This is a genomic window from Luteibacter rhizovicinus DSM 16549 (assembly GCF_001887595.1).
GTDB lineage: Bacteria > Pseudomonadota > Gammaproteobacteria > Xanthomonadales > Rhodanobacteraceae > Luteibacter > Luteibacter rhizovicinus.
This window is the reverse complement of the sequence record NZ_CP017480.1, coordinates 57,672-114,432: the sequence shown is the minus strand read 5'-3', so window position 1 is coordinate 114,432 and position 56,761 is coordinate 57,672. Positions and strand designations below refer to the sequence as shown.

Here is a 56,761-nt window from a genome sequence, read left to right as displayed (position 1 = left end):
GCAGCACGGCGGTCGCCGCGGCGAACAATTCGGTGCTGCCTGCGACGCTGTCGCCGGTCAGGAATTCCTCGAGGTGGCGGTCGAGATAGCCCGTGTCGATACGCCCTTCGACCACGACAGGATGGCGGGCCAGCCGTTCGAGGAAACCGACGTTGGACTTGGGCCCGACGATGTCGATCACCGACAGCGCTTCGCGCAGTCGCTCCAGCGCCTGCTCGCGATTGCGATCGTGGACGATGAGCTTGGCAATCATCGGGTCGTAGAAGATCGTCACCGTGTCGCCACCGATCACGCCGCCGTCGAGGCGGACGTGGCGCGACGGCGTGGGGAGGTTCAGTGCCAGGAGGCGACCGGAGCCGGGGAGGAAGTTCGCTTCCGGGTCTTCGGCATACAGGCGCACCTCGATCGCGTGCCCCTGGGCGTGGACGTCCTGCTGGGCGAGCGGCAGCGGTTCGCCAGCGGCCACGCGCAGTTGCCAATCCACCAGGTCGAGGCCGAGGGTTTCCTCAGTGACCGGATGCTCGACCTGCAGGCGCGTATTCATCTCCATGAAGAAGAATTCGCCATCCTGGGCCACGATGAACTCGACCGTCCCGGCACCGACGTAGTCGACAGCGCGGGCGGCGGCCACGGCGGCGGCTCCCATGCGTTCGCGGCGTGCGGCGTCAAGGAAGGGCGAAGGCGTTTCCTCGAGCACCTTCTGGTAACGCCGCTGTGCCGAACACTCGCGTTCGTTGAGATGGATGAGATTGCCATGCGTGTCGCCGAACACCTGGAACTCGATGTGTCGCGGATGCTCCACATAGCGTTCGAGGATGACGCGGGTGTCGCCAAAGGCATTGGCTGCCTCGCGCTGGGCCGAGGCCAGGGCATCGCTGAAGCCGGCCGCATCGTGGCAGATGCGCATGCCCTTGCCACCGCCGCCCGAGGCGGCCTTGATCATCAGCGGGAAGCCGGTGTTGGCCGCCTCGATGGCCAGTCGCGCCGGATCCTGATCGTCGCCGTGATAGCCGGGTACCAAGGGTACCGCGTGGGTCGACATCAGGGCCTTGGCGGCAGCCTTGGAGCCCATGGCGTCGATGCTTTCCGGGCGCGGTCCGATGAAGGCGATGCCGGCCGCGGCGCAGGCGCGCGCGAAATCGGTGTTCTCCGACAGGAAGCCGTATCCGGGATGGATCGCCTGGGCGCCGGTTTTCAGGGCGACCTCGATGATCGCGTCGCCGCGCAGGTAGGACTCGGCCGGGCGCGGGCCGCCGATGGGCCAGGCCTCGTCGGCGAGCCGCACGTGCTGGGCGTCCGCGTCGGCCGTGGAGTACACGGCGACGGTGCGGATGCCCAGGCGGCGGCAGGTCCGGATCACGCGGCAGGCGATCTCACCACGGTTGGCGATCAGAATGCAGTCGAACATGCGGCTCCCGGTGGGGCGTCGTAGGGGAAGGGAAGGGCGGGAAAACTAGCAGATTACGCGCTTGCGGCGGGTTGCGCCGCAGCATCGCGAGGCCTCCGGGATTTGCAGTCAGGCGGCGGGTCGCCTAGCCTTGAGGGCCCCCAAGGTCGCTCACACGTCCTTTTACTACTCTTCATAGCGAGAATTTTCATGCAGATCGCCAACCGCCATGCCGTTTCCTTCCATTACACGCTGACCGACGACCAGGGCAACGTCATCGACAGCTCGGACGGTCGCGAGCCGCTCGCTTATATCCACGGCGAAGGCCATATCGTGCCGGGCCTGGAAAAGGCGCTGGAAGGCCGGTCGGTCGGCGACCAGTTCAAGGTCGACGTCTCGCCCGAGGAAGGCTATGGCGTGCGCCACGACGAGCTGGTCCAGACGGTTCCGCGGGCGGCTTTCCAGGGCGTGGAAGATCTCCAGCCGGGCATGCAGTTCCAGGGTCGCAACGACCAGGGCAGCATCAACGTCACCGTGTCCAAGATCGAAGGCGACAACGTCACCGTCGACGGCAACCACCCGCTGGCCGGCCAGACGCTGCACTTCGCCGTCGAAATCACCGGTGTGCGCGATGCGAGCGAAGAAGAGCTCGCCCACGGCCACATCCACGGTGAAGGTGGTCACCACCACTAAGCCGGAACGGCTCCTGCTGTTGGTAGGAGCCGATTCATCGGCGAAAGGGTGCTAGCCGCACCCTTGCCGTTCATGTGGGAGCCGATTTATCGGCGATTGGGCCTCGGGGCTAAACCGCTCCGTTGGCTTTTCGCCGATGAATCGGCTCCTACATGTACCTATTAGTACCAGTCCAGCAGTGAAACGCCGACGCCCAGGTACGTTGCGCGATGGTTGTAGTCGATCAGGCTCTCGCCGTAACCGTTGAACACCTCGAGATAGCCGCGCAGGTTGTGTACGACCGGGAAGCTCCAGGTGCCGCGCAGCGAGCCATGTGAGCGATCGCCGGTGCGGAACGAATGCCGGGCGGTCAACGCGAACTCGTTGGCGCCCATCTCATGAACGACCTGGACTTCGCCGCGACCCATGTAGTCCTGGATGTTGGGGTTGTCATCTTCCTTGCCGCCCTCCGGGATGCGCCACCACGGCCGCAGGTTCACGACCCAGTTCTCCCTCTCGAAACCGAAATCGGCAACCACGCGGTTCCAGCTGCGTGAGAGGGGATCGGCGCGTCCGTTGGACTGATGATTCACGCCGATGTCGGCGAGACGACCGTTCCAGCCGAAGATGTTGTAGTTGGTGTTGAACACCAGCAGGGCTTCCGGCTCGTAGTTGGTCTCGCGGAACGGGCGCGAATTTTCCTTGTTGTAGACCTGCCAGCGCGACGACTGGGTATAGCCCACCCACAGGTCGCCGTTGTCGCCGAAGACATTTTCCCAGACCTTGGTTTTCAGGCTGATCTGGAACTTCGCTTCGACGTTCTGCAGTGCTTGCGGCTCCGTGACCGTGTGGTCCGGCGCGGGGCTGGACGGGGTCTTGTTTTGCTTGGTCGTACCGAAGAATGGCAGCGCATAGGTCGGCTTGTAGCCACGCAGGTTGAACGTGCCCAGCTTGCTCTCGGGTGAGAGTTCCCAGCGACTGTCGAGCAAGGACACGGGGCGGGCCACATCGTCGGAATTGCGCGTGGCGAGGTCGACGCTCACCGACTCGCCTTTCTCGTCCTTCTTTTTCGCCGCCTGCGGAAGCCTGTCGCGCCCGGTCGCCTTGTCGTAGCACAGCAGCCGCTGGGCATCGGTCTCGATGGCCGAGCAGGCGCGGATGTCGATGGGGCTCGGGTTCTGCGCGAGCGCGAGCCCCGCGTGGAGGCACGCATAGGCGCCAAGGGCGCCTGCGGCATGGAATCGCTTCATGTGGTGTCACTCCCTGCATGCCCAATACGGCACGGCGAGCCGGGAGTGTAGCCGCCACGAATGTGTGAATAACGTGCATTGTTGCCGTTAATCGCAATAAACGACGCAGGGCCACGGCTGGGCCCTGCGTCGCTACGCCTTACCCGATCATTGGCCGCTGGCGCCGGAGTGCTGGACCCAGCGCTGGTATTCGGCCTTGCTGATCTTCCCGTCGCGGTTGGCGTCCGCGTACTGGAAGTCGTTCGCCAGCAGCGGGAACGCCGATGCCTGGGTGGCCGTGATGAACCCCTTGCCGCCCGAGAGCGTCGCGAAGTCGGGCGCCGGACCGGATGGCTTGGCCGGGGCCGGAGCGCTGTTGACGGTGACCGGGCCCTGCGCCGTTGGCATCGTCGTGCCGGTGGACCCTGCGTCGGGATTCGGCGGCGGGGGTGCCGGCGGCAGCGGTGGCGGAGGCGGAGGTGGCGCGTCCGAGGCCGGCGGCGGCATGCTGCTGGGCGGCATGTCGGCCGGCGGTGGCGGTGGCGTGGCCTCACCCGGTGGCGGCGGCGGGACCCTCGCAGGCGGCGGAACGTCCTGGGCAAACGCCACGCCTGCCAGCAGCAGCGATGCGCCGAGTGCAACGGCGCGAACTTGCTTATTCATCGAAAGCCTCCTTTCGTCAGCGGTGTTGGGACGACATCGTTGCCGACGCTAGCAAGGGACGATTTAATGGCGGCCCAACTGCGAACAGGCCTATACCGTGCCATCACGCGTATCCGACGGCTCCTCCACGCACGACGTGCTCCGTCTATCGCGACGATCGGCGCAGCTGCTTCACCTCGCCGCCCAGGGACTCCTGCGTCGGCGACCACGAAAAGCCAGGCCGGCCGACATCGCCTCGACCGTCGCAGCGATGGGCATACTCCAGATCGATACGATCAACGTTGTCGCGCGAAGTCCCTATTTGGTGCTGTTTTCACGCCTTGGCGCGTATCGCATCGAATGGCTGGACGAATCGCTGGCCAAGGGTGAGATTGCCGAGTGCTGGGCGCACGAAGCGTCCTTCGTGCCATCGTCCGAATACCGGTTTCACCGTGACTACCGTTCGGGCCGCGGCGGCCACTGGGCACAGAAGATGGCCGAGCGGACACGGGCCGACGCCGGCGCCGATATGGATCTCCTGCTCGAACGGATCCGTCGCGAGGGCCCCTTGCGCGCGGCGGACTTCGAGCGCGACGCTCCCGCGGTCAAGGGGTGGTGGGGCTGGAAGCCGGAGAAACGCTGGCTGGAAGCCTGGTTCGCCCTCGGTGCCCTGATGGTGGCGCGCCGCGAGCGATTCCAGCGGGTCTACGACCTCACCGAGCGGGTAACGGCACGCTGGGTCGAGCCGCCTGCACCGGGAACCATGGAGGAGGCGGACGTGCGTCGCCACTTCATCCTGCAGAGCGTTCATGCCCTGGGCATTGCGCGGGCACGCTGGATCGCCGACTACTTCCGGCTACGCCCGCGGGTAACCGACGCGGAACTGGCACCGCTGCTCGCTGAGGGCCTGCTGCTCGAGGTCAGGGTCGACGGCTGGGATGACACGGCCTATGTGCATCGCGACAACGCATCGCTGCTGGACGAGGCAGCAGGCCATCGGTTGCGCGCGACGCGCACGACCCTGCTGTCGCCGTTCGATCCGGTGGTATGGGACCGTGCGCGGGCGATGGATCTTTTCGACTTCGAATACACGCTGGAGTGCTACACGCCGGCCGCGAAGCGCACTTACGGGTATTACGTGCTACCCATCCTGCATCGCGGGCGACTGGTCGGCCGCCTGGACGCGAAGGCGCATCGGCAGGAGGGCCTGTTCGAGGTGATCGGTGTCTGGCTGGAGGCCGGGGTATCCACCTCGCCCGGCCTGGTCGCCGGGATCGCCTCGGCTATCGGCGAATGCGCGGCCTGGCATGGCACGCCGCGCATCTCGGTCGGGCTCAGCCAGCCGCAAGGGCTGGCAAAGCTCGTTCGTGCCGCGTTGGCGGGGTGATCAGCGGGTAGACGCGGGCGCCGGGGTATCGGCGCAGGACTTGCCGTGCAGGGCGTCCTTCAGCTGCGAGGCGAGCGACACGCAGCGGTTCTGCAGCTGGTCGCGCATGTCCGGATCCTGGGACTGGCGGAGCAGGCTGGTACGCATCATCTCGTAGCGCGGCTCGATCTGGTCGCGGGCGAACACGCCGGCAGCCAGGTGGCAACTCTTGTAGCTGGCCAGGTACTCGTCACAGGCGGCAATGCCCGTGCTGGTCGGCAGCGGACCGGTAGCCGCCGCTGGCGTCGTGCCGGACTTGGTGGTCTTGCCTGCCGGAACGTTGGTAACCGTGGTCGTCGCCGAGCGCGACTTGGTCGTGGTCGTGGTGGTGGGCGTCGCCGTGACCGTCTGGGTGGTCGTGGGCTTCGGCTTGTGGTCGGAACACGCGGCCAGGGCGAGGGCGCAGAGTGCCAACGGCAGGAAGCGGGTGAGATGTTGGGTCATGGTCGGTCCCCCTAGGGCGTGGCGTGGAAGGATGGTAGGTGAAAAGTCGCAATGCGGGTGCGACGGGGCGCAAGCATGGTCCGCCAGGGGGTGAACGTGGCGTCAGGGCGCCTCCGGCGCGGCCTGGCGGGGTGCCGTCGCTATTTATCGAAGGGACGAGTATAGTTCGCCGACTGTGTTTGCCGGGGTCATAGAGTTACGTTGACCCGATGCAGCTGATCACGTATCCGCAACATCGCTTCGCTCCTCGCGTTTCCTTGCACACCAGTTCCAGCGACGATCAACCGATCGTCGGTTTTATTCGCTACACAATGTATTGGAGTGTTTCTATGTCGGATCGTGAAATCGGCACCGTCAAGTGGTTCAACGACGCCAAGGGCTTCGGCTTTATCTCCCGTGAGAACGGCCCGGACGTGTTCGTTCACTTCCGCGCTATCCAGGGCAACGGCTTCAAGTCCCTCGCCGAAGGCGAGAAGGTCTCCTTCAAGGTCGTCAACGGCCAGAAGGGTCTGCAGGCTGAGGAAGTCAACAAGGCGTAAGCCTGCTGACGCACTCGCTGCATGAAAAGCCGGGCGGAGACGCCCGGCTTTTTTCATGCCTGAGATTTATCGCAAGGCGGGTACCTCGGGCCGGGTAAACCCCGATTTATTCCTAAGAATTTCGCGGTTTTCACAAAAAAAGTCGTGATAGACGTCAATAAATCGTCCTATGTAGGCATTCCCCTACATAACTCGCGCCAAATGTGGTTATCATCCACCTTACTGTGTCTGCGCGGTCACGCGAGTGGCCCGATGTAAGCGCGAAGTTTACGCTCCATCGCCTCACCCGGTCCTGCATTCCCAGTAAGTCGCCGGCTCGCGAGCCGGGTTTTCGAGTGTTGGATAGAGGTGTGTGTGATGGCAACTGGTACTGTTAAGTGGTTCAACGATGCGAAGGGCTTTGGCTTCATCACTCAGGATGAAGGCGGTCCGGACGTGTTCGTCCATTTCCGTTCGATCCAGGGCAACGGCTTCAAGTCGCTGCAGGAAGGTCAGAAGGTTGAGTACACCGTGACCCAGGGCCAGAAGGGCCCGCAGGCGGACAACGTCAATCCGAAGTAACTCTGTTCGGGTTGGCTAGCGCCTCCCGTTCTTGCAAGACTTCTGCTCCCTCGGCGCAGCCGCGCCGAGGGAGCGTTTGGCTGCATGACCGATCGCCCTGAACCCACGATTTTCCCGGAATCCGCCCCACGCGAGGCGATTTCGCTGCATATGGCCGACGGCGCCTCCGCCGATCTGGTCCTCTACCGTCCCGATGGGGACGAGGTCGCCGCCTTGCTCTGGGTCCCTGCACTCGGCGTGGCTGCCCGTCATTACGAACCCCTTGCTCTCGCGCTCGCCGCGGGTGGCGTTGCCGTGGCCGTGCATGAATGGCGGGGTATCGGGTCCAGCGATCGCCGGGCCGGCCGCCATGCCAACTGGGGCTACCGCGAGCTCCTCACCGACGACCTGCCGACCAGCCTCGGCGCCCTGCGCGATGCCGTCCCGTCGGTACCACTCTATGTGGGCGGACACAGTCTGGGCGGCCAGCTGGCCAGCCTGCTTGCCGCGACCAGTTCAGTGCCGCTGGCTGGCCTGGCGCTCGTCGGGAGTGGCTCACCGTACTGGCGGTGTTTCAAGCCGTGGGTAGGTCTGGCCCTCGTCGCTGCGCCCGTGCTCGCCAACCTCGTGGGATGGCTGCCCGGGCGCCGCGTGGGTTTCGGTGGCAACGAGGCTCGGGGTGTGATTGGTGACTGGTCACGCACGGGGCGCACCGGGCGGTACGCCGGGCGGGGCATCGACGCCGATCTCGAAGCAGCGCTGCGCGGGCAGCGCGCGCCGGTCTTCGCCCAGCGCCTGCGGGACGACTGGTTCGGTCCCGAGGCATCGCTGGCCTTCCTTCTCGGCAAGATGCCCGAGGCTTCGCAACGCACCGACGTCATCGGTCCCGACGATCTCGCGGGCGTACCGGCCGACCACTTCGCGTGGATGAAGGTGCCGCAGGAGATCGCACGTCGCCTTGTCGAGTGGATGCAGGTCGTCTAGGACACGCATCGGCTACGCTTGAACCCAACGACACGCGGAGAAGTAGCCCATGACCACGGTCCCCATCGACGGCAAGCAGCGCGATCTCGGCGGCGGCTTCGTCGTGCGGCGCATGTTGCCGCACGTGAAGGCCCGGCACGTCGGGCCCTTCGTCTTCTTCGACCAGATGGGGCCGGCCACCTTTGGCGAAGACACCGGCATGGATGTGCGTCCGCATCCGCATATCGGGCTGGCGACGGTCACCTGGCTGTTCGCCGGCGCGATCCGGCACCGCGACAGCCTCGGTAGTGCGGTCGACATCCATCCCGGCGACGTGAACTGGATGACGGCGGGGAAGGGCATCGTGCATTCCGAACGCACGCCGCCGGACGAGCGCCATCATGGGCAGAACCTGCATGGCATCCAGGTCTGGGTGGCCTTGCCCAGGACGCACGAGGACATCGACCCCGAATTCCATCACCACGGTGCCGCCACCCTGCCCAAGGTGAATCGCGATGGCGCCAGCCTCGTCGTCATTGCCGGCGACGCCTTCGGTGTCACCTCGCCAGTGCACGTCTATGCGCCCATGTTCTTCGTGGAAGCGCGCCTGGAGGCCGGGGCGACGCTGACCATGCCGGAGCAGCATGCGGAGTGGGGCGCGTACGTGGTCGATGGCGCCGCGCACTTTGGCGACCTCGAACTGGGCGCGCTCGACATGGGCGTGGCCTACGGCGGCGAGCCTCCCGTGCTCACGGCTCGCAAGCCGTCACTGATCATGCTGTTCGGTGGCGCGCCACTCGATGGCGAGCGCCATCTGTGGTGGAATTTCGTCGCGAGTTCGCAGGAGCGGATCGATGCGGCCAAGGTGGCATGGTCGGAAGGTCGATTTCCGATCGTTCCCGGCGATGCGTACGAGCGGATTCCCCTGCCCACCTATTGAATGGAGCCCGTGATGGCACGCTTTGCCAGCTTTCGCGACTTCTATCCCTATTACCTGGGCGAGCACGCCGACGTGCGCTGCCGGCGCCTGCATTTCGCGGGTAGCTGGGTGGTGCTCGCGGCGCTGGCGATGCTCGTCGCCACCGGCCAGCTACGCTGGTTGTGGCTGGCGCTGGTCGGCGGCTACGGCTTCGCATGGGTCGGGCACTTCGTCTTCGAGAAGAATCGCCCGGCCACCTTCAAGCATCCGCTTTACAGCCTGATGGGTGACTGGGCGATGTTCTGGGACATCCTGCGTGGACGCGTTTCCTTGCGCTGACGGCGCGCGGACGCGTCCACGCCCGGACTCAGGCCACTTCCGCCGACGGCGATCGGGCAGCCTCCCGCGTGGACCGGCGCGTCGCACTCCACGACGGTAGATCCATGGCGTCACGTGCCACGCGGCACACCTCGATCAAGCGCTCCACGTCGTCGTCGCTCATGCCTGCATTGAGGGTCAGGCGCAGCAGCGAACGGTTGACCGTCGTCGCGGGCGCGCTGAATACCGAGCCGAACACGCCATGACGTTCCATGACATCGCGCACACGACCGGTCAGGATCTCCACGCCGGCTTCGAAGGCCACGATCTGCTCCGTGCCATCGGCGATGGGGTAGCCCAGCTCGGTCAACTCGCTGCGCACGCGGCGCGTGACCTGGCGTAGTCGCTGGCGTCGCCAGCCTTCGGACTGGATGACCCGATGCGAGGCCGACAGGCCGGCCAGCTCGTGCGGAAGCAGCGACGAGCTGAAGATCGCCGGGAGTGCCTCGCAGCCGAAATAGTCCTTGAATGCCGTGGTGCAGGCGATAAAGCCTGCGCGCGAGCAATAGGCCTTGGCCAGGCTTGCGGTGATGAAGTGGACGCGGTGATTGAGTCCGAGGCTGGCCACCAGGCCTTCGCCTCGAACACCGTGTGTACCCAGCGAATGCGACTCGTCGACGACCAGGACGCAACCGTGGTCATGGGCAACCTGTGCGATCTCGACCAGGGGGGCTACGCTGCCGTTGGTGCTGTACACGGCATCGACGACGATGACACCGGGGCCGTTCCGCATCACCTGGCGTTCGAGGTGAGTCATGTCGTTATGCAGGACGGATACGGCTCGCGCGCCCGCGCTGCGGATGCCTTCCCACAACGAGGCGTGGGCGAGCATGTCGACGTAGACGGGCACGCGCTCGCCCGCGATCGACTGGATCAGTCCCACGTTGGCGGCAAATCCCGACTGCGCGAGGATGCCGTCCTCGCTGCCGACAGCGCGTGCGAGTTCCGCTTCGACGCGATGCAGCGGATCGTCGGCATGTTGCTGGAACAGCGCGGACATCATCATGCCCAGGCCGCCGCTGGCCAGCGCTTCGCGTTGTGCTTCCACGATGGCCGGATGCCCGGCAATGGCCAGATAGTCGTTGCTCTGCAGCATCAGGTCGGCATCCGTCGGCTGCCGGCCGCGCAAAATGTGACGGCCGCCCCAGTCAATGGCAACCCGTTCGTTGTGAAATTTGTCGACCCTGCGTTGAACGAATGCCGGAAGCGTCGGGGCCGGGGCGATGCGGTGCAGGACGGAAACGTTTTCCATGACGATCTCTCTCTCTGGCAAAGGGGGATGGGCGATATCCACGACGCCGTCGACAAAAAACGGCGCACGCACGTCCACCTCGCCCAGGCAGACGCATGAAGATGAGAGAGGCGTCCTACGGGGTCCGCGAACGGACTCCGGCCTCGTGCCATTACCAAGAGAGACGTCGTGACATCCGCGCGTCGGAACGACCGCGCGACCACGCACGACAAAAGACGCCCGACGCACCGGATGATCCGGCACGAAAGCGTCCTTTTATTGAGAAATGAGCCCGATTAGATGAAGCGCGGCCTGCTGTCGGCCGAGAGGCTGAGGTCCTGCTCGCGCAGCCAGCTCCGGTACGACTTGATGTGTTGCAGCCGGAAGCGCTCCACGTCGTCGATAAGCGCGTAGTAGTACCACTGTTCGCCGGACACCGCGGTGGCGGGATACATGTGGGCTTCCGGATTCTCCACGCCCTTGTGGTAGAAGCCGTCGCGGGAGCGGAACCAGGGCAGGGCCTCGCCGCCGCGGAGGGCGTCGAGCACGGTCTGGGGGGCCCCGAGATCTGCCGCAATTTCATAGTGGGTACGCAGGTCCTCATCCGTCTGGACGAGGAGGAAACGGCCGATACCCCAGGCGTCGATCAGCAGAAGCCCCGTGGGATTGCAGTGCACGTAGCACTCCACCGGCTGGAACGTGGCCGTGACGCTCTGCAGGACTTCGCGAAACGCCGGGTCGCGCAGGAAGCGGAAATTGCCCAATGCCAGGGTTTCGGCGACGAAGGCGCTGGCCCGCTCGAAGTAACGACGCTGCAGCTCGGTGATGGCCGTCTGCAGCTTTTCGATGGCCAGCGGGTCGTTCTTGCGGATGAAGCGGTCGATGACGCCCGAGTTGAAGGCATCGATGGCCGTGGCGTCGTCCGCGCGGCCCGTCAGCAGGATCTTGCCTATATGCGGATTCGGCAAGCGCTTGCAAAAGGTGATGCCGTCCATCTCGGGCATGGCCTGGTCGACCACCACCACGGAAATCTCGGCGAAGCGCTCCGGGTCGTAGACCACCCGATGGATCGAGTCGATATCGAGCGCCACGAGTTCCTGCGTTTCGGAGGGGCGGTCCTTCCAGCGGTACAGCCAGCCGCCGCCAGGGACCGGGCGACTGCCGTTATTCCCCAGGGTGGCCAACGCGCTACGCGGCGAACTGAAGGTACGCACGCGGACCATCGGGTCGAGCAGGAGCGGCACGACGTCGAGATACTCCTCGTGGTCGTCCACGAGGAACGTCGTCGTTGGAAAGTGGAAGGGCTGGATATCGCCCTGCGAGTTCAACGTCATCACTGCCGGTCCCCGGTCTCCGCATGCGGAAAGGTTAGGGTGAATTCAGTAAATTCACCCAGATTCGTTCGGCAGACGATGCCACCTCCCATATGCTCCATCGCCGCGCGGCAAAAAGCGAGACCTATTCCTAGCCCGGTGATCGATCCGGTGCCCGGGCTGTCGCTGGAATAGGAGTAGAAGCGGTTGAAAATGCGGGGAACGACGTCCGGCGGGATGCCTGGACCGGTGTCGTAGACACGGATGCGGCTGGCCCGATCCCCCGGCTCGATGAATACACCGATATCGCCCTTGCCGGCCCGATCGGTATGAAAAAGTGCATTGCGCAGCAAATTGAACAGAACGTGCACGACCAGGCTCTCCTCGCCGAGGAGGCGGAAATCGCCGGTCGGCGACAGGGTGATCCGTTCGCGCTCGGCGCGGGATCCGTACGGAAAGCGCCGCAGCGCCTGTTCCACGCACTCGCGGGCGGTGAGGGGGATCAGCGGTACCTCACCGATCGGCCGGGCCGAGAGGAGCAGCATGTCGATGATGGTGTTGGCGTAGGTGACCTCGCGTTCCATGACGCCGATGCTGCGCTCCAGCGCGTGCAGGTTCTGCGCGCGTAGTTCCGGCACGGGCAGTCCTCCACCTTCGGCAAGGCGATGGCTGCGGATCAGATCGGGCATGAAACGGGCGACGGCACGGGCCGCGATGCGTAGCGACCCGAGCGGCGTGCGCAATTCGTGGGCGATATTGTTCGAGGCGGCGGTCAGCGCTTCGATGCGCGATTGCTCGGCCATCGTCGATGACACCGTGCACGTGGCACCGCCGACCATGCCGAACAGCAGCAGGGGCAGGTACTCGAGCATCGTCTGTGTATGCAGGTGCGCCTCGGGCGAGAGCACGAAAACCATGCCGGCCAGCAGGCTGCCGATGCTGAAAACCAGGAGAAAGCTGACGATGTCGAAGAGCATCATCAGCAGCATCACGCAGGCCAGGTGGGTCATCAGCCAGGCCGGCGTGGCGTTGCGCAGGGTCATGTAACCGACGAAGAAGGGCATCGCCACCGTCATGGCGAAGTACCAGTACGTTGGCAGGTGCGTGCGCAAACGGCGCGGCCACCAGGGCAGGAGGGCCAGCGGGATGAAGGTCGCGCTGCAGACCAGCCGCATCGGCAGGTTTTCGTAGGGCTGCGGAAACAGGTAGGCCCACACCGGATAATAGACGGCGAGGCAGAAGCTGCCGACCACGCCGATCGCGACCATCTTCGGCTGCGAGTAACGGGTGCGCAGGAACATCGTGGTTTCGAAGCGCGCCATGGCCCGCGCAAGCAGCCACCACTGCATGCGCAGGAAGCCGGTCGGTCTTTCGGGTGCGGATCCGGTCATCTCAGCGGAATCGCTGGTGACAGGACTGGCAGGCATCGCCAACCGGTTTCAAGGCGACGGCGAGTGCCTCGCAGGTGCCCGGCGTGGCGGCGACGGCCCGGTCGAGCGCCTTCAGCAGCCCGTCGTCGGCCTGGGCGAACGCCGGCTCCATGTCCGGGAAGGCCTCGCGAATGTCGCCAGCGGTCTCGCGCAGGCGGGCCAGATGGCTGGCGCTGCCCTTGGCATCGCACTGCTTCGCCCGCACGTTGGCCTGCAGTACGCCCATGTGGTGTTGCATCACGGCCATGACGCCATCATGGAACGGCGTGCCCTGGCGAAGTGCCGACAGAGCGGACGTGGCGCCCATGGCGCCTACGGCCAGCCCCAGGATGACGAGAAGCAACGCGCGCATCGGTGATCCATGGCTTTCCGGACTGTCAGCATAGCGGACGGTCCCATTCTTTCAATATGAGACAATGAGCGTCATACCCCACACCGAGATCCCCGTGAGTACGGCCCAGGCCGAACGTTTCGCCGGCATCGAGCGGCTCTATGGCCGCGGCACCCTGGATCGCCTCGCTCACGCGCACGTGTGCGTCATCGGCGTGGGTGGCGTTGGCTCGTGGGCCGCCGAAGCGCTGGCGCGCAGCGGCATCGGCAGGCTCACCCTGATCGATGGCGACGATGTCTGCCTGTCCAATACCAACCGGCAGATGCATGCCCTGGATGGCCAGTACGGCAAGCCCAAGGTCGGTGTCGTTGCCGAGCGGGCACATGCGATCAGCCCGACCCTGCGGCTCGAGGCGATGGAGCGTTTCCTGACACCGTCCTCCCTGGACGAGCTGCTCGACCGCAACTACGACGTGGTGATCGACGCCTGCGATGCGCTCAAGGTCAAGCTGGAAACCGTGGTCTGGTGTCGTCGCCGCAAGGTGCCCCTGGTCACCGTGGGCGCCGCGGGTGGTCGCACCGATCCGACCTTGATCCGCGTCCGCGATCTGTCGCGTACCGAACACGACGCCATGCTCAGCATGATCCGGAAGAAGCTTCGTCAGGAGCATGGCTTCCCGCGTAACCCCGATCGTTTCTTCGGCGTCTCGGCGGTGTATTCGATGCAGAACGTGCAGTACCCGCAGGCCGACGGGAGTGTGTGCGGCGTACGGCCACCGGGCAGCGATGCCTTGAAGCTCGACTGCGGTGGCGGCCTCGGCGCAGCCACGCATGTCACGGGTGCGTTCGCTTTCGCTGCGGTCGGTAAGGCCCTCGAAAAGCTGACGGCCACGAAGGCCTAGTCTCAGCGAACCTCGGCGACGATACGCAAGGCGGTTTCCAGTCGGTCGAGGTCTTCTTCCGCACCGAGGCATAGCCGCAGGCCTTCGGCGTGCTCGCCATCGGCCGCGAGTGGTGTCGATGGCGTGAGGCGCACCCCGCGTGCCATGGCTCTGGCCTCCAGACCTTCCGCGCCGTCGCCCGGCAGCCAGACATGCAGGCCGTTCGCGGTCACCAGATCGCCGCCGAGGAGGTGACGGGCGAGATGGTTGCGTTCGACCATGCGCTCGGCGAGATTTGCCAGCAACGCGTCCGCGAGGCCATCGGCCATCCATCCGGCCACGATGGCGGGGAACAGGGCGGGCAAGCCGTCGCTGGTGAGTCGTATCGTCGAGGCCGCGCGCTGCCGGCTCGCGTCGTCGGGAAGGAGCAACCAGCCCACGCGCAGTCCTGGCCCCAGCACCTTGCCGATGCCGCCCGCGTGCAGGCAGCGGTCCGGGGCGAGTTCGGCGAGCGGGGGAAGCGCATCGCCGTGCTGCCATGCCAGCGGTGAGTAGACATCGCCTTCGATGATGGTCAGGTCGCGCGCCGTCGCCACCGCCGCGATCTGCCGACGACGAGCCAACGACATCGTCGACGTGGTCGGGTTCTGCAGCGTCGGCTGCACATACACACAACGGGCGCCGGTCGTCGCGGCCATGCGCTCCAGTTCGCCAGGCAACATGCCCTCGCCATCCATGCGCACGCCGGCGACGCGGATGCCGCGCGCTTCTGCGCTGGTACGAAAACCGTGGTAAGTCGACGATGCCACGAGAAGCGTGTCGCCGGGCGCGCAGGCCTCGTCCAGCGCCAGCGACAGCGCATGTCGTGCGCCGAGGGTCACGACCAGGCGGCGGGGGTCGACAACGACATGGCCACAGCGTCGCCGCATCCAGCCGGCGATCGCTTCGCGCGTGCCCAGGTTGCCTTCCATCGCCGGGTAGGCCAGCAGTTCGGGACCGACCGGGAAGGCGGCCAGGGCTTCGGCCAGCCGCGCCGCCACCGCCGCGCGCAGGGGGAGATTGACGGCCAGGTCGTAGTGGGCGTTCATCCCGCCATTGTAGGGTGCCAGCGGGTACGCTTACGTCATGTGGTGCGTCTATCTCATCGAATGCCGCAACGGCGCCTGGTACGCGGGGATCACCAACGATCTGCCCGCGCGCTATGCCGCTCACGTCGCCGGGAAAGGGGCGCGTTACACGCGAGCCAATCCACCCGTGCGCCTGCTCGGCTCGCGCGCCTTCGCCGACCGCTCGGCGGCATCGAAGGCCGAGTGGGCGGTCAAGCGTCTGCCAAAGCAGAGAAAGCTCGCCTGGCTCCAGGAGGCGGCAGACACGTCGGCCGCCGACACCGCGGGCGCCGATCGCGGCACAATGTAAGCGACCGCTCCGCAACGATGCAGGAAAACCCTTTGCAAACGCGCTTCCACACCAAGGTCACCCAGGATTGGCAGGACTGGATCCGCGAGGCCCTGGCTGCCGGCAACGCGCCCGCCGACCTGCTGCTGACCATGAAAGAGCACCAGTTCGATGACGGCGTGGCCCGCGAGGCGATCTCCACGGCCTTGTTCGGTACCGCGACCGCCCCGGCCGCGGCGCATGCCTCGGCGCTGACGCCGTTCCATGGACGCCTGGACGAGGGCCACGTGCTACACACGCCCGATCGGGATGTGCGCGTCCTGCTGCGTATCGCACGGCCGACGATCGCCGTGCTCGACGGCGTGCTCAGTGACGAGGAATGCGATGCGCTCAAGCACATGGCCCTCCCGCGGCTCGAGCGCTCGGCCGTCGTCGGTGTCGCGGACGGGGTGAATACCGTCATGGACATCCGTACCAGCGACGGCGCCTATTTCCAGCGCGCCGAAAGCGACTTGATCCGGCGTATCGATGCGCGCACCGCGGCGATCATGCGCTTGCCCGAAGACCATGGCGAAGGGCTGCAGGTGATGCGCTACGGTCAGGGCGGTGAATACCTGCCGCATTTTGACTATTTCCAGCCCGACGAAAAAGGCAGCCAGCCGCACCTGGCCACCGGCGGCCAGCGGATATCCACCCTGATCATGTACCTGCACGATGTCGATGCCGGTGGTGAGACGATCTTCCCCCGTATCGACTTCAGTTACGTGCCGCGCAAGGGGCAGGCGTTGTACTTCGAATACACCGCGGCCGACGGCTCGCTCGATCCCCTGTCCCTGCACGGCGGTGCACCGGTGATGCGAGGCGAGAAATGGATCGTGACCAAGTGGATGCGCGAGCGCGCTTTCGCAGGCTGATTTTTCTTCCCCGACCGTGACCTCTGGCCTATATCGGGCCAGGGTCGTACCCCGCAATCTCGCGGGATAACAGGGGAGAGGTGCCAATGCGCAATTGTGGGTGTGGGAGCCGCTTCAGCGGCGAAAAGCCAAGGCCCCAGCCATGTGGGAGCCGCTTCAGCGGCGAAAAGCCTACGGAGCAGAGACGCCGTCGCATGCCCACCGAAGCATTTCGCCTCGCCATCGCCGCGGTCCTCCTATGCACTACCGCCGCCGCCTCAGCCCAAGACCGCGCACCACCGTCGGCGTCTACATCGGCCGTTGCACCCGTGACGCCCGTTGCCCCGGCACCCGCGGCAACAGCCGCCGCCGTCCCGACCGAGATTCCCTTCGCCTCGCCGCATGCCGCCTTCGTCCGCACGCCCAGTGCGCCGACCGCGTGGGGTGGGCCTCGCACCGGGCATGAAGCGACACTGTCCGACCGTGTGGTGTCCTACCGCATCCAGGCGCGTCTGGACCCGGAGAAGCATACGGTCGATGGCCAGCAGCAACTGACCTGGCGCAACCGCAGCGACCGGCCGGTGAGCGCGGTCTTCCTCCATCTCTATCTCAACGCCTTCGAAGGCCAGGGCAGCACGTTCTTCACCGAGCGCAGCGTGCTCGCGGCACACGGTGACTCACGCGGCGTCGCCGAAGTGAAGAAGGGCGAGTGGGGTCACATCGACCTGGGCAGCGTCGATCAGGACGGTGCACCGCTGAAGTGGCGCTACGTGCATCCGGACGGCGGCCCCGCGACCGATCACACGGTCGTTCGCATCGATCTCGCGCAGACGGTGCCTGCGGGTGGCAGCGTCACGCTGGACATGAACTTCCACAGCCAGCTGCCGCGGGTGATCGAGCGCACGGGTTATGTCGGCACGTTTCATCTGGTCGGCCAGTGGTTCCCGAAGATCGGCGTACTCGAGCTGCCGGGCGAGCGTGGGGCGACCGAGCCACGCTGGAACGTGCACGAGTTCCACTTCAACAGCGAGTTCTACGCCGACTTCGGCGAGTACGACGTGCGTATGACGGTGCCCAAGGATTACGTCGTTGGCGCGGTGGGCGAGCAGCAGGGCGATCCCACGCCCGAGGGCAATGACCTGACCTGGCACTTCATCCAGGCCGACGTGCACGACTTCGCCTGGATGGCCGCTCCGGGCTACAAGACGCTCGATGGCGAGTACACCGGCCCCGGTAGCCCGCGGGTCAAGGTGCGCGTCATCTACCCGGCGGAGTACGCGGTGGATGCCAAACCCGTGCTCAAGGCTTCGATCGATTCGATCGCCTATTTCTCGCAGACGCTCGGCCCCTATCCGTACAAGACGCTCACCGCGGTCGTGCCGCCTTTCAATGCGAGTGAAGCCGGAGGCATGGAGTACCCGACGTTCTTCACCGCCGATAACTACAACCCGGTGGCGCCGAAAACCTTGAACGAGTACCTGCTGGACTTCGTGACCATCCACGAGTTCGGGCACGGCTATTTCTACGGGCTTCTCGCCTCGAACGAGTTCGAGGAGCCGATGCTCGACGAGGGGCTGAACGAGTACTGGGACGATCGGATGCTGCGCGAGCGCAATCAGATGGTGTACCTGACGCAGCCGGTGTGGAAGTTCTTCGGCGTCGAGGCACCGCTCGGACCGTTCATGCTCGAACGGATGGTCTCGATGCTCGCTCACCCGGCCGATCCGCTCGGTCAGAATGCCTGGGACCGCCTGTCGAGTTCGACGTATGGGACGGTGTATTCGCGTACCGCCACGGCCATGCACGATCTCGAGGAGCGCCTCGGCAAGCCGGTGATGGAGAAGGCCTTCCGCGACTACTACACCACCTGGCATTTCCGTCATCCGTCGATTGCCGACCTGCAGGCGAGCCTCGCCGAATCGTCGGGCAAGCCCGCCGTCGTTGCCCAGGTCTTCGAGCAATACGTCTATGGCACCGACACTGTCGACGATCGCATCAGCGAGATCGTCAGCGACGAAGTGCTGCCCCTCGCCGGCACGTCGATCAAGGACGGCAAGCGTGTCGAGCTGAGTAACGACGACAACGACGAGGCCGTCGAGAAGCAGCGTGACACCTGGGAAAAGGCGCACCCGGATGCGAAGCCGGGCACCGGCCCGTTCCCGTGGAAAACGACCGTCACGGTGCGTCGGGACGGTGCCCAGGTGGCGCAGACGCTGAAGGTGACCTTCGCCGACGACTCGGTGGAAACCGTACGTTGGGACGACGACCGGCGCTGGGCGCGGTTCGTCTTTACCAAGCCGGTGAAGGCCACCTCGGCCGAGCTCGATCCGGAGCATAAGGTTTATCTCGACGCGAACAAGCTCAACGACTCGCGCACCGTCAAGGCCAATCACGCCGCCTCGAACCGCTGGGGCTCGGATTTCGCTGCCTTGCTGCAGGGTATCTACACCGTGCTGGGGACCCTATGAACAGCCATTCCAAACGTTCGGCGCTTGCCGCTATCGGCAACGGCGCCCTTGCTGGCCTGCAGTGGCGCCTGCTGTTGTTGTGGGTACTGATCTCGCTGCTGCCGACGCTGGTCGTCGCGCTGCCGCTGTGGAGCACACTCGATGCCTTGCTGGGTCACTCCGTGCACGCCGAGGCCTGGGCGCAGCACTTCGACGGCTTGATGTTCGGTGACGTCTTCGTCGCTCTCGGACGTGACAACCCCTGGATGGGCATGGCCTTCGTCGCGGGCCTGATCCTGACCCTGGCGATATCGCCTTTTCTCACCGGCATGGCGGTGGCGGGCGGCCGCGCCGGACGTGCGCTGAGCTTCGGCGGCCTGTTGCAGGGTGGGGCGACCGAATACGGACGGATGCTGCGGGTGCTGTTGCTGGCGTTGATTCCCTATGCGCTGTTCGCCCTGGTGGCGAAAGCGGCATCGTCCTTTGCGGATGGCAAGACGGACGCGGCGCTGCTACCCGCCACGGCCGACATGTATGCCTATGGTGCGCTCGCCGTCGCCCTGCTGGTTTTCGCGATTGCGCAGGCGGTCGTTGAATCCGCACGCGCCCAGTTCGTCGCCGACATCGGGCTGCGCTCGGCGTTCCGTGCACTGGGGCGTGGCTTCATGCAGTTCGTGCGCCGTCCGTTCGCCAGCTTGCTGGTGTACCTGGTAATTACCCTCGTCGGCACGGTGCTGGCGGTCTTGATCGCCGCGTGGCGGGGTCACACGGTGGCGGCAGGAAGTGGTCTGTTCGTCGCCTTCCTGATCGTGCAGTTGGGCGTGATCGCGATCGCGTGGATGCGCACCGCACGCCTGTTGGCCATGGCGGGCATCGCCGCGGTCAGTCCGGCGCATCGTCGCCGTCGTACGGATTTCGCGCCGGCGCTTTGATGCCCGGCGTCTGCGCCGTGCGAGCGATCAGCTCGCGCGGCGGACTTCGCGGTGCGGCGGGTAGTAGGCGAACAGATGCGTCGCACCGCCGAGGAAATCGATGTTGTCGATGTGCTCGCCACCCAGGCGTTCGGCGACGTGGTCGGAAGCTTCGTTGCCGATGCGCACGAGGCTGATGACGCGTTGCGCGTGCATCTCGTTCCAGGCGAAAGCGAGGATGGCCTCTCCCGCTTCCGTGGCATAACCGTGATGGCGGTGCTCCGGCTTCAGCATCCAGCCGAGCTCGAGGTCGGGCCAGCCTTCCGGTTTCATCAGGCCGGCACGGCCGATGAACTCACCGGTCTGTTTCAGTTCGATCGCCCACATGCCACAGCCACGGAGGGCCCAGTGGCCGAGCAACATGGCCATCGAGCGCCAGGCGTTCATGCGGTCAAGAGGCTGGCCGTCACCGATCCAGCGCGTGCTTTCGGCGTCCGCGAGCATTTTCGCGTAGTCGTCGAAGTGGCGTTCGGTGAGGGCGGTCAGCCGCAGGCGCGGCGTTTCCAGAACAGGGATATCGGACATTGCCATCGAAGTGACCAAGGAATCAGCCGAGCAGGGCGGCGAGGGCGCGTGTACTTAGCGCGAGGCTGTCCTGCCAGGACAAGCCGGTTATTTTCTCACCAGTTGCCGCGTCGTTAAAGCTCTCGTTCTCATTTGGCGGAAGGAGATGGCGATAATCGACCGTAATTTCAGTGCCTTGCGGAAGGTTCTTCGAGGCAAAAATAAATCCCAGATGCCAGATTCCGGTCGGCTCGAAGCTGTGATTGACGTAGCACTCGTCCGGCCAGTCGGGTGAAACGGTGTAGCGGTCCTCGAACCAGCGGGCCGCGGCGAACTGATTGGCGGCCAGGGCGGGCGTGGCGAGGATCTCGGCCCAGGTATGCGTACGGTCGATGGCATCGGGCGCGGTCACGATGCGTCCGGCGTCGACGGCTTCGTCGACGAACAAGCCCTTGCCGGCGCCGGGAATCCCGGAAGCGGCGATGCGGTAACGCGGCAGGATCATCGGATCATCAGGCCCCTGTTCCCGCCGGCAGGGCGAAAAAAGCGCCGCCGGCACGGGGCGCGAGTGTAGCGCGTTCGGCCGGCGACGGAAGGGGGTGGAGGCTCAGTCGTCGGCGTTTGCGTTCGCGGCCTTGGCCGGGCGAGCGGGCCGGCTCTTTTTCGCCGGCTTGGCGCCGTCGACGAGGATGGATTCGCGATTCCGGTCGACCAGCGACTGGCCGATGCCCTTGACCGAGGTGAGCTGGTCGGCGCTGTCGAAGTCGCCGTTGGCCTCGCGCCAGGCAATGATGGCCTGGGCCTTGGCGAGGCCGACGCCATCGAGGGACTGGGCGAGGGCGTTGGCATCGGCCGTGTTGATGTTGACGGGCGTGCCGGCCATGGCTGGCAGGGCGACGAGCAGGGCGGTGAGGGCGAGAATGAGACGTTTCATGAAGGCTCCAGGTGGGGTGCGCCGGATCGCGCCGAAGCACTCTGACTGGCCTTCCGGCGCGGGCGAACCGGTGATACGCCGCAGTCGATGTCCGCCCCGGGCGCGGCGCTGGCCCCCCGGGGGCCCACCCGGTGTCAGCGAAGCACGCTCATGAGCCGCTGTTACAATCGCTCTTTGACCCCACGAGTCCTCCCCGCCATGGATACCTCACGCATTTCTTCCTTCGTCAGCGGCCTCTGGGACGCGGAAATCGTCCCGCAGCTGGTCGAGTACATCCGCATCCCCAACAAGTCGCCGATGTTCGACACGAAATGGCGCGAGCACGGCTACATGGATCAGGCCGTCGCCCTCATGGAGAACTGGGCACGCTCCAAGCTGCCTTCCCTCGAAGGTGCTTCGCTCGAGGTGGTGCGCCTGGAAGGCCGCACGCCACTGATCTACATCGACGTGCCGGCGCAGGGCGCACAGGGCGCGGGCACGGATGAAACCGTCGTGCTCTACGGCCATCTGGACAAGCAGCCGGAGATGACGGGCTGGGCGGAGGACCTCGGTCCGTGGACGCCGGTGATCAAGGGCGACAAGCTTTACGGTCGCGGCGGCGCGGACGACGGCTATGCCATCTTCGGCTCACTTGCGGCCTTGCTGGCGCTCCGTGACCAGGGCGTGCCGCATGCGCGTTGCGTGATCATGATCGAGGCCTGCGAAGAATCGGGCAGCTACGACCTGCCGTATTACGTCGATCACCTCGCCGAGCGCATCGGCAACCCGGCCCTGGTGGTCTGTCTGGACTCCGGCTGCGGCAACTACGACCAGCTGTGGCTGACCACCTCCCTGCGTGGCATGACCGGCGGCAACCTGACTGTCCAGGTGCTCGAAGAGGGCGTGCATTCGGGTGACGCGTCCGGTGTGGTGCCATCCAGCTTCCGCATCCTGCGCGACCTGCTGAGCCGCCTGGAGAACCCGCAGACGGGTGCCATCGTGCCGCCTGAGTTGTACGTCGACATCCCGGCGCAGCGCGTCGATCAGGCGCGCCGTTCCGCCGAAGTGCTGGGTAACGACATTTACGACAAGTTCCCGTTTGTCGACGGCATGAAGCCGGTGACCGACGATCTTGCGGAGCTCGTGCTCAACCGCACCTGGCGTCCGCAGCTGGCCGTGACCGGCGTGGGCGGCATGCCTGCGCTGGACAGCGCGGGCAACGTGCTGCGCCCGAAGACCGCGGTGAAGCTCAGCCTGCGCGTACCGCCGACGCTGTCCGGCGCCGACGCCGGCAAATTTCTCAAGCAGTTGCTCGAGAAGGATCCGCCGTATGGCGCCAAGGTCACCTTCGATCTCGAGAAGGACGGCAGCGGCTGGAATGCACCGGCGCTTTCGCCTTGGCTCGAGGAAGCGGTGGCGAAAGCTTCAGAGCATTACTTCGGCGCACCTGCCGCGTACATGGGCGAGGGCGGCAGCATCCCCTTCATGGGCATGCTCGGCGAGAAATTCCCCCAGGCGCAGTTCCTCATCACCGGTGTCCTTGGTCCGCACTCCAACGCCCATGGTCCTAACGAGTTCCTGCATATCCCCACGGGCAAGCGCGTAAGCATGGTGGTCGCCGACGTGGTCGCCCGCCACTTCCAGGCAGCCGTGAAGGCATGACCATCGATCCCGGCACGCTTGGCGGTCGTCTGGCGGCCGTCCGCGCGGCGATCGGGGGTGCCTGCGTGCTGGCGGGACGCGATCCGGCGGAGGTCACCCTGCTGCCGGTGAGCAAGACGTTCGATGCCCAGGTGGTCCGCGAGGCGGTCGGCCTGGGTCTGCGCCGCTTCGGCGAGAACAAGGTGCAGGAGATCCAGGCCAAGTCCGCCGCCCTGGCCGACGAGGCGCTCGCGTGGGTGGTCATCGGTCACCTGCAGACGAACAAGGCCAAGGCGGTGGCGGCTATCGCGAGCGAGGTCCAGTCCCTCGATCGGCTCGACCTTGCCGTCGCCCTGGATAAAGCCCTGCAGACCCAGGGCAGGGGCATCGACGTGCTGATCCAGCTGAAGACGTCGCGCGAAGAGACCAAGTTTGGCCTCGACCCCGACGCCTTGCCGGCTTTCCTCGGGCAGATGAGCGCCTTTTCATCGCTGCGGGTGCGCGGGCTCATGACCCTGGCCGAGGCTTCCGACGACGAGGCAGTCGTGCGGGGCTGTTTTCGGACCCTGTATCAGTGGCGTAACAGGTGCCGGGAGGCCGGATTTCCGCTCGAACGATTGTCGATGGGCATGAGTGGCGATTTCGCCCTGGCGATTAGTGAGGGCAGTACCGAAGTGCGAATCGGCAGTGCCATCTTCGGGACAAGGACCTACAAGCCTTAGCGGTGTCCACCAAGGGCTATGACGGGTTCGGCTGTCGTGACGACTCCCGAGCCTGGTCACAAATGTGAAAGCAACTCCTTATATCCATTCAGAATTCCGTCTCGCAGCCCGCAGTTTCCTGCGACTTCTCTGAATATTTCCTAGGAATGGCATTTTTTAACTTTATGCCAACAACTATCAGGATGGGGTTTGCTAACTTCACTGCTCGTTCACGGTCGTCCCACACGTTGGCGGCTTAACTTTCCGATGAAAAGGCCTTCTCGCTCATGCTTTTAAAGCGACTGACCGCTCTCGCGTTAGCCAGTATCGCTGCCGTAACACCTGCCTTTGCCGATTCCGTCACGCCTTCGCAAGGTCTCGACCAGTCCGCTTCGCTGTTGTTGACTGACCTGCCGGTGTTCGCCCCGGCCGCGGCGCTCGCCCAGTCCACGGTTCCCGACTTTGCCTCCCTGACCGCGCCCAAGGCGCCGGCTCCGGCGGCTGCCCAGATCGCTTCCGCCGCCGGCGACGCCGACACCGATAACCAGGCCGACGACGATGACGACAGCCTCGTCGCCGCCGCCACCGCCAAGCTCGCCGGTCACGTCGACGGTCATGCCCGCGAGTCGCTCCTGGCCTTCGCCATGAAGCTCCGCGATATCCGTTACCACCGTGGTGGCCGTGCACCGTCCACCGGCTTCGATTGCAGCGGCTTTGTCCGCTACGTGTTCATGCACAGCATCGGCCTCGACCTCCCGACCAACTCCGCCAGCCAGTTCCTTGCCGGCCTGAAGGTCAAGCGCAACGAGATGAAGACGGGTGACCTGGTGTTCTTCCGCACTCGCGGCAGGGCCATCTCGCACGTCGGCATCTATATCGACAACGGTCAATTCATCCACTCCCCGTCGGCAGGCAAGACGGTGCGCGTGGATAGCCTCAACGAGGCCTACTGGGCCCAGCACTTCGTCGGCGCCAAGCGTCCCGAAGGCATCGCAAAGATCTGACGGAAGCCCTTCAACGACTATTTCCGAAACGGCGTGCTCCGGCATGCCGTTTTTTTTGTGTGCGATATCCTATGCCGATGTCTCGCCAGCCTCCCCGCGCGTCCGGTCCCCGGCTACGCCGTCCCTCGACACCCGTCTTCGGTCTCGCCCGCGTGCTTTCCAAGCGCGGCATCTGCTCGCGTAGCCAGGGTGAAAAGCTGGCCCGCGAGGGCAGGGTCCGTGTGGATGGCAAGATCGTTCGCGACCCGGAGTTCCCGATCGCCGGACATGAGCGCATCGAACTCGACGGTGCCGGCACGACGTCGGCAGCACCCGTCTATATCGCCATGAACAAGCCGCGTGGCGTGGTCGTCACGGCATCGGACGAGCAGGGGCGCGATACGGTTTACTCGTTGCTCGAGGGCGCGGCACTACCCTGGCTGGGGCCGGTTGGCCGGCTCGACAAAGCGAGCGAAGGCCTGCTGTTGCTGAGCAACGACACGGTATGGGCCGCGGGCATTACCGAGCCTGCCACGCACGTGGCCAAGACCTATCATGTGCAGGTCGACGGCCGACCCGATGAGGGAACGGTTGCCGCCATGCTCGAGGGCGTTGTCGATGAGGGAGAGGCCTTGCGCGCGACGGCGGTCTCGCTGCTACGTCAGGGTGAGCGCAACGCCTGGCTGGAGGTGACGCTCGACGAAGGACGCAACCGGCATATCCGCCGTCTGCTGGCCGCGCTCGGCTTCGAGGTTCGACGTCTGCTTCGTACGGCGATCGGCGATCTGGTGCTGGGCGAGCTGGCGAAGGGGCAGTGGCGGCACCTGACGGAAGCCGAGGTCGCGTCGCTACGGCGGCGGTAAGGTTTGCACCCCATCGCCGCCGACGCGGCTCCACCGCTTATGCCTTCAACACGCCCAACGCCTTGCCCACCTTGGTAAACGCGGCAATCGCCTTGTCGATATGCTCGCGCGTGTGTGCGGCGCTCATCTGCGTGCGGATGCGGGCCTTGCCCTGCGGCACGACCGGGAAGAAGAAGCCGGTCACATAGATGCCTTCCTCGAGCAGGGCGGTGGCCATGGCCTGGGCCTGCTTGGCGTCGTAGATCATCACCGGGACGATGGGATGCTGGCCCGGGCGGATGTCGAAGCCGGCCTCGGTCATCTTCTCGCGGAAGTAGCGGGTGTTCTCTTTCACCTTGTCACGCAGGTCGCCGGCGGCATCCAGCATGTCGAACACTTTGCTGCCAGCCGCGACGACGTGCGGCGGAAGCGAGTTCGAGAAAAGGTAAGGGCGCGAGCGCTGGCGCAGCAGCTCGATCACTTCGCGACGGCCGGTGGTGAAGCCGCCGAGGGCGCCGCCAAGGGCCTTGCCGAGGGTGCCGGTGATGATGTCGATCTTGTCGAGCACGCCGTGGACTTCGGCGGAGCCGCGGCCGGTATCGCCGAGGAAGCCGGTGCAATGGCATTCGTCGATGTGGACGAGCGCGTTGTACTTCTTCGCCAGGGCCGTGATCTCGGCAAGCGGCGCGACGAAGCCATCCATCGAGAAGGCGCCATCGGTGGTGATCAGCTTGGTGCGCGCGCCGGCGGCATCGGCCGCCTGTAGCTGGGCTTCCAGATCGGCCATGTCGCAGTTGGCGTAACGGAAGCGCTTGGCCTTGCACAGGCGGATGCCGTCGATGATCGAGGCGTGGTTGAGCGCATCGGAAATGACCGCGTCCTCTTCGCCGAGCAAGGGCTCGAACAGCCCGCCGTTCGCATCGAAGCAGGCGGCATAGAGAATGGTGTCTTCCTTGCCGAAGAAGCTGGCGATCTTCGCTTCCAGTTCCTTGTGCAGATCCTGCGTGCCGCAGATGAAGCGCACGCTGGCCATGCCGAAGCCGTGGGTGTCCAGGGCGTCCTTGGCCGCCTGGATTACCTCGGGATGATCCGCCAGGCCCAGGTAGTTGTTCGCGCAGAAGTTGAGCACCTTGCGGCCGCCTTCGAGCTGGATCTCGGCGGACTGCGGCGAAACGATGATGCGCTCGTTCTTGAACAGACCCTGTTCGCGGATGGAGTCGAGTTCGTTGGCGAAGCGCGTCTGGCCCGGATAGGTCATGGTGGAAAGTCCGGTGGGAGGAATTCTCAATTGTGAGGCCTCCCGCCCCTTGAGAAAACCCGCCATTCCAGCGGCTGTGTCAGTGAAGGCCGAAATCCACGCGGGTGGTCTTTCCGGCGTCGTCGATCCCTTTCGGGTCGAGCTTCGGCGCCTGAACGAACAGTCGTTTGTCGTCGACCTTCCCCTGCAGCCATTGGCGGACCGCGTTGGCGCGCCGTTCGGCCAGGTGCCGCAAGGCATCCGCGTCGACGGGCATGTTCGTCTCCATCAACGTGCGCATTTCTTCCGGCGGCTGCGATTTGGTCAGGCCGATCACATTCTTCGGCTTGGGGAAGTCGGCGTGACGATAAGCGCGCTCGAGGTACTTGTCCTGCTCGTCGGCGGTCGGCGCCGTCGCGTCGTCGCCCTTGGCGCTCACCTGCTCTTTGTGAATGAGATCTTCGACCATTACCTTGCGCAGGCCCGACTCATCCTTGGCCGGATCGATGCGCCCGATAATGTCGAGACTGACCGACGGCTTGTCACCGAGTACCTTGACGATCTGGCCGAGCTTGTCCTGGGCTGCCGCGTCGAGCACGTCCGAGCCGGGGGCGAACTCGACGTAACCGAGGTCCTCGCGGCCACCTCCGATGGAGGCCAGAAGACGGAACGGCGAGGTCACCGCCTTGACGATGAGGTTGCCGATGGCGCGCCATACCAGTCCGCCGACGCTGAAGTGCGGGTCGTCGAGCGAGCCGGATACGGGCACATGGACGTCGATCCGTCCCTGGCTGTCCCTGAGTAGTGCCACGGCCAGCTTGACCGGGAGGTGACTGATGCCGGGGCCCTCGATGCGGTCGCCGAAAGTCAGCTGGTCGATGAAGATGTGGTTGTCCGCGCTCAACTTGCGCTGGTCGAGCGTGTAATGCACATCGACGTTGAGCCGCCCGCTGCTGATCGGGTAGCCGGCGTATTTGCCGGAATAAGGCGAGAGGTTGGTGAGCTGGATGCCCTCGGCCTTGGCCGTGATGTCGAGGAAGGCGACCGGTGCGAGTGGGTTGATCGTGCCCTCGATGTCCACTGGCGCGTTGCTGTCCAACTGGCCCTGCAGGGTCAGCTCGGCGGGCGGTGCATTTCCTGCCGTTCCGAACGCGCCGATCTTGCCGGTGAGTTGGGTGACGTCGGCGGTGTAGTTCGGCTTGATGAAGTTGTCCGTGTAATTCAGCTGGCCACGGCTCAGGGTGATCTGTCCGATGCGTATGTCGGCGTCGGGCCCACTGGCGGCGGGCACGGCGGCCGGTGCGACGGCCGGTGCCGGATTGGCCTGGGCCTGGGTGACGGACACGGCGCCCGGCGCTTCCGGGCTGGCGATCACATCCTGCAGGTTGAGACGTCCCGTCGCATTGATGATGACGCGGGCGTAGAAATCGTCGAGCGCCAGGCCGCCGATCGCCACGCGTGGTACACCCTGGCCGAGGTCGACCACCATGTTGCTGGCGCTGAGTGAGGTCCAGCGAAGGAAGTCGTCGTTGGTCACCTTATCCAGCACGCGGACACGACCCAGCGTCGCGCGTCCGCGATAGCCGATGCGCGCCGTGTCCTTCTGCGCGGCGTAGCGCACCTGGCCGTCGAGACTGAGCAGGCCGCTGCCCACGCGTACGTTGAGGGGCACGGTCACCAGGTTCTGCAGCGGGGCCACATCGATGCGAGTGGTCTGGATCGTCAGGTCCGCATCGAGCGGATCGGGACGGACCGTGCCGGTGACGGCGAAGGCTCCGTCGCCGAGCGAACCCTTGAGGTCGAGTTTTAGCGGCTGGTGCAGGTTGTCGGATAGACCGTCGATGCCGAACGCGGTCGCGTTCATCGTCACGGTGTTGCGCTTGCCCGGCGCTTTCGCGTCGCGCAAGGTGAGCTTGCCATCGTTGAGTCCGAGGTGGGCGACGCTCCAGTGCCAGTCCGAGCCGGCGGGGTGCGCGGCCGATGCCGAGGGCGGCATCACGCTCGCCAGGTCGACATTGCCGTTTGCCAGTCGCTGCAAGTCGAGGCCAAGGCCGCCCAGGAGCACCTCGTCCACGCGGGCTTCGCGGCTGGCGAGATCGATCAGGGCAATTCCCGCCGACAGCGATGTCCAGGTGACTGGCGATGCGCGGCCACCACGCGGCACCAGCGTGAAGCCATCGAGGCGTGCCTTGGTGTTCGTGAGGCGAAGCGTTGTGCTCTCGCTCCAGCCGAGTGCCAGCGTACCTTCCGCGTCGATCTTGCCGCCGGTGATGTCGGCATTGAGAAGAGGCGGCACCAACGGCATCAAGGCCGGCAGGGAAACCTCCTTGAGGGCGAGCTTGCCGGTGTAGTGGCCGGCGGGGAGATCGACGCTGCCCTGGGTGGACACCGAGCCACCCGCCATCCGTGCCGATACGTCCAGCGTGGCCGCTCGTGCCTTCACCGTGCTAAGTCCACGCAGGGTGCCCTGCAGGTGCTCGAGATCGAGATGCGCCGGCGACGACGCGGCGAGGTCGGCATACGCGATATGCGAATCCTTCAACGTGAGGCTGTCGATGCGCACGTCCAACGGCGCGGCCTTCGCATCGGCAGGAGGCGCGTTCGCCGTTGGTCCCGTTGCCGTCAATGCATCGAAATTGCTCTTTCCACCCGGGAGAACGGCATAGCGAACGGACGCGCGTTCGAGCGTCACCGCGCCAAGGCGATACCGGGAGGTGAGTGGCTCGAGCACGGTCAGCTCGGCATCGCCATGGCCCAGGTCGAGCAGGGCCGAACCATCCTTGCCGGTGACTTTGAGGTCGTCGAGCGCCAGCCGGCCGTTGAGACGGATGCTGGGGTGCGCTTCGGCCATGACGAAATGCAGGGCCAGTACGCCGGTCAGCTTGCCGCTGGGCACGGCGACGGGCAGCGGGGTGGGCGCGAAGCCGACGTAGCGGGCAAGGTCCAGGCGATCGAAGCGGAAGGTGATCGAGGATTCGCGGCTGCTGGCGAAAGGCTTCGTCTGTCCCTGGGCTTTCAGTGGACTGCCGTCGACGTTCATCGCCAGGAGTGGCTGCACGAAGATATCGGTGTCGCTGGGCAGGCTGGCGATGAAAGGAATGCCGAGTTCGAGGTGATCGACGCGGTGCGTCGCGTCGAGCACGCGATCGTCGAAATCGATCTGGCCACCGTGCAGCGCAATATTGGACACGGCGAAGCGAGCCGGACCCGTGTCTGGCGCCGCCGGCTTGCTCGCCAGGCGTTCGAGGATGTCGGTGAAGTTGAAGCGCTGCGGCGCCGTCCGCCGGATGCGCACGCGCGGGCTGTCGATGCGTAGTTCGTCGAGGATCGGCGCCGCGCGGAACAGCGACGCCCACGACGCGTTGGCGGTCAGGCGGTCGACGTCGACAAAGGCGGCATGACCATCCGGCTCGCCGATGTGCAGGTGTTCGACGACCAGCTTCAGGGTAAACGGGTTGAGGCTGACATCGCCTACGGTGACCGGACGGCCGAGTGCCGTGCTGGCGCGCGAGGCGATTTGCGAGCGAATGATCGACGGCGCCGCCAGGAAGCCCAGCAGGCCGAACACGACGATGGCGATGAGGAAGCCGAGTCCGATACGCCGCCCGCGGCGAGACCGATAGACGGCCAGGGCCTGATCGCGACCCTTGTCCCAGCGGATGTTCCGCCACGCCTTGCGAGTGTCCATACTTCCGCCCCTTTAACGCGTTGCCCCCGACGCGAAGTGTACTCGTCGGAGGCACGCGTGGGCGGGGGTCATCGACCCTGTTGACTCAGGTCCAGGAGCAGACGACCTTGCCGCACTGACCTGCGTCCATCAGGTCGAAGCCCTTCTGGAAGTCGTCGATGGCAATCTGATGCGTGAGCACCTTCTGCAACGGAAAGCCGGTCAGCACCATCTGGGTCATCTTGTACCAGGTCTCGTACATGCGACGGCCATAGATGCCCTGCAACGTGAGGCCCTTGAAGATGACCTTGTCCCAGTCGATGCCGGCACCACGCGGCATGATGCCGAGCATGGCGATCTTGCCGCCGTGGTACATGCAGTCGAGCATGTCGCCAAAGGCGCGCGGGTTGCCGCTCATTTCCAGGCCGACGTCGAAGCCTTCGATGTGCAGATCCTTGACCACATCCTTGAGCGACTGGTTCGCCACGTTGACCACGCGCGTGGCACCCATGTCGGCGGCCAGCTTCAGGCGATAGTCGTTGACGTCGGTTACCACGACGTTGCGTGCGCCGATGTGCTTGGCGATACCCGCGGCGATGATACCGATCGGGCCCGCGCCGGTGATCAGCACGTCTTCACCGATGAGGTCGAATTCCAGCGCGCAATGCGCGGCATTGCCGTACGGGTCGAAGAAGGCGGCCAGCTCGGACGGGATCTGGTCCGGGATCGGCCAGAGGTTCGAGGCGGGCATCGTCATGTATTCGGCGAAGGCACCGTTACGGTTCACGCCGATGCCGACGGTGTTCGGGCACAGGTGCTGGCGACCGGCGCGGCAATTACGGCAATGACCGCAGACGATATGGCCTTCCGCCGAGACGCGGTCGCCGATCTTGTAGCCGGTGACCCCGGGGCCCATGTCGACGACGCGACCGACGAACTCGTGGCCGATGGTCAGGCCGGGCGTGATCGTGCGCTGGGACCACTCGTCCCACTTGTAGATGTGCAGGTCGGTACCGCAAATGGCGGTTTTCTCGACCTTGATCAGGACTTCGTTCGGGCCGACTTGCGGTACCGGCACTTCTTCCATCCAGATGCCCTGTTCGGGCTTGCGCTTGACCAGCGCCCTCATCGTCTGCTGCATGGTTATCCAGGATTGTCGTGGGGACGGCCCGCGGTGCGGACCCAAACCGGCATTATAGTCCCGCAAGGGTCGCCAGGCTTGTGCGGCGCGGCATTGCCAGCTCCGGACCGGAGCCTCTATGGTCGGGCGTACCGCACGGCCGACAGGGGCAACGATCAACATGCGAATCCGTACGATGATGCTGGGAGCAGCCATGGCGCTGGCGCTGGACGCGAAGGCAGACGAGGGCATGTGGCTGCCGTCGCAGCTGCCCGGAATTGCGAAGAATCTCAAAGACGCGGGCTTTCGCGGCGACCCGAAGGATCTTGCCGACCTCACCCGGGCACCCCTGAACGCCGTGGTCCGCATCGGTGGCGGGACCGGCTCCTTCGTTTCGGCCGATGGCCTGGTGGTGACCAACCACCACGTCGCCTTTGGCGTCATCCAGTACAACTCGAAGCCGGACCGCGACCTGATCACCGAGGGCTACGTGGCCGCGGACCGCGCGGGCGAGCTTCCGGCCAACCCCGACTACCGCCTTCGCGTCACGGTCGGCTTCGACAAGGTCACCGACCAGGTGCTGGCCGGCGCCCGCGGCAAGACGGGCAGGGCGTATTTCGATGCGGTGGACGCCGCCAGCAAGGCCCTCGTCGCCGCGTGCGAGAAGGACGGGATCAAGTGCAGTGTCGCCAACATGTTCTACGGGCGGGACTTCTACCTGGTCCGCCAGCTCGAGCTGCGCGATATCCGCCTGGTTTACGCGCCGCCGCGTGCGATCGGCAACTATGGCGATGAGGTCGATAATTTCGTCTGGCCGCGTCACGCCGGCGACTTCACCATCCTGCGTGCCTACGTCGGCAAGGACGGCAAGCCGGCGGACTTCTCACCGGACAACGTGCCCTACCATCCGCCGTCGCATCTTCAAATCTCCACGGAAGGTGTCGCCGAGGGCGATTTCGTCATGCTGGCCGGCTATCCGGGTATCACCTACCGCCACCGCACGGCCGCCGAATTCGCCGACCAGATCGAGTGGCGCCTGCCGACGTCGGTCGCTGTGCTGAAAGCCTTGCAGGACGTGATCGAGGCCGAGGGCAAGGCCGACAAGGAGGCCGGCATCCGCTACGCCTCGCAGTTGCAGACCCTGAAGAACGGTATCAAGCGATTCAGTGGCGAACTCGAAGGTCTCGAGCGCAGCGACGCGGTGACGGTTCGCCGTGAGGACGAGGCCGCCATGCTGGCATGGCTCGCGACGCAGCCCGATGCGAAGACGCTGAAGCCGCAGATCGACCAGGCCATGGCGCTCATCGCGCAGGGCAAGGACGTGCGCGAGCGCGACCTTCTCGTCGGCTTGCTATCGAGCCAGACCCAACTGATGCGTGGGGCGCTGTCGATCGATCGTCTCGCGGTCGAACGTCCCAAGCCGGACGCGGAGCGCGAGTCCGGCTACCAGAAGCGCGACGAGGAACTGATCCAGAGCCAGCTGAAGCAGATCCAGCGTCGTTATGACGCGCGCGTGGAAAAGGCCCTGGTCACGTCCTTGATGACGCGCTATCAGAAGCTGCCGGAAGGGCAACGCCTGCCTGAAGTCGACAAGGTGTTCGGTCGGACGCCAGCCGATCTCGCCAAAGCGCTCGATCACATCTATGGCGCGACGGCATTCGGCGGCGAGCCCGAGCGCACGCGCCTGTTCGCGGCAACGCCAGCCGAGATCGAGAAAAGCAACGATGCCCTGCTGGTCGCGGCTCGCACCCTGCGTCCCGCGCTGCTGCGCATCGAGGACGAACGCAAGGCGCGTGAAGGCGACCTCCTGCGCCTGCGTCCCTCCTATATGCAGGCACTGATCGCCTATCGGGAGAAGCAGGGCAAAGCGGTCTATCCGGACGCCAACTCCACCCTGCGTGTCAGCTACGGTAAGGTCACGCCGTTGAAGGCGCGCGACGCGGTGACCTATGCGCCGCTGACCACCGTGCAGGGGATCGTCGAGAAGAACACGGGTGTCGCTCCGTTCGATGCACCCAAGCCCCTGCTCGACGCCATCCGTAAGGGCGACTTCACGGGCTACGCCGATCCGAAGACGGGTGCCATGCCGGTCGACTTCCTCAGCAACCTGGATACGACGGGTGGCAACTCGGGTTCGCCGGTACTCAATGCGAAGGGTGAGCTGGTCGGTCTCAACTTCGACAGCAACTGGGAAGCCGTCAGCGCCAGCTGGATGTACGACCCGCGCTACAAGCGCGCGATCCACGTCGACATGCGCTACATGCGTTGGTTGATGGACAAGGTGTATCCGTCACCGGCGTTGCTCAAGGAACTGGGTGTTCCTGCAAAGTAAGTGACAGGCCGAGTGTCAGGCGTTATCCACACGGATTGTGGATACGACCTGCATAACCGTGTGGATAAGTCGGATCGCGCCTTCGCAGGCAAGGGCTTGCGTTGCCTTGGTCAGTGAGTAGCCACGAGCTGATCACTTGCCCCAAACAGATAACAACTTTATCAGTCCCGTGACGAATGCCCCGCCAGCGCTAAACCACGCTAGCGCGATGGAACCGCTCACGATGGGCGTGTACCAGCGGATATCCAGCTGGGTCTTCATTGTGTCCATGGCGAGTTTTCTCGCTTCGGCTTCAGCCTTGTCCCTCTCGGCGCGCACCTTCATCGTCTCATCGAAGGATCGGGATGATTCCCTGTTGAGCTTCCTCATCTCCGCGTAGAACTTCTCGGCCTCGGCGCGAGTACGGTTGAGGTCGGCGTAGAACTTCTCGCGTTCCGTGGATTCGATGCCGGTGTGATCGGTCGGTTGCGCTTGCGCGGTCGTCATCGAAAGAACTCCATGGTCGCGGACGAAGGGATATCCACAGCACGTGTGGACAGGGCTTGCATAAGCATGTGCATAAGTCGGATAGCGGCTTGCCTGGCAAGCACTTGCGTTGCAATGGTCAGTAAGTGAGCAGTCGTCTGCGGAAGCGTAGCGCAGCATGCGAAAAGTGCGAGGTCAGCCGTCCCTGATTCTCACGCGCGTGATATCCACAGCGAATGTGGATACCGCCTGCATAACCATGTGCATAAGTCGGATTCGGCCTTCGTCGCCATGCACTTGCGTTGCGCTGCTTACTTACTGACCACACCGCGACATCCTCCTGCGCGATATCCACAGGCGATGTGGACAGGCCTTGCATAAGCCTGTGGACAACTGCGTTCCCGCCTTTGCCACCATGCACTTGCGTTGCGCTGCTTATTCCTTGACCGCTTGCTGCGTGACATGGGCTAACCTTGCGCTTGTTTGATCGCGGTCCGCGCATGAGTCTCGACACCCGCCCCCTTGCCATCTTCCTGATGGGCCCGACCGCGTCGGGTAAGACGGCGCTCGCCTGCGCGCTGGCGGATCGCTATCCGGTCGCGCTCATCAGCGTCGACTCGGCGCTGGTCTATCGTGGGCTCGACATCGGTTCGGCCAAACCGGATGCCGCGACGCTGGCGCGGTATCCGCACGAGCTGGTCGATATCCGCGATCCGGCCCAGCCCTATTCGGCGGCGGATTTCCGCAGCGATGCGCTGGCCGCGATGGCCCGGGTGAGGGAAGCGGGGAAGGTTCCCCTCCTGGTCGGCGGCACGGGCCTGTACTTCCGGGCGCTCCAGCGTGGCCTGTCCGACCTCCCGGAAGCCGATCCGGTCTTCCGCGAGCGGCTGGGGGCGGAAGCGGCAACCGTCGGTTGGGCATCGATGCACACACGCATGGCGGCGATGGACCCCGTCGCCGGTGAGCGAATTCGGCCGGGCGATGCCCAACGCATCCAGCGCGCGCTCGAGGTCATGGCGCTGACCGGCCAACGCCTGACCGATCTGCAGAAGCAGGCAACCGGCGATCGACTGCCCTGGCGGGTGCTCAAGCTCGCCCTGTTGCCGGACGACCGCAAGGCGCTGCACGCCCGGATCGCCACCCGCTTCGACACCATGCTGGCCGAGGGCTTTCTCGATGAAGTCAGGGCGCTCAAGGCCCGCGCCGACTTGCATGCCGACCTTCCGGCGATCCGCGCCGTGGGCTACCGGCAGGCCTGGGAGTATCTCGACGGGCAGGGCGACGCCACGAACCTGCGCGACCGTGGTATCTATGCAACGCGGCAACTCGCCAAGCGGCAGATCACCTGGCTTCGAAGCGAGCTCGACGCACGCACGTTCGACCCGGACCGGGGGGATCCGTTGCCGGAAGTGGACAAAGCGCTGGGCCCGTTCCTGGGAATGCCGATGTCGTCACGTCCGGCGCTTCCTGCTGGCGTTTAAAAGCAGTTAAGATTCAAGACACTTGGGCTGGGGCGCCGTTTGGCGTTTTTTTACCCGGACCCGTACGAAAGGCGTAGGGGAGAAGAAGAAATGTCCAAAGGGCAGTCGTTGCAGGATCCGTTTTTGAATGCGCTTCGCCGTGAGCGCGTGCCGGTCGCCATTTACCTGGTGAACGGTATCAAGCTGCAGGGCACGATCGAGTCGTTCGACCAGTTCGTGGTTCTGCTGCGCAATCAGGTGAGCCAGATGGTTTACAAGCACGCCATCTCGACGGTCGTGCCGAGCCGCAATGTGCGGGTCGGTGGCCACGAGAATCACCCGGAATCGGGTGCGGGCGACGCCGAGGGTTGAGGGGCCCCGGCGGCAACCCATATGTAAAGGAACGGGTGCGCGTATGCTTTGGCATCGCGCGCCCCTTCTTCTCATGAGGTCATCCCCCTAAGTGTTCGATAGGCAAAAGAAAGGCGAGCGGGCCGTGCTGGTCCTGCCGCATTCGCGTGGCGAAGGCGACGCGATCCGCCGTGGCGAGGAATTCGCCGAACTGGTCGCTTCGGCAGGCGCCGAAGTCCTGGCCAGTATTCCGGCCCGGGTGGCGACACCCAATCCCCGTTTCTATATCGGCAGTGGCAAGGCCGACGAGGTCGCCGAAGCCGTGCGCGCGCTCGAGGCCGACCTGGTTCTCGTCGATCACGAGCTGACGCCGGTGCAGGAGCGCAATCTCGAGAAGCACCTGGGGACGCGCGTCGTCGACCGCGCCGGGCTGATTCTCGACATTTTCGCCCAGCGGGCCCGTTCCCATGAGGGCAAGCTCGAGGTCGAGCTGGCCCAGCTCAAGCACGTTGCGACGCGCCTGGTTCGTGGCTGGACCCATCTGGACGCCCAGCGCGGCGGTGCCATCGGCAACCGCGGCCCGGGTGAAACCCAGCTGGAGACCGATCGCCGCCTGCTCGCCGAGCGCGTGAAGATGCTGAGCAAGCGCCTGGAGAAGGTGCAGACCCAGCGCGACCAGCAGCGTCGCTCGCGCCTGCGTAACACGGTGCCCCGCGTCGCCCTGGTCGGCTATACCAACGCCGGCAAGTCGACCTTGTTCAATGCGCTGACCACCGGCGGCGTGTACGTCGCCGACCAGCTGTTCGCAACCCTGGATCCCACGGTGCGCAAGATCGACGGTCTGGCGTGTGGTCCCGCGGTCGTCGCCGACACGGTCGGTTTCATCCGCGAGCTGCCGCACGATCTGGTCGCGGCGTTCCGCGCCACCCTGGCCGAGGCCCGTGATGCCGACCTGCTCATCCACGTCAGCGACGCTGCCGACGAGGAACGCGAGATTCTCCGCAAGGTGGTCAACGAGGTGCTCGAGGAGATCGGCGCCGGCGATGTACCCCAGCTGTCGGTGATGAACAAGGTGGACCTGATCGACGCCGAACCGCGCGTCGATCGCGGCGACGACGGCAAACCGCGTCAGGTCTGGCTTTCCGCAGCCAGTGGCGCCGGCCTGGATGGGTTGCGCGACGCGCTGGGCGAGTTGCTCGGTGGTGACCGCATCCGTGCGGGTCTTGAGCTTCCTCTCACGGCCGGGCGTCTGCATGCTCGCCTGAAGGCGGCCGGCGCCATCGCCGGCGAGGCCATCGATGAGCATGGCTGGCACCTGGATATCGACGCCCCACGCTCGGTCCTGGCCCCGCTTATCGGCGACGATGTCCACGGCAGGCCGCTCCGCGACCTGATCGATCCCCCTCACGCGGAGTTCTGATCGGTCGCGATCGAGCACCGATCCGCACCCGTCTGCTAGAATTCACAACGTTTGCGTGCCCATTCGGCTGGGCGGCGGGGTATCACGCCCGCCGTCCATCCCCGTCGTTCGGGTTCACCTGAAGGCTTGCCAGCCGCCCACCCTCCGGTCCCCCAAGGAGACTGTCGCTCATGGCTTGGAACGAACCCGGTAACGGCCAGAAGGATCCCTGGAACCGCAACCGGTCGAGCGGGCAAAAGCCCGATCTCGACGGCATGCTCAAAAGCCTGAAGGCTCGCTTCGGCAAGTTCGGCGCGGGAAGCGGCGGCGTACTCGCCATCGTGCTCGTCTTCATCGTGGCCTGGCTGCTGGTCAGCAGCTATACGGTGATCGACGCCCGGCAGGTCGGCGTGGTGCTGCGCTTCGGCCAGTTCTCGCGCGTACTCCCGCCCGGCTTCCACCTGAAGGCGCCCAGCCCGGTCGAGACGGTGACCAAGGTCGAGATGACCCAGGTCCGCTCGATCTCGGACAACGTATCGATGCTCACTCGCGACGAAAACATCATCGCGATCGACTTCAACGTGCAGTACCAGGTGTCCGACGCACGCAAGTTCCTGTATTCGAACAACGACATCGAGAACGGCACGATGAAGAACGCCTCGGAAGCGGCTGTCCGCTCCGTCGTCGGCGCCAACATCATGGACAACATCCTGACCACGCCGGGTGTCGACACGCCGACGCCGGCGCAGGCATCCGCCGCAGGCGTCGCACCCGCGGCCAAGGAAACGCTGCAGCAGCAGACACGCGACATCCTCCAGGCCACGCTCGACAAGTACGACGCCGGCATCCTGGTCACGGGCGTCAGCTTCCAGAACGTGTCGCCACCGAAAGAAGTGAAGGACGCCTTCGACGACGTCAACGCCGCCCGCGAAGACAAGCAGAGCGAAGAGAACAAGGCCCGCGCCTACGAGAGCCAGGTCGTTCCCGTGGCGCGCGGCGATGCCTCGCGCATCGCCGCCGAAGCGCAGGGCGAACGCGTCGAGCGTATCGCCCGTGCCAACGGTGACGTCGATCGCTTCAATGCGCTGCTGAAGGAATACCGCGCCGCTCCCGAGGTCACGCGTCGTCGCCTGTGGCTGGAGACGGTCGAGGAAGTCATGGCCGGCAATCCGAAGGTGGTCGACGGCAGCAACGGCAAGAACATCATCCAGCTTCCGGTCGAGTCGAACGGCGGCACGGTTCGCAACGTGCCGGTCGTGGGGCCGGTCATCCAGTCGGCGACCACCGATGCGAACCCCAATCCGCAGGGGAATGCACAGTGAAATACATTTCCGGCCTCATCGTCGTCATCCTCGTCCTGCTGGGCTTCAACAGCGCCTTCGTCGTCAAGGAAGGCGAGAATGCCCTCCTGCTGCAGTTCGGCCGCATCGTGCGGGCGGACTACCAGCCGGGCCTGCACTTCAAGATTCCCGTCGTGCAGCAGGTGATGCGTTTCGACAACCGCATCCTCGGCCTGGATGCGCAGCCCGAGCGCTATTTCACGCTCGAGAAGAAGAGCGTCAACGTCGACTTCTACGTGAAGTGGCGCATCGCCGATAACGCTGCGTATTACCGTGCCACGTCGGGCGAGCAGACCCAGGCCATCCAGCGTCTCACGCCGATCGTGAAGGATGCCCTGCGCCACGAGTTCAACTCGCGCAAGCTCGAGGACCTGATCGCCGGCGGTCGTGAAGACATCACCGGCCAGGTGCGCAAGGACACCGATCTCGCGGCACGCAAGAACCTCGGCATCGCCATCGTCGATGTGCGCATCAAGCGAATCGACCTCCCCGACGAAGTGAGTGGCTCGGTCTATAAGCGCATGCGCAACGAGCGCCTGCAGCTGGCCAACGAACTGCGGTACACCGGTCAGGAAAGCGCCGAGAAGATTCGCGCCGACGCCGATCGCCAGAAGGTCGTCCTGCTGGCCGACGCCAATCGCGAGGCGACCAAGGTCAAGGGCGACGGCGACGCCCAGGCGGCCGCCATCTATGCCCAGGCGTACAGCCAGGACCCCGAGTTCTTCTCGTTTTATCGAAGCCTCGCGGCCTATCGTAAGTCCTTTGCCGACGGCAAGGGCGTGCTGGTGCTCAAGCCCGATTCCGAATTCCTGCGCTATCTCAATGACGGCCCCGGCCGCGCGCGCTAACCAAGATCCACATCGCCCTCGCGGGCAACGCAACTAAAGAGAGCCGTCAAAATGGGTAAGTCAGTCGTTATTCTGGGCGCGCAATGGGGCGACGAGGGCAAGGGCAAGATCGTCGATCTTCTCACTGAGCGCGTCGGTGCCGTCGCTCGATTCCAGGGTGGCCATAACGCCGGCCATACGCTGGTCATCAAGGGCAAGAAGACCGTCTTGCACCTGATCCCCTCGGGCATTCTGCGCGACGACGCGCTCTGCCTGATCGGCAACGGTGTGGTCCTGTCGCCGGCCGCCCTGATGAGCGAGATCGCCGAGCTCGAAGGGCAGGGCGTCGACGTCCGTCCTCGCCTGAAGATCTCGCCGGCCACGCCGCTGATCATGCCGTATCACATCGCCGTCGATAAGGCGCGCGAAGTCGCCTCCGGTGCCAAGGCGATCGGCACCACCGGTCGCGGTATCGGTCCGGCCTACGAAGACAAGGTGGCGCGTCGCTCCATCCGCGTCGCCGACCTCATGTACCCGCACGAGCTGCCCGAGAAAGTGCAGGCCGCCGTCGAGTACCACAACTTCGTGCTCACGCAGTGGCTGAAGGCCGAGCCGGTCGACTACCAGACCGTGCTCGACGAAGCCCTCACCTGGGGCGAGTACCTGCGCCCGATGGTCGACGACGTCGCCACGATCCTGCACGACGTGCGCAAGGAAGGCGGCAACATCCTGTTCGAGGGTGCGCAGGGCGCGCTGCTCGATATCGATCATGGCACCTATCCGTACGTCACCTCGTCGAACACCACGGTGGGCGGTGCACTCGCCGGTACCGGCGTGGGCGCGCGTGACATCGACTACGTGCTGGGCATCTGCAAGGCCTATGCGACCCGCGTCGGCGGCGGTCCGTTCCCGACCGAACTCAACGACGAGATGGGCGAGCTGCTGCGCAAGAAGGGCAACGAGTTTGGCGCCAGCACGGGTCGTCCGCGTCGCTGCGGCTGGATCGACCTCGTCGCGCTGAAGCGCGCCGTGCAGATCAACGGCATCGACGGCCTGGCCATCACCAAGCTCGACGTGCTCGACGGCCTGGAGACCATCAAGGTCTGCATCGCTTATGAATACCGCGGCAAGCGTCGCGAACTGGCCCCGCTGGATGCGGACGGCTGGGCCGAGTGCAAGCCGGTCTACCTCGAGTTCCCGGGCTGGGAAGAGTCGACCGCCGGCATCCGCGACTGGAACAAGCTGCCGCCGGCCGCACGTGCCTACCTGCGTGCCGTCGAAGAACTCTCGGGCTGCAAGCTGGCGCTGGTCGCCACCGGTGCGGACCGTGACGACACGATCATCCTCGACGACCCGTTCGGCGGCGACGACTGCTGATCGATAGCGAAAGCCGGCTCCTTGTGGGAGCCGGCTATGCCGGCGATGTTTTTCGCCGATGAATCGGCTCCCACATGTCTTATTTCTCAAAGGCATCGTCCACCATGCGCACGCTTGCCGAGTGGCTCTCCTACCAGGAGCGCACGCACCCGCGCGATATCGAACTGGGTCTGGACCGGGTCAGTGCGGTGTGGGAAGCCATGGGCGCACCACGTCCCGCACCGATCGTCGTCACGGTCGGCGGTACCAACGGCAAGGGCTCCACGGTCGCCTTCCTCGAAGGCATGCTGCGCGCAGCGGGTTACCGTGTCGGCTGCTACACCTCGCCGCACCTGCTTCGCTACAACGAACGCATCCGCCTTGACGGCGAGGATGCTTCCGACGACGCTCTCGTTGCTTCGTTCGAGCGCATCGAAGCCGCGCGTGGATCCATTCCCCAGACGTACTTCGAATTCGGCACACTGGCCGCGTTCGACCTGATGGCGCGTGCCTCGTTGGACGTCGCCGTGATCGAGGTCGGTCTCGGTGGCCGGCTGGATGCCGTGAACATCGTCGATCCCGATGTCGCCGTTATCACCACCATCGATCTGGATCACCAGGACTGGCTGGGTGGTGACCGTGACAGCATCGGTCGCGAGAAGGCCGGCATCGCCCGGGCCAGTCGTCCGGCGATCATCGGCGAGCGGCAGCCGCCAGTCGGCCTGCTGGATGCCCTGCGTGGCATCGGCGCGGACATGCAGGCCAGCGGCGATGCGTTTTCGGCGAGTCGTGTGGATGGCGAGGCTGGCTGGCGCTGGTCGCATCGCGACGGCACCGTGCTCGACCTGCCACGCCCGCGCCTGGATGCGCCGGTGCAGATCGACAATGCGGCAACGGCGATCGCCGCGATCCACGCCCTCGGCTCGCGCGTCGACGTGCCGCCGATGGCGATTCGACAGGCCCTGGAAGTCGTCCGTGTCCCGGGTCGCCTGCAGAAGATCGCCGAAAGCCCGCTGACCCTGGTCGACGTCGGCCACAACCCGCAGGCCGCCCGCGCCCTGGCCGAATGGCTGGAAGCGACGCCTCGCCGGGGGCAGGTGAGGGCGGTATACGGCGCGCTGGCGGATAAGGACGTCGGCGGCGTCATCGAGGCGCTCGTCGACCGCATCGACCATTGGTACCTCGCTGGCCTGGAGCGCGATACCCCGCGAGGCCTTCCCGCAGGTGCCCTCGCCGCCACGCTGGCGGCGGTCGGCCCGACGGCCGCCGGTCGCTCGTTCGAGAATGTGGCCTCGGCCTGGAAGGCGGCCCGGGCGGACGCCGGCGAGGAGGATATCGTCCTGCTGTTCGGTTCGTTTTTCGTGGCTGCCGCCGCGCTGTCCCACCGCACGTGAACGCCGGGCCGTAAGCGACGGCGGGGCCCTCGATTGCCGGTTATAATTGCCGCGATTCGCATTGCGTCGGTCGTATGGAGCTTTCCTTGAAAACACGTCTGCTGGGTGCCGCCGTCCTGGTCGCTCTGTTGGTTCTTTTCGTCCCGATGATGTTCTCCAACACGCCGCCCAAGAGCGACGCCGACCAGACGGTCAGCCTCGAGATCCCGCCGGCGCCGGATCGTGAACTGCAGACGCGCACGCTCGACGTGGCCCCCAACGGCTCGCCGGCCTCGGTCAGCGGCCCGCAGGCGGCCGGTGGTCCGGTGCATGCGGCCTCGACGCCCGCCGCGCCGACGGCGCCCGCCGCCACGGTCACCCCGGGCAGCGGCAGCAAGCTCGCATCGGTGGACATCGCCTCGCGCAAGCCGGTCGACGCCTTGCCGGAAGATTTCGCCAACGCCCCGGCCAGCACCAAGCCCGCCGCCGCAGCGACGGCGCCTGCCGTGACGACGAAGCCGGTCAAGGCCGCCGCGACACCGGCACCGTTGCCGGTCGCCGCGACACCGCCCGCCGCCGCGCTCCCGGTCGGCACCGCCGCGCGCGGCAGCTTCACGATCAACCTCAGTGCCTACGCCGATCACAGCAAGGCCGATGCCCTGGTCCAGAAGGTCCGGGCGCTCGGCTACCCGGTCAGCACCGCCGCGACCAATCAGGCGGGCAAGTCGTTGACCCGCGTGACCGCCGGTCCGTTCGAATCCCGTGCCGCCGCCGAAGCGGCCCGCCTGAAGATCACCGCTGCCGCGCCCGGCGCACCGGCCACGCTCTCGTCGAAGGCTGAGACGCAGACGGCCGACGTGCCCGCGCCACCGAAACCCGTCGCCGCGCCCGCGCCGGCTGCCGCCACCGCCACGGTGCCGGCGGCGCCGCCGCGCGCCGGCGGCTTCGCCGTCCAGGTGGCCGCCGTGAGCAGCGAGGCCGAGGCCACGCGCCTGCGCGACAAGCTGCGCGGCGCGGGAATCGCCGGCTACGTCGACAGCGTCGCGTCCAGCGCGGGCGCCAAGCTCTGGCGCGTGCGTGCCGGGCCGCAGACCCAGCGTGACGACGCCGTGCGCCTGAAAGACCAGATCAAGGCCAAGGTCGGCCTGGACGGCGTGGTCGTTTCGGCGCCGTAAGGCGCCGCGACCCGCCCTCAACGTGACTTCGGGGACTCCCACGTGAACTGGATCGACTGCGTCATCCTGGGGATCCTGTTCATCTCGGTCTTGATCGGCCTGATGCGCGGCCTCATTTCCGAAGTGCTCTCACTGGTTATCTGGGTGGCCGCCTTCTGGGTCGCCTGGACGTATGGTCCCTCGCTGGCGCATTACTTCGAAAGCAGCGTGTCCCTGCCTTCGGCGCGCGTGGCGATCGGGTATGGCTTGTGTTTCATCGCCGTGCTGCTGGTCGGCGGGCTGATCCGATTCCTGATCTCGCGCCTGGTCGCGAGCACGGGACTGGGCGGTACCGATCGGTTGTTCGGCATGCTGTTCGGCCTGGCCCGCGGTGTGCTCATCGTGGCCCTGGTCGTCTTCGTCGTCGGCTTCACGCCCCTGGCCAACGCGCCCATGTGGCGCGAGTCGGCGATGATGCCGCAGTTCCGTGGTGCAGCCGAATGGCTGGGTCAGCAGGTGCCGGAGAATGTGCGCGGATACATGCATCCGCCTGCCGCTCTGGAAAACCTGAAGATGCCGGACGTGCAGTTGCCCAGCAAGGACGACCTCATGAAGTTGCGCGACAAGGTGTCCCCTGGCGCGCAGCCGACCAAAGATAACGTTCACCCTGCCGCCGCGACCACGGCGGCCACTTCGTAGAAGGCAACACCCATGTGCGGAATCATCGGCATCGTCGGCACCACGGAAGTGGCGTCGGCCCTGTATGACGGCCTGACCGTCCTGCAACATCGCGGGCAGGATGCCGCCGGCATCGCCACCGTGGACGGCGCGCGCCTGCGCCTGCACAAGGGCAACGGGCTGGTTCGCGACGTCTTCAACTCGGCTGGCGTCAGCAAGCTGCGTGGCCGCATCGGTATCGGCCATTGCCGCTATCCGACCGCCGGCTCGGAAGGCACGGACGAAGCACAGCCGTTCTACGTGAACTCGCCTTACGGCATCGCCTTCGCGCACAACGGCAACCTCGTCAACACCGAGGCCCTGCGCAAGGAGATGTTCGAGGACGACCGTCGTCACATCGACACGGACTCCGACTCCGAAGTGCTGCTCAACGTGCTCGCCCACGAGCTCCAGGTGGACGACCGCGGCGACCTCACGCCGGAGCATGTTTTCAAGGCCATCGCCGGCGTGCACGCGCGCGCTCGTGGCGGTTACGCCTGCATCGCGCTGGTCCTCGGCTACGGCCTCATCGCCTTCCGCGATCCGAACGGTATCCGTCCGCTCGTGCTCGGTGAGCGCATCACGGCCGAAGGCCACGAGTACGCGATCGCCTCGGAATCCGTTGCCTTCGACGTGCTCGGTTTCAAGCGCATCCGCGACATCGAGCCCGGTGAAGCCGTCATCGTCACCGAAGGCGGCGAGCTGCACACGCAGCGTTGCGCGGAAGGCGCGGTGCACGCGCCGTGCATCTTCGAATACGTGTATCTCGCCCGCCCGGACTCGATGATCGAGGACGTCTCGGTGTACAAGGCGCGCCTGCGCATGGGTGAGAAGCTGGCCGAGAAGATCCTTCGCGAACGCGGTCCGGATCATGGCATCGATGCCGTCATTCCCATCCCCGACACCTCGCGCACGGCGGCCAGCTCGCTGGCCCAGGCGCTCGGCGTACCGATGCGCGAAGGCCTGGTCAAGAACCACTACATCGGCCGCACGTTCATCATGCCGGGGCAGGGCGAGCGCGTGAAATCCGTGCGTCGCAAGCTCAACGCGATCGAGCTGGAATTCCGCAAGAAGAACGTGCTTCTGGTCGACGATTCCATCGTGCGTGGCACCACCTCGCGCCAGATCATCCAGATGGCCCGCGATGCCGGTGCGAAGAACGTCTACTTCGCATCCGCCGCGCCGCCGGTGCGTTACCCGAACATCTACGGCATCGACATGCCGGCGGCGTCGGAACTGGTGGCCGCGGGTCGTACCGTGGAAGAAGTGGAAAAGGCGCTCGGTGCCGACTGGCTGGTTTACCAGGATCTGGAAGACCTGATCCAGGCGGTGGCCGACGGCAACGAGGAGCTGACGCACTTCGACACCTCGTGCTTCTCCGGTGAATACGTGACGGGTGTCGATGCCGGCTTCCTCGAACAGCAGGAAGCGATGCGTTCGGATTCGGCCAAGAACGAACGCCGTAGCGCCTGAGCGATCGGCGGCGCACTCCGGTGCGCCGCCACGCCGACCCGTGATGCACGATCTCCACACCGCCGCGCGCCGTTGCCTCGAGGCGACCGACCCCGCCGAGAAGATTCGCCTGAGTTTCGAGACCTGGGCGGCGCTGGGCGAGGGCTTACTCGCACCCGATCCGGCCTCTCCGGCAGCCTTGCCGATCGGTCCGCCTGGACGACCCGAGCGCCCGCGCCTGGTGTCGTCGCGCGATCTGGCCCAGCGCGGCCTTGGCACCGCGGAGGGACGCGCGGCCTTGGTCCACGCCATCGCGCACATCGAATTCAACGCGATCGATCTGGCCTGGGATGCGGTGTACCGCTTCCGCGGCAAACCCGACGCGTATTACCGCGACTGGGCGTCCTGCGCCAACGATGAGGCGCGCCATTTCACGCTGCTTTCGGGGCGACTCGCCGAGCTGGGCTATGCCTACGGTGATTTCGATGCCCATAACGGCTTGTGGGAGATGGCGGAGAAAACCGCGCACAGCGACACCGCACGCATGGCCCTGGTGCCACGCGTGCTCGAGGCGCGGGGACTGGACGTGACGCCCGGGATGATGGAACGGCTGCGCCGGCAGAACGACGAACGCACCGTCGGCATTCTCGAGGTGATCCTGCGCGAGGAAGTCGCCCACGTGGCCGCCGGCACGCGCTGGTTCCACTGGTGCTGCGAACGCGATGGCATCGAGCCGGAAGCGACCTTCGCCACCTTGCTCAACGACTATATGAATGGGTCGTTGCGGGGGCCGTTCAACTTGGGAGCACGGCGCGAGGCTGGGTTTTCGGAGACTGAGCTGACGTGGTTGCAGACGCTGGGGTGAGGTGATCGTCCGCGTCTCGCTGCACAGGGATCGCCGATGAATCGGCTCCTACAGGATCAGACCTGCCAGATTCCGCGCAGATCCAGCCGGTCGCCATCGATCGCCAGTACCGACCCGTGGTCGTACCAGTCACCCAGCACGATGCGCTCCGCATTCGCGCCATCGAACGCGAACGGATGAATCGCGGGCCGATGCGTATGTCCGTGGATCAACCGATGCACGCCGGCGTGGCGCAGGGCCGCTTCGACCGCGCCCTGGTTCACGTCCATGATCGTCTCGTCGATACGCCCCGTGCGTGACTTGCTGTCGCTGCGAGCCTTGGCCGCGAAAGCGCGGCGGGCTTCCAGCGGCATCGACAGGATCTGCTGCTTCCACGCATCCGTGCGTACCTGCGCACGCACCGCCTGGTATTCCACGTCGTCGGTGCAGAGCACGTCACCATGCATCAGCAAGGTCGGCGTGCCTTCGATAGCGTGCACCGTGCCGTCGTCGAGGAGGGTCATCCCCGCACGTTCGGCAAAGCGCTCGCCGAGCAGGAAGTCGCGATTGCCGGCCATGAAATACACGGGTACGCCGCTGTCGCTCAAGGTGCGCGTCGCCGTGGCGATCCGGGTGGGCAGTTCCGCGTCGTCGTCGTCGCCGATCCAGGCCTCGACGAGGTCGCCGAGGATGTAGAAGGCGGTGGCGGAGCGCGCCTCATCCGACGCGAGGAAGCGTTCGAACAAGGCGGTGATATCGGGCCGCGCCTCGTCGAGGTGCAGGTCGGCGATGAACAGGGTGCTCATGCGGCCTTCGGTGCGCTGGTCTTCTTTTCGCCCTTCTTCGGCGCCACCGGCTTGGTCGATTCCGGCGCAACCTTGGCCGGCGCTGCCGGGGTGCCGGCGGTGCTCGTAGAAGCAGGGCGGGCGCGTTCTTCGCCGACGACATTGGCCGAATCGATGACTACCATCGGGTTGGGCACGTCACCGACGAAGGGGCCCTGCGCGCGGGTCGGCAGCGAGGCGATCTTGTCGACCACGTCCATGCCGGAGACGACCTTGCCGAACACCGCGAAGCCCCAGGTCAGGCCGCTCTGGTTGCTGACGTAATCGAGGCGACGATTGTCGACCAGGTTGACGAAGAACTGGGCCGTGCCGGAATTCGGATCGCCACCGCGGGCGACGGCGAGGGTGCCGCGCAGGTTCGACAGGCCGTTGTCCGCTTCGCTGGGAATGGCGGCGCGGGTACGGCGCTGCGTGAGGTCGCGGCTGTAGAGGCCACCCTGGACCATGTACCCATTGACCACACGGTGAAACACCGTGCCGTCGTAGAAACCGTCGCGCACGTACTGCAGGAAGTTGGCCACGCTCTTCGGCGCCTTGTCCGGGAACAGCTCGAACGTGACATCGCCCTGGGTGGTGTGCATGACCACGCGCGGATGGTCGACGGACGCCGGCGCTGGCGCTGCCGGCTTGGTCGTCTGCTGCGCCAAGGCGACGGCGGGCAGGGCGAGTAAGAGGCTGGCGAAGACGGCTCTGAGCATGGGTTACCGGTCGTGACGGTGAAACAATCGCGCCATGATACGCCCGTTCGACGTGCGGATCGCGGTCATTCGGTGACGATCTCGAGCTCCAGGCCGAGTTCGGCCAGTGGCTCGCGCTCCTGCTCGAGGTCGGCCTCGGTCAGCGGGTGCTGGTCCAGCCAGTCCGCCGGCAGCGACAGCCGCAGGCGCTGGCGAGAGGCGCTCACGCGGATGCGGGGCAGGGCTTCGGCACGCCGCGCGCGACGGAACAGCACGCCGAGGCGCAGGATCGCCGTGATATGCCGGGCCAGGGCGCGATAGCGCACGGGCAGGGCCGAAATCACCGATTTTTCCGGCTTGCGGCGATGGCATTCGACGATGGCGGCGAGCAGTTGCTGTTCCTGTCGTGAAAAGCCGGCCAGATCCGCGTGACGGAGGATGTAACCGCCGTGGCGCTGATGCTGGCTGTGTGCGATGGCCAGGCCGAGTTCGTGCACGCGCGCCGCCCAGGACAACCACTCACGCCCGTCATCGTCGAGCTTCCAGGGTTTGCTGAGCTGGTCGAACAGGCCGATCGCCGTCGTTTCGACGCGGCGTGCCTGAGCCCGGTCCACCCCGTAACGGCTGGCCAGCGAATCGATGCTGGCCATGCGCGGGTCGGTGCCGGCGGAGCGGCCGATCAGGTCCCAGAGCAGACCTTCGCGCATCGAACTTTCCGACACACGCAGGCGCTCGATGCCCAGGGCCTCGAATGCCGCTTCGAAAATCGCCACGCCACCGGCAAAGACCTCGGCGCGATCTTCGCCCAGGCCCGGCAGCTTCAGCGTCCCCGACGCGCCCTGTTCGATCAGCGCTTCGCGGATGGTCGCCAGCGACTCGGGCGTGATGCCGTCGTCGGAGAGTTTCATCGCGCGCACCACCGAGCCGATGGACTTAGCCGTGCCTGACGAGCCATAGGCGTCGGCCCAGCCCGCTTCGCGATATTCCTCGGAGAACTGCTGGAGCAGCACGCCGATCTCGCGGCGGGCCTTCTGCCAGCGCTTGCGAGTGATCTTGCCGCCCGGAAAGAAGCGCAGCGTCGAGGCGATGCAGCCCACCTGGACGCTCTCGGTCAGCAGGGGCGAGGTGCCGCGGCCGATGATGAATTCGGTGCTGCCGCCGCCGATGTCGATGACCAGCCGGTGGTCGCGAGAGGCGGGCAGGTCGTGCGAGGAGCCGAGGAAGATCAGTCGCCCTTCTTCACGGCCCGAGACGATTTCCACCGGATGCCCCAGCGCGGCTTCCGCCGCGGACAGGAAGGCATGCGGCGAAGCAAGGCGGCGCACGGTATTGGTCGCGACCGCACGCACGTGCAGGGCGGGGATGCCGGCGATGCGCTGACCGAACCGGGCCAGGCTGGCCAGCGCCGCTGCGCGGTGGTTCGCGTCGAGGGTCCCGTCCGGGCGCAGGCCCACGGCCATTCGGACGGAGTCGCGCAGGCGGTCGATGACGCGCGGTTCGCCGTGTTCGTAGCGAGCCACCACCATGTGGAAGCTGTTGGAGCCGAGGTCGACGGCGGCGAGGAATTCACCGTCGTTGATCTGCGATTTAGCTGAGGTCGCCAAGAGATATGTCCGCAGCGGCGTATCGGGGGATTCTGGCATGGTGCCGGGGCTTGCATGCAACGCCCTTTGTCAGGCTGGCTTTGCGATGCGGCTTTTGGGCAAGGCGGAAAGTATGAACAGAACGATGCAAAGGAAGCCGAATACCCAGTAATCGGTGGGCGCCGGCCCCCACCAATGCCGATGCCAGGGCACGTTCACCGGGTCGAAGCGTGCCAGTCCGAAGGCGGGATTGAGAATGAACCAGAGGCCATCCTCGGCGACCCAGAACAGCATCACGCAGGCAATGACGCGAACCTGCGCGCGCCAGCTCCAGAAGCCCTGGAAGACCATGGGGAAATGGAAGAACACGGCGATGAAGGGAAAGACCCAGGCGTGGTAGCCGGTCATCGGACGGCCGCCCCAGAGCAGGTCGAGCAGCCAGTGGTTCTCGACGCGCCAGGTGGGCAGGCTGGTGGCCCAGCCGTGCGGACCTTCGATCTCGACTTCCACATGGGCGAACATGAAGGCAAGCAGGAACGTGAACGCCGCCGTCGCCAGGGCAGCGGCGAGGCGGCGACGCGGCGAATGACTCATCGGCTGTCCAGCAGGGCGAGCACGGTGTCGACGACGTCGCGTGCCGCATGTGGACGGCCGATGGCGCGCGCACGGGTGGCCATGTCGGCGAGCATCGCTGGCTGTGCCTGCAAGTGACGAATGCGCCATGACAGGGCGACGGCGTCGATGGCTTTCCATGCGGCACCCTGTTCGAGCAGGTAATCCGCGTTGCGCTCTTCCTGGCCGGGGATCGGCGCATTGACGATCATCGGCAGGCCCACGGCCAGGCACTCCGACGTGGTCAGTCCGCCGGGTTTGGTGATCGCCAGGTCGCAGCAAGCCATCAGCCGCTCCACGTGTTGCGTGAAGCCCTGCGGGAACAGACGCCCTGCATGGCGTGTGCGTGCCAGCGTGCGCAGGCGTTCGAGCATGTCCGTGTTGCGTCCGGCCAACACCACGAGCTGAAAATCGCCGTCACCCGAAAGCAGGGCATCGGCCAGTTCGTCGAGCGCACCGACGCCCGCGCCACCGCCCATGACCAGATACGCCGGGCGATCCGGGTCCATGCCGAGTTCCGCGCGCAACGCGCGACGATTATGCTCGTGCGCGAACGCGGGCATCACGGGGATGCCGGTCACGTGCACGCGCTCGGGCGGCAGGCCGACGGCGCGCATGCGATGGGCGATCTCGGGATTGGCGGCGAAATAGCCGGTCATCCCCGGGATCACCCACATGCGATGCAGATCGAAATCCGTCACCTGCAGGTAGACCGGGGCGGTGACACGGCCTTTGCGGATCTGCCGCATCAGCATCTCGGCCGGCAGGAAGTGTGTGCAGATGATGGCATCCGGCGCGAAGTCGTTGATCGCCGCGCGCAGCCGCCGGGTGTTCAGTCGTTCGATGGTACGGCGCATGCGCTGCGTCACGGCTTCCGGGCGCGCGTCGTCCGTGATCCGGTAAAGCATGCCCCACAGGCGCGGGTAGTGCGTGATCAGGCCGAGGTAGAAATCGGCGTAGATGCGGCGGAAGCTGGATGGCACGAAGTCCATCACGTCGAGATGGCGCGCCTCGACGTCGAGGCCGTCCGCGGCCAGCGTGGCGATCGTCGCGTCCAGTGCGTCCGCCGCGCGTACATGGCCGGCGCCGGCGGAGACCGAAAGGAGCAGGATGCGCCGCGTCACGCGCAGTAATCGGCCAGCAGCGACTGCTGCGCGCTGTACGGGGCTTCGCCGGTGGCCGGGATGCGACGGGTGTAACGTCCGTCGTCACCGAGCATCCACGCTTGCGTGTTGTCGCGCAGGTAGTTGTCGAGGGTTTCGTTGTACACGCGTTTGGCCAGTTCGGGATCGAGGATGGGCACGCCCACTTCGATGCGGCGCATGAGGTTGCGCTCCATCCAGTCGGCGCTCGCGCAGAACAGTTCCGGCTCGCCGTCGTTGCCGAACCAGTAGACACGACTGTGTTCGAGGAAGCGGCCGATGATCGAGCGCACCCGGATGTTTTCCGACACGCCCGGAATGCCCGGTCGCAAGGTGCACGCGCCACGGATGATAAGGTCGATCTGCACGCCGGCCGCCGAGGCGCGGTACAACGCTTCGACCACGTGCGCCTCGTTGAGCGCGTTGAGCTTGGCGACGATGCGCCCGGGCCGGCCATTGCGCGCATGCTCGATCTCGCGCTCGATACGCGCCATGACGCCGCTGTAGAGCGTGAACGGCGAATGCAGCAGGCGCTTGAGCTGGATCATCGGACCCAGGCCGGACAGCTGCTGGAAGACCTTGTGGATGTCCTCGCCGATTTCCGGATGCGAGGTCATCAGGCCGATATCGGTGTAGCCGCGGCTGTTGCCCTGGTGGTAATTGCCCGTGGACAGGTGCACGTAACGGCGCAGGCCCGTGCCCTCGCGACGCACGATGAGCAGCATCTTCGCGTGCGTCTTGTAGCCCACGACGCCGTAGACCACCTGGACACCGGCCTCCTGCAGACGGTTGGCCAGGCCGATGTTGGCTTCTTCGTCGAATCGCGCACGCAACTCGATCACCACCGTGACGTCCTTGCCGTTGCGCGCGGCCTCTACAAGCAGATCCACCAGGGGCGAATCCTTGCCGGCGCGGTAGAGCGTCTGCTTGATGGCCAGCACACCGGGATCCTGCGAGGCGCGCCGCAGCAGTTCGACCACCGAGGCGAAGGATTCGTAGGGATGGTGGAGCAAGACGTCGCGCACGCCGAGGACGTCGAACTCGTTCACGCCCTTGTCGAACGCCGGCGACAGGCGTGGCGTGAAACGCGGGAACTTCAGTTCGGGCCGGTCGACCTGGTCGTAGATGAGGCTGGCGCGGATGATGTTGACCGGGCCATCGCAACGATAGACATCGGCCTCTTCGAGTTGGAAATTCGCGATCAGCATGTCGGTGATCGCGCGTGGACAATCCGCGCCGACCTCCAGGCGCACCGGTCGCGCATAACCGCGCCCGACGAGCTCTTCGCTGAGCGCGCGCGCGAGGTTCTCGACCTCGGCTTCCTCGACGACCAGCTCGCTGTTGCGGGTCACGCGGAACTGGTACGAGGCACAGACGTCGAAACCGGGGAAGATCTCGTCCGCGAAGGCCTGTAGCACTTCGGCCAGGAAGACGAAATCGCCATCGCCTTCGGAGACTTCCGCCGGCAACTTGATGATGCGCGGCAGCGAACGCGGCGCACGCACCAGGGCCATATGGCCTTCGCGCCCGAACGCGTCACGTCCCTTGAGCACCACCGCCAGGTTCAGCGTCTTGTTGAGGATGCGCGGGAAGGGGTGCGAGGGATCGAGGCCCAGCGGCGACAGCACCGGCTGGATCTCGTTCTGGAAGTAGCCGAGCAGCCAGCGCTTCTGCTTGTCGGTCCACTGGTCGCGCGTGAGATAGCGAATGCCTTCTGCGCCCAGAGCCGGCCCCAACTCGTCGTGCCAGATCGCGTAGATTTCCGCGACCAGCTCGAGCGTGCGCTGGCGGATGCGCGCAAGGATCTCGCTGGACGACAGACCATCGGCACCGGGTGTCGCCGCGCCGAGCGCATGCTTGTGCTTGAGCACCGCGACGCGCACCTCGAAGTACTCATCGAGGTTGTTGCTGACGATGGTCAGGTAACGCAGCCGCTCGAGGACGGGCACATCCGGGTCACGCGCCTGGGCCAGCACACGGAAGTTGAATTCCAGTGCCGCCAGTTCGCGGTTCATGTACAGCGCGGGCGCGCCGAGGTCGACAGACTCGCTCATGCGTTTGACGGATCCTTTCATGACGTCCGATGGTGGCTTATCGGTCATCATGCCGGAAAGCGGCATCGCAGCAACCCGGCGGCGCGTTCCTGCCATGGATCAGAGGTGCAGGCCGGCCGCTTCCTGCAGCCGGGCGCCGTCGAGCAGGCGGTCGCTGCCGAATACGCAGGCAAAGGTCGAGCCCTTGCCCGGCTCGCTCTCGATCACCAGGCGGGCCTGGTGAAGGTTGAGCACGTGCTTGACGATGGACAGGCCCAGGCCGGTACCGCCCGAATCGCGTGAGCGGCTGGAGGAGACGCGGTAGAAGCGTTCGGTCAGCCGTGCGATGTGCGTGGCCGGAATGCCGAAGCCCGAATCCTGCACGGAGAACTTCGCGCCGCCTTCGGTTTCGGCCCAGCGAATGGCGATGCGACCACCCGTCGGCGTGTAGCGCACGGCGTTGCTGACCAGGTTGGAGAAGGCGCTGTGCAGGTCCTTGGGCGAGCCGAGGACGTCGAAGGGCGTGGCCATGTCGAGCGATACGGTATGCCGGCCCTGGCTCAGCGCCTCGGCTTCCTTGCGCAGGCTGGCCAGCAAGGGGGCCATCTGCACATGTTCGTCGGCGACATGGTCCTGGGTTTCCAGGCGCGACAGGGTGAGCAGGTCTTCGACGATCTGCCCCATGCGCTTGGACTGCGCGCGCATTTCGTCCAGGACGGGCGCCAGTTCGGGGACGTCTTCGGGATCGAGCAGTTCCAGGTAGCCATGGATGACGGTCAGCGGCGTGCGCAGTTCATGCGACACGTTGGCGACGAAATCGCGGCGGATCTGTTCCAGGCGCGTCAGGTGACTGGTGTCGCGCGCCAGCAGCAGGCGCTGGCGGCTACCGAACGGTAATAGGGTGGCGGTGACATGGCGGTTCGGGTGACCCGGTGCCGTGACATCGTTGAGCGGTTCGCGGGCGCCTTCGGAAAGCCATTCGGCCAACTCCGAGTTGCGCAATACCTCGACGAGGAGGCGGCCGCGATCGCGCGGCCTCTTGAGGCCGAGCAGCTCTTCCGCCGCATGGTTGAACCAGCGGACGTGCTGCGAGTGGTCCAGGAGGACCACGGCATCGGGAAGGGTCCCGGCCGCGCTGCGCAAATCACGCAGGCGGGAAGCGATACGGCGGGTGCGAGTCATCAGACGGTCATACTCGGGACGGGGCGTTGCGGACGATTGCAACATTGGCCCCGACTTGTGACGGAACAGCGACAGCAGTACGACGATTTCCGTCAGCGCGACAACGGTCACACCGGCCCACATCGCACCGACGAGCGCGCCAACGACGCCGCCCACGACAAGGAGGGCGGCGCACGCGGCTGGCAGTCGCCAGGAGGTAAGGATGCGAGGTGGCATGGCGCTCACGATAGCGCGGCTACCCCGCGCTAGCCTAGGTATTCGCGGAGAAGCGGTATCCCGCGCCGCGAACGGTCTGCACCATGTCGTCGAGCTTCCACGGTTCCAGCGTCTTGCGCAGTCGGCGGATGTGCACGTCTACCGTGCGCTCCTCCACATAGACACTGCCACCCCAGACATGGTCGAGCAGCTGGGCGCGCGAGTAGACGCGCTCCGGGTGGGTCATGAAGAAGAACAGCAGTCGGTATTCGGTCGGCCCGATGGGCACGGCATCCTCGCCGGCGAACACGCGATGCGCGGGCCCGTCGATGCGCAGGCCGCCCAGCTCGACGATGCCGGAGCCGTCGTCGCCCTGGCTGCGGCGGAGCACCGCCTTGATCCGTGCGATCAGCTCGCGGGTGGAGAAGGGCTTGATGACATAGTCGTCGACGCCGGCTTCCAGGCCGTTCACCCGATCCATCTCCTCGCCGCGGGCGGTGAGCATGATGATCGGGATTTCCCGGGAGAGCTCCTCGCGGCGCAGCCGGCGGGCGAGTTCGAGTCCGCTGGTGCCCGGGAGCATCCAGTCGAGCAGGATCAGGTCCGGGACACGCTCGGAGATGGCCATCTGTGCGGCGCGGGCGTCGGCGGCGTGAGCCGCGTCCATACCCGCCTTGCGAAGCGCGAAAGCGACCATGTCGCGAATCGATGCTTCGTCTTCCACGATGAGAATGCGTTTATGCACGCGTAAGGCCGCTCGTTGGCTGTGACGGTCATATTGCAGCCATGCTGTGTTACACGGCAATGACAATTGTCACGAAAGTCCACCGGATCTTGCGAGTCCGGGTTACTGACTACGCCCGTCCGGGTTGTCATCCGTGGTCACGCGCTTCTTGCGCAACTCCAGCAGGAGCGGGGTCAGGTCGCTGATCCGGGCCTGGATCCGGGAGCGCTGGTAGTAGTCCAGGTCGTCACGTTTGAGCAGGCGGCGCAGCTGCTCCATCGCGTCGAAAGGCCGCCCGGCGAGGTACGCACTATCGGCATAAGCCTCCGCCGCGCGCACCGAATCGCCCGACCGCTCGCTGGCGCGGGCGAAGGTGCGGAAGATTTCCGGGTCATCGCTGTCGTCGAGCATGGGCCTGAGCAGGGTCGCCGCCGTACGGGACTCGTCGGCCCGGCCGGTGTCGGTCAGGGCCCGGGCGTAGCCCAAGGTGACAGCGCCGTTGCGGGGTGAATTCTCGTGCAGGGTCTTGTAGATCGCCATGGCGTCGCCGTGCCGTCCCGCTTCTACATAGGCGTCGGCGAGGGCCAGGCGCAGCACGACGCTGGCCGGCTGGCTGACCAGGAGCGGCTGGATCTGTTCCACCGCCTGCATGCCGTGGCCGCTACGGATCAGGGCGATGGCGTAGCCGTAACGGTTCGCCGCCGTGTCGAAATCCTTGCGCTTTAGGTTGGTGGCGTAGATATCCGCGAGCTTGCGGGCGTCGCCGGACAGCACGCGGATCCGTTCGCGCATCAGCGCGTAGGTGTCGCCAGCGCTGTCGGGCGCGATCTTGCTGCGATTCGGCGCCAGTTGCGTGTTGTCCTTGACGTAAAGGACGGGCGCGGTGCTCTTCTCCCAGCTGGCCTTGTCCAGTGTCGGCTGGCGCGGCTTGCCGGCGTTACGTTCGGTGATGACCCGGGCGCGCGCCTTGGCGTCGCTGATGCGCTCCAGGGTGACCGGGTGGGTCAGCAGCAGGGACGGCGCCGCCTCTTCGTCCTCGCCGACGCGCAAGGTGTCCTGC

General features: G+C 65.7%; 53 protein-coding genes (2 of these 53 only partly in view). 28 read left to right on the top strand and 25 right to left on the bottom strand.

Features of this window, described 5'->3' with window-relative positions:
• Positions 1-1,408: the 5' portion of an acetyl/propionyl/methylcrotonyl-CoA carboxylase subunit alpha gene (locus tag BJI69_RS00590; RefSeq protein ID WP_046967389.1), read on the bottom strand. The gene continues 587 nt to the left of window position 1, outside the view; the window shows 1,408 of its 1,995 coding nt (coding positions 1-1,408); its start codon is at positions 1,406-1,408; its stop codon lies beyond the left edge, outside the window.
• A 189-nt stretch (positions 1,409-1,597) separates the two neighbouring features.
• Between BJI69_RS00590 and BJI69_RS00585 the strand changes: the two genes are divergently transcribed.
• Positions 1,598-2,080 (top strand): FKBP-type peptidyl-prolyl cis-trans isomerase, encoded by a 483-nt coding sequence (locus tag BJI69_RS00585; RefSeq protein ID WP_046967388.1) that lies wholly within the window; start codon positions 1,598-1,600, stop codon positions 2,078-2,080.
• Between the two features lie 161 nt (positions 2,081-2,241).
• On the opposite strand, the gene BJI69_RS00580 is transcribed toward BJI69_RS00585, so the two are convergent.
• The gene (locus tag BJI69_RS00580) at positions 2,242-3,309 is read right to left on the bottom strand and encodes a phospholipase A (RefSeq protein ID WP_046967387.1); all 1,068 of its coding nucleotides are present in this window, start codon (positions 3,307-3,309) and stop codon (positions 2,242-2,244) included.
• Between the two features lie 147 nt (positions 3,310-3,456).
• Positions 3,457-3,951 (bottom strand): EF-hand domain-containing protein, encoded by a 495-nt coding sequence (locus BJI69_RS00575; protein WP_052767136.1) that lies wholly within the window; start codon positions 3,949-3,951, stop codon positions 3,457-3,459.
• 97 nt (positions 3,952-4,048) lie between these two features.
• Between BJI69_RS00575 and BJI69_RS00570 the strand changes: the two genes are divergently transcribed.
• Positions 4,049-5,317, top strand: coding sequence for a winged helix-turn-helix domain-containing protein (locus BJI69_RS00570; RefSeq protein ID WP_244465251.1), 1,269 nt, complete (start codon positions 4,049-4,051; stop codon positions 5,315-5,317).
• Here the strand turns inward: BJI69_RS00570 and BJI69_RS00565 are convergent, their stop codons facing one another.
• Entirely contained in the window at positions 5,318-5,800 is a 483-nt protein-coding gene (locus BJI69_RS00565; RefSeq protein ID WP_046967386.1) for a hypothetical protein, read from the bottom strand.
• A gap of 329 nt (positions 5,801-6,129) precedes the next feature.
• Between BJI69_RS00565 and BJI69_RS00560 the strand changes: the two genes are divergently transcribed.
• The 5 genes from BJI69_RS00560 (at position 6,130) to BJI69_RS00540 (ending at position 9,100) form a co-directional block, all read left to right on the top strand.
• Entirely contained in the window at positions 6,130-6,339 is a 210-nt protein-coding gene (locus BJI69_RS00560; protein WP_046967385.1) for a cold-shock protein, read from the top strand.
• A gap of 357 nt (positions 6,340-6,696) precedes the next feature.
• On the top strand, positions 6,697-6,900 hold the full coding sequence (gene cspE / locus BJI69_RS00555; RefSeq protein WP_046967384.1) for a transcription antiterminator/RNA stability regulator CspE: 204 nt from the start codon (positions 6,697-6,699) through the stop codon (positions 6,898-6,900).
• 84 nt (positions 6,901-6,984) lie between these two features.
• Positions 6,985-7,863 carry an alpha/beta hydrolase family protein gene (locus BJI69_RS00550; RefSeq protein WP_046967383.1) on the top strand — a complete coding sequence of 293 codons (879 nt, stop codon included), beginning with the start codon at positions 6,985-6,987 and terminating at the stop codon, positions 7,861-7,863.
• Between the two features lie 49 nt (positions 7,864-7,912).
• Positions 7,913-8,782: a pirin family protein gene (locus BJI69_RS00545; protein ID WP_046967382.1), complete on the top strand. Its 870-nt coding sequence runs from the start codon at positions 7,913-7,915 to the stop codon at positions 8,780-8,782.
• A gap of 12 nt (positions 8,783-8,794) precedes the next feature.
• Positions 8,795-9,100 (top strand): Mpo1-like protein, encoded by a 306-nt coding sequence (locus tag BJI69_RS00540; RefSeq protein ID WP_046967381.1) that lies wholly within the window; start codon positions 8,795-8,797, stop codon positions 9,098-9,100.
• A 28-nt stretch (positions 9,101-9,128) separates the two neighbouring features.
• Here the strand turns inward: BJI69_RS00540 and cqsA are convergent, their stop codons facing one another.
• The 4 genes from cqsA to BJI69_RS00520 all read right to left on the bottom strand — a co-directional run bounded on the left by cqsA (position 9,129) and on the right by BJI69_RS00520 (position 13,465).
• Entirely contained in the window at positions 9,129-10,391 is a 1,263-nt protein-coding gene (gene cqsA / locus BJI69_RS00535) for an alpha-hydroxyketone-type quorum-sensing autoinducer synthase (protein WP_046967380.1), read from the bottom strand.
• A 275-nt stretch (positions 10,392-10,666) separates the two neighbouring features.
• Positions 10,667-11,704 (bottom strand): response regulator, encoded by a 1,038-nt coding sequence (locus BJI69_RS00530; protein WP_052767135.1) that lies wholly within the window; start codon positions 11,702-11,704, stop codon positions 10,667-10,669.
• A complete protein-coding gene (locus BJI69_RS00525; protein ID WP_052767134.1) occupies positions 11,704-13,074 on the bottom strand; it encodes a sensor histidine kinase in 1,371 nt (456 codons plus the stop codon). Before BJI69_RS00525 ends, BJI69_RS00530 begins: the two co-directional genes overlap by 1 nt.
• A 1-nt stretch (position 13,075) precedes the next feature.
• Positions 13,076-13,465, bottom strand: a complete 390-nt coding sequence (locus BJI69_RS00520; RefSeq protein WP_046967379.1) for a cytochrome c — start codon at positions 13,463-13,465, stop codon at positions 13,076-13,078.
• A gap of 64 nt (positions 13,466-13,529) precedes the next feature.
• Between BJI69_RS00520 and BJI69_RS00515 the strand changes: the two genes are divergently transcribed.
• On the top strand, positions 13,530-14,345 hold the full coding sequence (locus BJI69_RS00515) for a tRNA threonylcarbamoyladenosine dehydratase (RefSeq protein ID WP_046967378.1): 816 nt from the start codon (positions 13,530-13,532) through the stop codon (positions 14,343-14,345).
• Positions 14,346-14,347: 2 nt separating this feature from the next.
• On the opposite strand, the gene BJI69_RS00510 is transcribed toward BJI69_RS00515, so the two are convergent.
• Positions 14,348-15,412 (bottom strand): aminotransferase-like domain-containing protein, encoded by a 1,065-nt coding sequence (locus tag BJI69_RS00510; RefSeq protein ID WP_052767133.1) that lies wholly within the window; start codon positions 15,410-15,412, stop codon positions 14,348-14,350.
• Between the two features lie 37 nt (positions 15,413-15,449).
• On the opposite strand from BJI69_RS00510, the gene BJI69_RS00505 reads away from it, so the two are divergent.
• From BJI69_RS00505 to BJI69_RS00490, 4 genes are all read left to right on the top strand, one after another.
• Positions 15,450-15,740, top strand: a complete 291-nt coding sequence (locus tag BJI69_RS00505; RefSeq protein ID WP_046967377.1) for a GIY-YIG nuclease family protein — start codon at positions 15,450-15,452, stop codon at positions 15,738-15,740.
• A 32-nt stretch (positions 15,741-15,772) separates the two neighbouring features.
• On the top strand, positions 15,773-16,633 hold the full coding sequence (locus BJI69_RS00500) for a 2OG-Fe(II) oxygenase (RefSeq protein WP_052767132.1): 861 nt from the start codon (positions 15,773-15,775) through the stop codon (positions 16,631-16,633).
• Between the two features lie 308 nt (positions 16,634-16,941).
• Positions 16,942-19,080, top strand: coding sequence for a M1 family metallopeptidase (locus BJI69_RS00495; RefSeq protein ID WP_046967410.1), 2,139 nt, complete (start codon positions 16,942-16,944; stop codon positions 19,078-19,080).
• Positions 19,077-19,991: a hypothetical protein gene (locus BJI69_RS00490; RefSeq protein WP_046967375.1), complete on the top strand. Its 915-nt coding sequence runs from the start codon at positions 19,077-19,079 to the stop codon at positions 19,989-19,991. Before BJI69_RS00495 ends, BJI69_RS00490 begins: the two co-directional genes overlap by 4 nt.
• Before the next feature lie 27 nt (positions 19,992-20,018).
• On the opposite strand, the gene BJI69_RS00485 is transcribed toward BJI69_RS00490, so the two are convergent.
• From BJI69_RS00485 to BJI69_RS00475, 3 genes are all read right to left on the bottom strand, one after another.
• A complete protein-coding gene (locus BJI69_RS00485; protein WP_046967374.1) occupies positions 20,019-20,555 on the bottom strand; it encodes a GNAT family N-acetyltransferase in 537 nt (178 codons plus the stop codon).
• A 22-nt stretch (positions 20,556-20,577) separates the two neighbouring features.
• Positions 20,578-21,039 carry an SET domain-containing protein-lysine N-methyltransferase gene (locus BJI69_RS00480; protein WP_046967373.1) on the bottom strand — a complete coding sequence of 154 codons (462 nt, stop codon included), beginning with the start codon at positions 21,037-21,039 and terminating at the stop codon, positions 20,578-20,580.
• Between the two features lie 102 nt (positions 21,040-21,141).
• The gene (locus BJI69_RS00475; protein ID WP_046967372.1) at positions 21,142-21,468 is read right to left on the bottom strand and encodes a ComEA family DNA-binding protein; all 327 of its coding nucleotides are present in this window, start codon (positions 21,466-21,468) and stop codon (positions 21,142-21,144) included.
• Positions 21,469-21,666: 198 nt separating this feature from the next.
• On the opposite strand from BJI69_RS00475, the gene BJI69_RS00470 reads away from it, so the two are divergent.
• From BJI69_RS00470 to BJI69_RS00455, 4 genes are all read left to right on the top strand, one after another.
• On the top strand, positions 21,667-23,109 hold the full coding sequence (locus tag BJI69_RS00470; protein ID WP_046967371.1) for a M20 family metallopeptidase: 1,443 nt from the start codon (positions 21,667-21,669) through the stop codon (positions 23,107-23,109).
• Positions 23,106-23,810, top strand: a complete 705-nt coding sequence (locus tag BJI69_RS00465; protein WP_046967370.1) for a YggS family pyridoxal phosphate-dependent enzyme — start codon at positions 23,106-23,108, stop codon at positions 23,808-23,810. The genes BJI69_RS00470 and BJI69_RS00465 overlap by 4 nt, the downstream gene beginning before the upstream one ends.
• A 266-nt stretch (positions 23,811-24,076) precedes the next feature.
• Positions 24,077-24,793 carry a C40 family peptidase gene (locus BJI69_RS00460; protein ID WP_046967369.1) on the top strand — a complete coding sequence of 239 codons (717 nt, stop codon included), beginning with the start codon at positions 24,077-24,079 and terminating at the stop codon, positions 24,791-24,793.
• A gap of 77 nt (positions 24,794-24,870) precedes the next feature.
• Positions 24,871-25,635, top strand: coding sequence for a pseudouridine synthase (locus tag BJI69_RS00455; RefSeq protein ID WP_078023415.1), 765 nt, complete (start codon positions 24,871-24,873; stop codon positions 25,633-25,635).
• Between the two features lie 37 nt (positions 25,636-25,672).
• Here the strand turns inward: BJI69_RS00455 and kbl are convergent, their stop codons facing one another.
• From kbl to tdh, 3 genes are all read right to left on the bottom strand, one after another.
• Complete coding sequence (gene kbl / locus BJI69_RS00450; protein ID WP_046967367.1) at positions 25,673-26,872, bottom strand: glycine C-acetyltransferase; 1,200 nt, start codon at positions 26,870-26,872, stop codon at positions 25,673-25,675.
• A 79-nt stretch (positions 26,873-26,951) separates the two neighbouring features.
• Positions 26,952-30,539: a DUF748 domain-containing protein gene (locus BJI69_RS00445; RefSeq protein ID WP_046967366.1), complete on the bottom strand. Its 3,588-nt coding sequence runs from the start codon at positions 30,537-30,539 to the stop codon at positions 26,952-26,954.
• Positions 30,540-30,624: 85 nt separating this feature from the next.
• Positions 30,625-31,659, bottom strand: coding sequence for an L-threonine 3-dehydrogenase (tdh, locus tag BJI69_RS00440; protein WP_181016735.1), 1,035 nt, complete (start codon positions 31,657-31,659; stop codon positions 30,625-30,627).
• 160 nt (positions 31,660-31,819) lie between these two features.
• Here tdh and BJI69_RS00435 point away from each other — a divergent pair, with 160 nt between their 5' ends.
• Positions 31,820-33,970, top strand: coding sequence for a S46 family peptidase (locus BJI69_RS00435; protein ID WP_046967365.1), 2,151 nt, complete (start codon positions 31,820-31,822; stop codon positions 33,968-33,970).
• Positions 33,971-34,102: 132 nt separating this feature from the next.
• Here BJI69_RS00435 and BJI69_RS00430 read toward each other — a convergent pair whose 3' ends face one another.
• Entirely contained in the window at positions 34,103-34,456 is a 354-nt protein-coding gene (locus BJI69_RS00430) for a hypothetical protein (protein ID WP_046967364.1), read from the bottom strand.
• A gap of 479 nt (positions 34,457-34,935) precedes the next feature.
• Here BJI69_RS00430 and miaA point away from each other — a divergent pair, with 479 nt between their 5' ends.
• From miaA to BJI69_RS00375, 11 genes are all read left to right on the top strand, one after another.
• The gene (miaA, locus tag BJI69_RS00425; RefSeq protein WP_046967363.1) at positions 34,936-35,916 is read left to right on the top strand and encodes a tRNA (adenosine(37)-N6)-dimethylallyltransferase MiaA; all 981 of its coding nucleotides are present in this window, start codon (positions 34,936-34,938) and stop codon (positions 35,914-35,916) included.
• Positions 35,917-36,006: 90 nt separating this feature from the next.
• On the top strand, positions 36,007-36,267 hold the full coding sequence (gene hfq, locus BJI69_RS00420; protein WP_046967362.1) for an RNA chaperone Hfq: 261 nt from the start codon (positions 36,007-36,009) through the stop codon (positions 36,265-36,267).
• A gap of 91 nt (positions 36,268-36,358) precedes the next feature.
• Complete coding sequence (gene hflX, locus BJI69_RS00415) at positions 36,359-37,666, top strand: ribosome rescue GTPase HflX (protein ID WP_046967361.1); 1,308 nt, start codon at positions 36,359-36,361, stop codon at positions 37,664-37,666.
• Between the two features lie 170 nt (positions 37,667-37,836).
• Positions 37,837-38,967: an FtsH protease activity modulator HflK gene (gene hflK, locus BJI69_RS00410; protein WP_046967360.1), complete on the top strand. Its 1,131-nt coding sequence runs from the start codon at positions 37,837-37,839 to the stop codon at positions 38,965-38,967.
• Positions 38,964-39,833, top strand: coding sequence for a protease modulator HflC (hflC, locus tag BJI69_RS00405; protein WP_046967359.1), 870 nt, complete (start codon positions 38,964-38,966; stop codon positions 39,831-39,833). Before hflK ends, hflC begins: the two co-directional genes overlap by 4 nt.
• A gap of 51 nt (positions 39,834-39,884) precedes the next feature.
• Entirely contained in the window at positions 39,885-41,189 is a 1,305-nt protein-coding gene (locus BJI69_RS00400; RefSeq protein ID WP_046967358.1) for an adenylosuccinate synthase, read from the top strand.
• A 74-nt stretch (positions 41,190-41,263) separates the two neighbouring features.
• Complete coding sequence (gene folC / locus BJI69_RS00395; RefSeq protein ID WP_244465249.1) at positions 41,264-42,562, top strand: bifunctional tetrahydrofolate synthase/dihydrofolate synthase; 1,299 nt, start codon at positions 41,264-41,266, stop codon at positions 42,560-42,562.
• A gap of 86 nt (positions 42,563-42,648) precedes the next feature.
• The gene (locus tag BJI69_RS00390; RefSeq protein ID WP_046967356.1) at positions 42,649-43,716 is read left to right on the top strand and encodes an SPOR domain-containing protein; all 1,068 of its coding nucleotides are present in this window, start codon (positions 42,649-42,651) and stop codon (positions 43,714-43,716) included.
• Between the two features lie 42 nt (positions 43,717-43,758).
• Entirely contained in the window at positions 43,759-44,394 is a 636-nt protein-coding gene (locus BJI69_RS00385; protein WP_046967355.1) for a CvpA family protein, read from the top strand.
• A gap of 12 nt (positions 44,395-44,406) precedes the next feature.
• Positions 44,407-45,885, top strand: coding sequence for an amidophosphoribosyltransferase (gene purF / locus BJI69_RS00380; protein WP_046967354.1), 1,479 nt, complete (start codon positions 44,407-44,409; stop codon positions 45,883-45,885).
• 43 nt (positions 45,886-45,928) lie between these two features.
• Complete coding sequence (locus BJI69_RS00375; RefSeq protein WP_046967353.1) at positions 45,929-46,729, top strand: ferritin-like domain-containing protein; 801 nt, start codon at positions 45,929-45,931, stop codon at positions 46,727-46,729.
• Positions 46,730-46,785: 56 nt separating this feature from the next.
• Here BJI69_RS00375 and BJI69_RS00370 read toward each other — a convergent pair whose 3' ends face one another.
• From BJI69_RS00370 to BJI69_RS00330, 9 genes are all read right to left on the bottom strand, one after another.
• The gene (locus BJI69_RS00370) at positions 46,786-47,514 is read right to left on the bottom strand and encodes a UDP-2,3-diacylglucosamine diphosphatase (protein ID WP_046967352.1); all 729 of its coding nucleotides are present in this window, start codon (positions 47,512-47,514) and stop codon (positions 46,786-46,788) included.
• On the bottom strand, positions 47,511-48,251 hold the full coding sequence (locus BJI69_RS00365; protein WP_046967351.1) for a peptidylprolyl isomerase: 741 nt from the start codon (positions 48,249-48,251) through the stop codon (positions 47,511-47,513). Before BJI69_RS00365 ends, BJI69_RS00370 begins: the two co-directional genes overlap by 4 nt.
• Before the next feature lie 65 nt (positions 48,252-48,316).
• The gene (locus tag BJI69_RS00360; RefSeq protein ID WP_071924814.1) at positions 48,317-49,873 is read right to left on the bottom strand and encodes a Ppx/GppA phosphatase family protein; all 1,557 of its coding nucleotides are present in this window, start codon (positions 49,871-49,873) and stop codon (positions 48,317-48,319) included.
• Between the two features lie 30 nt (positions 49,874-49,903).
• Positions 49,904-50,407, bottom strand: coding sequence for a hypothetical protein (locus BJI69_RS00355; RefSeq protein ID WP_046967349.1), 504 nt, complete (start codon positions 50,405-50,407; stop codon positions 49,904-49,906).
• A complete protein-coding gene (locus tag BJI69_RS00350) occupies positions 50,404-51,549 on the bottom strand; it encodes an MGDG synthase family glycosyltransferase (RefSeq protein ID WP_211258483.1) in 1,146 nt (381 codons plus the stop codon). The genes BJI69_RS00355 and BJI69_RS00350 overlap by 4 nt, the downstream gene beginning before the upstream one ends.
• Positions 51,546-53,642 carry a polyphosphate kinase 1 gene (gene ppk1 / locus BJI69_RS00345; protein WP_046967408.1) on the bottom strand — a complete coding sequence of 699 codons (2,097 nt, stop codon included), beginning with the start codon at positions 53,640-53,642 and terminating at the stop codon, positions 51,546-51,548. Before ppk1 ends, BJI69_RS00350 begins: the two co-directional genes overlap by 4 nt.
• Before the next feature lie 78 nt (positions 53,643-53,720).
• Positions 53,721-54,998, bottom strand: a complete 1,278-nt coding sequence (gene phoR, locus BJI69_RS00340; RefSeq protein ID WP_046967347.1) for a phosphate regulon sensor histidine kinase PhoR — start codon at positions 54,996-54,998, stop codon at positions 53,721-53,723.
• A 34-nt stretch (positions 54,999-55,032) separates the two neighbouring features.
• Positions 55,033-55,722: a phosphate regulon transcriptional regulator PhoB gene (gene phoB / locus BJI69_RS00335; protein WP_046967346.1), complete on the bottom strand. Its 690-nt coding sequence runs from the start codon at positions 55,720-55,722 to the stop codon at positions 55,033-55,035.
• A 102-nt stretch (positions 55,723-55,824) separates the two neighbouring features.
• Positions 55,825-56,761: the 3' portion of a M48 family metalloprotease gene (locus tag BJI69_RS00330; protein WP_046967345.1), read on the bottom strand. The gene runs 680 nt beyond the window's last position; only the last 937 of its 1,617 coding nucleotides appear in the window; its start codon lies off the right edge, out of view; its stop codon occupies positions 55,825-55,827.

Bases quoted from the DNA above. Each gene is read 5' to 3' on its own strand.
- BJI69_RS00585 (WP_046967388.1), top strand. From the start codon at position 1,598: ATGCAGATCGCCAACCGCCATGCCGTTTCCTTCCATTACACGCTGACC.
- BJI69_RS00580 (WP_046967387.1), bottom strand. From the start codon at position 3,309: ATGAAGCGATTCCATGCCGCAGGCGCCCTTGGCGCCTATGCGTGCCTC.
- BJI69_RS00575 (WP_052767136.1), bottom strand. From the start codon at position 3,951: ATGAATAAGCAAGTTCGCGCCGTTGCACTCGGCGCATCGCTGCTGCTG.
- BJI69_RS00565 (WP_046967386.1), bottom strand. From the start codon at position 5,800: ATGACCCAACATCTCACCCGCTTCCTGCCGTTGGCACTCTGCGCCCTC.
- BJI69_RS00560 (WP_046967385.1), top strand. From the start codon at position 6,130: ATGTCGGATCGTGAAATCGGCACCGTCAAGTGGTTCAACGACGCCAAG.
- cspE (WP_046967384.1), top strand. From the start codon at position 6,697: ATGGCAACTGGTACTGTTAAGTGGTTCAACGATGCGAAGGGCTTTGGC.
- BJI69_RS00550 (WP_046967383.1), top strand. From the start codon at position 6,985: ATGACCGATCGCCCTGAACCCACGATTTTCCCGGAATCCGCCCCACGC.
- BJI69_RS00545 (WP_046967382.1), top strand. From the start codon at position 7,913: ATGACCACGGTCCCCATCGACGGCAAGCAGCGCGATCTCGGCGGCGGC.
- BJI69_RS00540 (WP_046967381.1), top strand. From the start codon at position 8,795: ATGGCACGCTTTGCCAGCTTTCGCGACTTCTATCCCTATTACCTGGGC.
- cqsA (WP_046967380.1), bottom strand. From the start codon at position 10,391: ATGGAAAACGTTTCCGTCCTGCACCGCATCGCCCCGGCCCCGACGCTT.
- BJI69_RS00530 (WP_052767135.1), bottom strand. From the start codon at position 11,704: ATGACGTTGAACTCGCAGGGCGATATCCAGCCCTTCCACTTTCCAACG.
- BJI69_RS00525 (WP_052767134.1), bottom strand. From the start codon at position 13,074: ATGACCGGATCCGCACCCGAAAGACCGACCGGCTTCCTGCGCATGCAG.
- BJI69_RS00520 (WP_046967379.1), bottom strand. From the start codon at position 13,465: ATGCGCGCGTTGCTTCTCGTCATCCTGGGGCTGGCCGTAGGCGCCATG.
- BJI69_RS00515 (WP_046967378.1), top strand. From the start codon at position 13,530: ATGAGCGTCATACCCCACACCGAGATCCCCGTGAGTACGGCCCAGGCC.
- BJI69_RS00510 (WP_052767133.1), bottom strand. From the start codon at position 15,412: ATGAACGCCCACTACGACCTGGCCGTCAATCTCCCCCTGCGCGCGGCG.
- BJI69_RS00505 (WP_046967377.1), top strand. From the start codon at position 15,450: ATGTGGTGCGTCTATCTCATCGAATGCCGCAACGGCGCCTGGTACGCG.
- BJI69_RS00490 (WP_046967375.1), top strand. From the start codon at position 19,077: ATGAACAGCCATTCCAAACGTTCGGCGCTTGCCGCTATCGGCAACGGC.
- BJI69_RS00485 (WP_046967374.1), bottom strand. From the start codon at position 20,555: ATGTCCGATATCCCTGTTCTGGAAACGCCGCGCCTGCGGCTGACCGCC.
- BJI69_RS00480 (WP_046967373.1), bottom strand. From the start codon at position 21,039: ATGATCCTGCCGCGTTACCGCATCGCCGCTTCCGGGATTCCCGGCGCC.
- BJI69_RS00475 (WP_046967372.1), bottom strand. From the start codon at position 21,468: ATGAAACGTCTCATTCTCGCCCTCACCGCCCTGCTCGTCGCCCTGCCA.
- BJI69_RS00470 (WP_046967371.1), top strand. From the start codon at position 21,667: ATGGATACCTCACGCATTTCTTCCTTCGTCAGCGGCCTCTGGGACGCG.
- BJI69_RS00465 (WP_046967370.1), top strand. From the start codon at position 23,106: ATGACCATCGATCCCGGCACGCTTGGCGGTCGTCTGGCGGCCGTCCGC.
- BJI69_RS00460 (WP_046967369.1), top strand. From the start codon at position 24,077: ATGCTTTTAAAGCGACTGACCGCTCTCGCGTTAGCCAGTATCGCTGCC.
- BJI69_RS00455 (WP_078023415.1), top strand. From the start codon at position 24,871: ATGTCTCGCCAGCCTCCCCGCGCGTCCGGTCCCCGGCTACGCCGTCCC.
- kbl (WP_046967367.1), bottom strand. From the start codon at position 26,872: ATGACCTATCCGGGCCAGACGCGCTTCGCCAACGAACTCGACTCCATC.
- BJI69_RS00445 (WP_046967366.1), bottom strand. From the start codon at position 30,539: ATGGACACTCGCAAGGCGTGGCGGAACATCCGCTGGGACAAGGGTCGC.
- tdh (WP_181016735.1), bottom strand. From the start codon at position 31,659: ATGCAGCAGACGATGAGGGCGCTGGTCAAGCGCAAGCCCGAACAGGGC.
- BJI69_RS00435 (WP_046967365.1), top strand. From the start codon at position 31,820: ATGCGAATCCGTACGATGATGCTGGGAGCAGCCATGGCGCTGGCGCTG.
- BJI69_RS00430 (WP_046967364.1), bottom strand. From the start codon at position 34,456: ATGACGACCGCGCAAGCGCAACCGACCGATCACACCGGCATCGAATCC.
- miaA (WP_046967363.1), top strand. From the start codon at position 34,936: ATGAGTCTCGACACCCGCCCCCTTGCCATCTTCCTGATGGGCCCGACC.
- hfq (WP_046967362.1), top strand. From the start codon at position 36,007: ATGTCCAAAGGGCAGTCGTTGCAGGATCCGTTTTTGAATGCGCTTCGC.
- hflK (WP_046967360.1), top strand. From the start codon at position 37,837: ATGGCTTGGAACGAACCCGGTAACGGCCAGAAGGATCCCTGGAACCGC.
- BJI69_RS00400 (WP_046967358.1), top strand. From the start codon at position 39,885: ATGGGTAAGTCAGTCGTTATTCTGGGCGCGCAATGGGGCGACGAGGGC.
- folC (WP_244465249.1), top strand. From the start codon at position 41,264: ATGTCTTATTTCTCAAAGGCATCGTCCACCATGCGCACGCTTGCCGAG.
- purF (WP_046967354.1), top strand. From the start codon at position 44,407: ATGTGCGGAATCATCGGCATCGTCGGCACCACGGAAGTGGCGTCGGCC.
- BJI69_RS00375 (WP_046967353.1), top strand. From the start codon at position 45,929: ATGCACGATCTCCACACCGCCGCGCGCCGTTGCCTCGAGGCGACCGAC.
- BJI69_RS00370 (WP_046967352.1), bottom strand. From the start codon at position 47,514: ATGAGCACCCTGTTCATCGCCGACCTGCACCTCGACGAGGCGCGGCCC.
- BJI69_RS00365 (WP_046967351.1), bottom strand. From the start codon at position 48,251: ATGCTCAGAGCCGTCTTCGCCAGCCTCTTACTCGCCCTGCCCGCCGTC.
- BJI69_RS00360 (WP_071924814.1), bottom strand. From the start codon at position 49,873: ATGCCAGAATCCCCCGATACGCCGCTGCGGACATATCTCTTGGCGACC.
- BJI69_RS00355 (WP_046967349.1), bottom strand. From the start codon at position 50,407: ATGAGTCATTCGCCGCGTCGCCGCCTCGCCGCTGCCCTGGCGACGGCG.
- ppk1 (WP_046967408.1), bottom strand. From the start codon at position 53,642: ATGAAAGGATCCGTCAAACGCATGAGCGAGTCTGTCGACCTCGGCGCG.
- phoR (WP_046967347.1), bottom strand. From the start codon at position 54,998: ATGCCACCTCGCATCCTTACCTCCTGGCGACTGCCAGCCGCGTGCGCC.